Origin of the sequence: Cupriavidus sp. D384 (assembly GCF_001652915.1) — a bacterium.
Taxonomy (GTDB): Bacteria; Pseudomonadota; Gammaproteobacteria; order Burkholderiales; family Burkholderiaceae; genus Cupriavidus.
Map to the genome: position 1 here is coordinate 1 of NZ_BBQI01000101.1, position 57,185 is coordinate 57,185.

Below are 57,185 nucleotides of genomic sequence, written 5' to 3' on the forward strand. Positions count from 1 at the left end.
TAATGGCTCGACCAATGTTTCCGGCAACTCGACGAACGGCACTGGCGTCGATAACGGCGGTCGCATCAACACCGACGGTAATGGTTCGACCAACGTCTCGGGAAATTCGACCAACGGAACGGGCGTAGGCAACGGCAACGGTACCATCAACACCGGTGGCAATGGCTCGATGAATATCTCGGGTAATTCGACCGACGGCCCAGGTGTAGATAATGGCAATGGCGCGATCAACACGGACGGTAACGGCGCGACCAACATCTCTGGCAACTCGACGAACGGTACCGGTGTTGATAACGGCAATGGATCGATTTACACCGATGGCAACGGCTCAACCAACGTTACGGGTGACTCTGGCAACGGGACCGGCATTGATAACGGCAACGGTTCCATCAACACCGGCGGCAACGGGTCGACCAATGTCTCGGGCAACTCGACCAACGGGACGGGTGTCGATAACGGAAACGGCACCATCGATACGGGTGGCAATGGCTCGACCAACGTCTCGGGTAACTCGACAAACGGTACGGGTGTCGATAATGGAAACGGCACCATCAACACGGGAGGTAATGGCTCGACCAATGTCTCGGGTAACTCGACGAACGGTACTGGTGTCGATAATGGCAATGGATCGATCCATACCGATGGCAATGGATCGACGAACGTCTCGGGTAATTCGACCGACGGCCCAGGTGTAGACAACGGCAACGGTTCCATCAACACCGGTGGCAATGGCTCGACCAATGTCTCGGGCAACTCGACGAACGGTACTGGCGTCGATAATGGCAATGGATCGATCCATACCGACGGCAACGGCGCAACGAACATTACGGGTGACTCTGGCAACGGTACCGGCGTAGACAACGGTAACGGCACCATCAACACGGGCGGTAATGGCTCGACCAATGTTTCGGGCAATTCGACGAACGGCACGGGTGTCGATAACGGCAATGGGTCGATCCATACCGATGGCAATGGCTCGACCAACGTCTCGGGTAATTCGACTGACGGCCCAGGTGTAGACAATGGAAACGGCTCGATCAACACCGGTGGCAACGGGTCGACCAATGTCTCGGGTAACTCGACGAACGGTACGGGTGTCGATAACGGAAATGGGTCGATCAATACTGGCGGTAATGGCTCGACCAACGTCTCGGGTAACTCGACAAACAGTACGGGTGTCGACAATGGAAACGGCACCATCAACACGGGAGGTAATGGCTCGACCAACGTCTCCGGCAACTCGACCAACGGTACCGGTGTCGATAATGGTAACGGCACCATCAACACCGGCGGCAACGGTTCGACGAACGTCTCCGGCAACTCGACCAATGGCACCGGTGTAGACAACGGCAACGGCACCATCGACACCGACGGCAACGGCTCGACCAACGTCTCCGGCAACTCGACCAACGGTACGGGCGTCGATAACGGAAACGGCACCATCAACACCGGCGGCAACGGTTCGACCAACGTCTCGGGTAACTCGACCAATGGCACCGGTGTAGACAACGGCAACGGCACCATCGACACCGATGGCAACGGCTCGACCAATGTCTCGGGTAACTCGACGAACGGCACGGGTGTCGATAACGGCAATGGCACCATCAACACCGGCGGCAACGGGTCGACAAACATCTCCGGCAACTCGACCAACGGTACTGGCATCGATAACGGCAATGGGTCGATCAACACGGACGGTAATGGCTCGACCAACATCTCGGGCAATACCACCAACGGTACCGGTATCGACAACGGTAACGGCACCATCAACACAGGCGGCAACGGTTCGACCAATGTCTCGGGGAATTCGTCCAACGGTTCTGGCATCGATAACACCAACGGAACGCTCAATCCTGGGGATCATGGGTCTGTGAGCAACATCTCCGGCAACGGCAGCTCGAATGGTTCCAATGGATCGGACGGGGGCAATGGTTCAGACGGCGGCAATGGTTCAGACGGAGGCAATGGATCAGATGGCGGCAACGGGTCAGGCGGCGGCAACGGATCGAATGGCTCGAACGGTAGTTCGGGTGGCGACTCAGGTGGCTCGGGCGGCGGGGCGGGCGCGGCCGTAGCCGGTGCTGCCGGTGCCATTGGCCTGGGTGCGGGCGTCGCGTATTTCTGGAGCGATCTGTTCGGCGCCGATTGGCACCTGGCATCGCCGCAAGCGATGACGGTGGAACTTGGCGAAGAGGCATGGGCCGGTGCCACGCTGGAGGCGGTCGAGGTCGACGCCAGTGCGAATGTCGCCAAGGTCAAGATCGCCACCAGCACCGGCCAGCTGGAGCGCAGCCTGGACTTCCGCGACGGTGCCGACGGCGTCAAGCACTACGTCTCCGAGGATCCGCAAACGAAGATGAAGGCAGATCTGTCGGTGAATACGCAGACGCGCGAGTTCTTCTATACGGAAAGCGGCATCAAGGATGGCAAGCCGTACGTGGTGAAGTCTCACGGCTGGCTGAAGGCTTCGACCGAATCGGCTGCATCGCCGACCCCTGCTGCTGCAACGGGCATCGGCGGTCAATAGTGACGTAGCGGGTGCCAGATGGCACCGGCTACGTCCTGGCCCTGGCTAATCGGGGCCAGGTCGCGTCGGACACTCGAAGTTGAGGGTGTCCGACGCGTTTCCATTTCGCGTTATTTGGTCCACTCGTTTCTCCATTTCAGGATTCTGTTTTGTCGGAAATTGGAATGGACCATTTTCATTTCGATTTTCGAAACTACCTGCCAAACTCGCACCAGGGACGATCCGGCATCTGGCGGTGCAGGGAGATCACGCGGCAATCGCGGCCACCCCCGGTGGAAAAGGGCCATGGAATCGATTCTGGTCGCGAAATTCAAGGATTCTGCTATTCGGCGCGGGTGAAAGCCGCTCTACCATTTTTACAGAAATAGCGACGCACTGATCAACAGTCCGATTCGCAGATGTAGCAAGTGCAGAGAACTCACCGAATCCATCCATTTCCATGTCGCGGAAATTCAGAAACATAAAGAAAAAAATACAGCGCTTCGCCTGCACATTGCCATGGTTGGTAATGGCAGACGCTGTTCAGGCAGAGCCTGCGGCGTCAGTCGTTGCAGTGACGTCGGCGCACAAGGCCGTGGAATTCAGCGTGTTTCCCGCAGGAAGCCCTGCGGCAGATTCGGTTGTGCGCGTTCTGCAGGGTGCGGCATCGCGCCTGGGTACCACACCGGCAACGTTGGCTGAGGTGGATCAATGGTCCGACAGCCTCACCAATGCGTTGCGGCAAGGCGGCTTCCCGGTCGGTCAGGTACTGCTGACCGAACAGAACTGGCGCGCGGCCCGGCAAGGCAAGCCGCTGGTGTTCACTGCCTTTCCCGGCCGCATCCATGAGATCCAGATCGACAACCAGTCGCGCGTCAAGGACGTACGGTTGCAGCGGCTGATCACGAAGGCCTTGTGCGGCGCCGAAGCGCTCGATGGGGTATGCCTGTTGCAGACCAGCCGTCTGGAGCGCGCCACGCAATTGTTGCAGGACGTGCCGGGCGTGGCGATTGCCGCGGCGCCCCAATTCTCTCCAGGCGGTGGTTCCGGCGACATCAACGTGCGTTTCAGCCTTGCGCAACGCGGTGATCCCATCACAGGCGACGTTTTCATCGATAACAAAGGTATCGAATCGACCGGGCTGTACCGGCTTGGCGTCACCGCATCGGGCAATAATTTCTTTGGCCTGGGAGAGAGCTATGCGCTGACCTTGACCGGCACCGAGAAGAAGATGTGGACCGGTTCGCTGACTGGCAGCATGCCGATTCTCGACGATGGCTTGCGTGTCACGGGTGGTTTTACCCGTCAGCAATACTCGATCAATGCTGTGACGCAAGTCGTGGGCATCGCCAATACCCTGCAAGCGGGTCTGCTCTATCCCATTACGCGCGGGCTCGATGCCAATATCTGGGCCGGCGCTTCGTACCTATATAGCCGGACGAATACCGATTACAAGAACTTCTATGTGGCGCACAGCACGCTGAATGCGTTGCGCTTCTCTGTTCAGGCCAACAACGGCGACCGGGCGCAGCAATTGCGCAGCGATATCTGGAGTGGCGAGCTTGCGCTGACGGTCGGGCATCAGAGTAACGACACGCCAGGCTGGAATGCCGCGACGCAGGTGGCGGGCGCCTACGGAAAATTCACCACCACCGGCTTTGGCAAATACGGACTGAATCGCAGTGGCGATCTGTTTCTGACCGGCCAGGTGCATGGACAACTCGCCAGCAAGAACCTGGACCCGAGCGAAAAGCTTGGCGTGGGCGGCCCCAATGCGGTGCGTGCCTATCGTGCCGACGAAGGGTCGTTCGACGATGGCGTCGTGCTGAACGCCGGCGCCTACAAGCGTATTCCCGTGGCGGCCGGTCATCAGGTCCAGTTCGGCATTTTCTCGGACTTCGCCATCGGCCGCGTCAACCATAACCCGTGGCCCTTTTGGGAATCGACCTACATCAACGTTCCCGGCGTCAGCAATCGCCGGATTCTCTCGGGTTATGGCCTGGGTATCGACTGGCTGACGCCCATTGGTGCCACCGTTTCCGCGTCCATTTCAAAAGCCTATGGATTCTCGTCCACGTCCTGGGTAGATCCCGGCAAGAAACCAACGCAGTACTGGCTATCGGTGACATGGAGCAAATAAAACCGTAAGGCGGCTGGCGAGCGCCAGCAAGACCGGATCGATCATCTCTCTACAGGAAAATCATCATGACCAAGCCCTCCATCTTCAGCATTAACAAGTTCGAATATCTCTGCTATCGCCGCGAACATGAAAAAGCAGGCCGCGAACTGGTGGCCTTGCTGAATCGCATCGACAACCACTACGGCATCCTGATGGATATCGATGAATGGGCGCAGTCGGGTGAGGCCCGCGACATCATGGACGATCACCTGCTGACGCGGCTGACATCGGCCATCAGCAGCCTGGCGACCGATCCGGAATTCCGTATCACCGATCACGGTGGGGCGCTGCTGCTGCAATACCAGCGATGGCTGGCGGCGATGTTCGCGGCCAGCCCGTTCCGCAATGCCGATCATGTCTTGCGGACATTGGGGCTCGACGAAGAAGCACGTTATTCGCTGCAGTTGCGGACGTCCGATTTGCGCAAGTTCCAGTTGTTCTATCTGCCGGAATCCGAAGTCCGCCTGGATTGGGACGCGCTCTGGGCGCACAACAAGGTGGTGACCGCCGGGCTGGCAATGGCCATGATGTCGTCGCGCTTCCTGGCCACACCGTCGGCCCATGGCAAGCGTGAATTGCTGCTGCGCTGGCTGCCGGAACGGCTGGACCAGATCGATAGCGTCGACGTGTTGCCGATGGGCGTGATGCACGACGTCTACATGCACTGCAGCTATGCCGACATCGCGAGCAAGCACGATATCAAGAAGCCGATCAACACCTTGATCCGGCGCAAGCTGGCAACGCTTGGCATGTTCGATGTCGAACGCCCGGCTGCCGTGGCAGGCAAAGGCAAGCCCGTGCTGCTGGTGGTGCTGGAATGGTTCTCGAAGAACCATTCGATCTACCGCACTCACTCGCAGACCATGGTGGCGATGCGCGATCGCTTCCACCTGGTGGGGATGGGCTACGGCGACCGCGTGGACGACGCGGGCCGGGAAGTGTTCCACGAGTTCATCCCGATCGAGGGCAACAATGTGTGGGACCATGCGCGCCACATCCGCGATACGAGCGAGAAATACCAGGCGCAGGCGATGTATATGCCCAGCGTGGGCATGTTCCCGATCACGATGGTGCTGGGCTGCCTGCGCGTGGCGCCGCTGCAGATGATGGCGCTGGGGCATCCGGCCACCACGCACGGCCATGCCATGGACTACGTTGTGGTGGAAGAAGACTATGTCGGCGACGAATCGTGTTTCAGCGAAAAGCTGCTGAAACTGCCGTCCGACGGCATGCCGTACCGCCCGCCCGCAGCCATGTTGGAGCTTGAGTTGCCGAAAAAGACCCCGTCGAAGGCCGACGTGGTGAAGATCGCCATTGCCGGCACCACGATCAAGCTCAATCCAGGCTTCCTGGAAACGTGCGCGGCGATTGCGCGCAAGTCCAAGGTGCCGGTGCAGTTCCACTTCCTGGTGGGCCAGGCCAGCGGGCTGGTGTTCCCGCAGGTTCGCAATCTGGTACGGCGCATCGTCGGCGAAGACGCCGTGGTGTACAAGCACCAGAATTACCACAGCTACATGAAGGTGATTGCGGGCTGCGACATGTTCCTTAACCCGTTCCCGTTCGGCAACACCAATGGCATTGTCGATACCGTCTGGGCCGGCCTGGTGGGCGTATGCAAGACCGGCAGGGAAGTCCACGAACATATCGACGAAGGGATGTTCCACCGGCTTGGCTTCCCGGAATGGACCATTGCCAAGACGAAGGAAGCGTATGTCGATGCCGCGCTGCGCCTGATCGAGAACCGGACCGAGCGCGATGCCCTGACCGCGAAGCTGGCAGGTCCGCGTGCGATCGAGAAACTCATCTTCAAGGGGCGGCCGGAGATCCTTGGCGAGCGGATCGAGGAAATCTGGCGCCAGAAGCTGCCGACCCGCAGCAAGGCGCTGCAATCATGAATTCGTCGATCAAGGCGGCGTTGCGCCGCGCGCATGATCCGTGTTTCGTCCAGCATTACTTCGCGGGTGTCGGCCTGGATATCGGCGTTCGCGAATCTGACCTGGGCGCAAGCCGCAGCCTGTTCCCGCGTGTAACGCGCGTGGTGCCATGGCATGGCGACGTCGCGGCGGTACCGGGCGTCGAAGAGCGCGCGTTCGATTTCGTCAACGCGGGTCAATGCCTGCAGAACGTGGTCAATCCGACCAGGACGCTGGCGCGCTGGCTGGACCTGTTGAAGCCAGGCGGCTATCTGGTGCTGACCGTCCCGGACGAGGATCTGGAAGAAGAGGGCAAATGGCCGAGCCAGATCGATCCGTCGCGCCGTGCAAGCTTTACGGTCTGCAAGCCGGCCAGCACGCTGCCGGCATCGGTCAATGTGCTGGATATGGTGCGGTCGGTCGCGGCGATTGCCGCCTGCGAACGGATTTCCGTGGTTCGCGATCACCATGTGGACAACGGCGGCGCGCGCGACGCGTCGGGTTCGCTGGCCGAGCGGGCGATCGAAGTCGTGCTACGCAAGCGGCAGGTGCCCACGCCCGACGAATTCTTCCTGGTGGCCGGCCGCGCCCAGAATGCGCAAGCCTGCCTGCGCGAATGTCTGGGCGCTGTGCGCACTTATCCGTACCGTTTTGATGTCACGCGGCGGGCGGCGCTGCTGCTGCAGCGCTGGAACCTCAACGCCGAGGTCGAGACACTGTGGGGCCAGGCCGTCGAACGCCTGCCGGAAGAATGGGAGCCCAAGCTGTACCAGTTCCTGCACCTGATTTCGGCCGGGAAGATCCACGAGGGATTCCAGCTGCGGGCGGAGCGCGTCAGGCCGTGGCCCTGGCAGCGCCGCACCACCGCCAAACCGCCGGCAGACATCCCGGAATGGACCGGCCAGCCGCTGCAGGGCAAGTCCATTGTCATCTGGAGCGAGTTTGGCCTTGGCGACGAGATTTTCTTCCTGCGCTTTGCGCAGATGCTGCGTGACCAGGCCGGCGCGGCAACGGTGACGGTGGTGTGCCAGAAGCTGTTGGTGGGGCTTTTCGAGGCATCGGGCGAGGCGGACGCCGTGGTGGCGGTCGACCAGACGGCCACGTTGCCGGTCCATGACTTCTGGGTCTACCCGCACGACATTCCGGCCTTCCTGCCGGTGGAGCTCGACGCCCTGCCGGATTCGGTGCCTTACCTGCGAATCCCGCAGGGCATGCCGGCGTTCGAACTCGCGGGCAGGGCCGGCGCGCTGAAGGTAGGCATCGCGTTCAAGGGGGCGCCGACGCACGAGAACGACCGGTACCGTTCGCTCCCGTCCCTTTCGGTGCTGGACCCGCTGTTTGCCCATCGGGACGTGGAGTTCTACAGCCTGCAGAAGGGCGCCGGTGCCGACGAGGCTGCTGCGTACGCCAAACGGCTCGAGAACTTCCATGACGTGGGCGTCGCGACGCACACCATGATGGATACGGCGCGGGCCATCGCGGCGATGGATCTCGTGCTGACGGTGGATACCTCCGTCGCCCACGTGGCGGGCGCGCTGGGCAAGCCGACGTGGCTGCTGCTGCCCGGCTATGGGGACTGGCGCTGGCACCTCGTGCGCGAGGACAGCCCCTGGTATCCGACGATGAGACTGTTCCGCAATCAGGCGGCTGGTGGCTGGAGCGAGGTGGTGACGCGTGTCAACGGTCATCTGCTCGGGCTGGTTGCCGCGCGCGCCGAATCGGCGGATGAATCCTCGACGGAATCGTCGACGGAAACACTGGGCGAGCCATCGCGCGTGCTTTCGGATCAGGAGTGAATCATGAAACATCCCGTGGATTGCCTGTTCGGCGGCATCTTCCTGTCTGTGATCGTGACGGTGTTGGTGATGGTGCTGCTGGCACTGCTACCGCTCGACGCGCTGGGAGAAGGGCGCTTGACATATGTGCTGGCCGGGATGGGGGTATCCGCCTGTATCGTGTTCCCGCGCCCGCTGCTCAAGCGCACCCTGTGGCACGGCCGCGATCCATTCGTGCTGGACGATGAACTCGACAACATGCTGATTGGCCGGGGCATTGGCCTGGTATGTGGTGCGGCGGCAGGGGTGTTTGTGCTCGGACAGTTCATCTGATCCGGCCGGTTCTCCGGAACCAGGCCATTGAACATCGTCAATGCGCCAAAAAAGGAAAGGCGCCGGAGTAATCCGGCGCCTTTTTCTTGTGCACCCGCCAGGCGATCAGTGCTTGGCGGCGGGCTCGGGCATGGCCGAGGAGTGGTGATGTGCAATCAGCCACTTGCCGTTCTGCCACTCATACACATAGGTGTACCGCGCATGGACGGCACTGCCGTCGGCGAAGCGGAAGGTGTAGTTGCCCACGTCCTGCGCCACGTTGCAGCCGATCCGGATGAAACGGTCGTCGATGGTGCCCTGCGGCTTGTTCTTGAGGAACTTGACGAAGTAGTCCTTGATGGCCGCCGGGGTGTTACGGGCCTGGTTCGACACGGTCGGCAGCAGCACGCCATCGGGCGCGTAGTTGGCCACGACCTTGTCCGGATCGCCAGTGCGCAGCGAATCGTTCCAGCGATCGAACAGGCCGGCAATCTGCTGCTCGGTCGCGGCTGCACATGCCTGCGGCGCCGGCGCCTTGGCGGCGGTCTGCGCGGTGGCGGGCATCGAAGCAAACAGAACGCCTGCGGCGACGGTGATAAGAGAAGCGGCACCCACGTATTTCATCGAAGTTTCCTGTGATCAGACTCGTCATCGCACCCTGGTGGGTGCGGTGCCGGTGAATCGGCACAGGTTGATTCTCGGGCGCCAACGTTAACCGCAGGCCGCGCGTTCAATGAAGCGAGCCTGACGAAAGGATGAACGGAAGATGAACAGACTGCCGCAGCGGCGTTGCACTGTCGGGGCGTGATGCTCAGGGCGCGTCGTCGATCCGGTAGCCCAGCCCGCGCACGGTCTTCAACAGCGGCAGCGTGTGACCGTCGTCAATCTTGCCGCGCAGGCGTCGCACGTAGACATCGACGATATTGGTCAGCGGGTCTTCGTTGGCGCCCCAGACGTTGGACAGAATGCGCTCGCGGCTGAACACGCGTCCCGGGGCGTTCATCAGCAGTTCCAGGAAGGCCAGCTCCTTTGCGGTCAGTGTGATGGGGTTGCCACCTCGCGTGACCTGCATGCGCTCGCGGTCGAGCACCAGGTCGGCTACCTGCAGTTGCTGGGCCTTGGGCTGTTGCTCGCGTCCGCGTCGCAGCAGCGCTTCGATTCGCGCCAGCAGTTCCTCGAACGCAAACGGTTTGGTGAGGTAGTCGTCGGCGCCCAGTCGCAGGCCGGCCACGCGGTCGCCCACATCGCTGAGCGATGTCAGGATCAGGATCGGCACATGATTGCGCTCGGCCCGCAGTGTCTGGCACAGCTCCAGGCCGTTGATGCCGGGCAGCATCAGGTCCAGCAGCAACAGCGCGGCATCGCCCCGGCGGGCCATGTCCAGGCCCTCGGGGCCGGTGCGCGCAAGCTGGACGAGATAACCCTCGGCCCGCAGGCCGCGCACCAGGAAATCGGCGACGCGCGCGTCGTCTTCAATGACCAGGATGTTCATGGTGTGGGGTGGCGTTGGCGGTAACGACAGCATGGGGGCCGCCGGGGAGTTCGATACATGCACGCGTACCGTGAGGTTCGACCTGCGTCAGCGTGATGCTGCCGTGATGGGCCTGGACGATGGCCTGCGCAATCGACAGGCCGATGCCGGTGCCGTCGGCCCGATGCGCCCGGGCGCGCCGGCCCCGCACGAAACGTTCGAACACCAGTGCAAGTTCGTCGGCATCGATGCCAATGCCACGGTCCTCCACTTCGATGCGCACGCCGGTCGGCGCCGCATGGCAGCGCAGGGACACGGTGCTGCCACGCGGCGAATAGCGGATGGCATTGTCGAGCAGGATCACAATGGCCTGGCGCAGCCGGTCGGCGTCGGCCATGACCGTGATGCCGCCGGTCGTGTCAGGGCATTGCAGCTGGATGCGCACGTCATGCTCGGCGCCCAGCGCATCGGCAAAGTCGGCGGCGTCCTGCAGCAGCGGCAACAGCGCCACGCTCTGCGGCTGCATGACGAGCTGGTCAGCCTCGGCACGGGCAATCAGTAGCAGATCATTGATATGCCCGGTCAGCTGTTCGGCGGCGCCGACGATGTGCTGCAACGCCTGGCGGTATTCCTGCGCAGGCTTCTCGCCACCGCGCAGCGCGATCTCGGCCTCGCCCCGGATGGCGGTGGTGGGGGTGCGCAGTTCATGGCCCAGGTCGGCAAACAGCTGCCGGCGGCGCTGGTCGATGCGCTGGAGCGTTTCATGCGCGGAACTCAGTTCGGCAGTGCGCGCCTGGACGGCGTCCTCCAGGCGGCGCCGGGCCGCATCGGCATCGCTACGGTGTTGTTGCAGTTCGGCGGCCATGGCATTGAATCCTTCGGCCACGTGCTCGAACTCGTCGCCCGAGCGGATCGGCAGGCGGTAGTCCAGCGCGCCGGCGCGCAGCGCGCCCACACCTTCCAGCAACTGGTCCAGCGGACGCTTGAGGCGTCGCCCCAGTTGCCAGGCCAGCACGATGGCGGCCAGCAACGTCACGGCCGCCATGCCGAAGGCCTGGGCGCGCACCCGGTCCAGCCCGCGCTCGGTGGCGGCCCGCGCCAGGGGCACGGCAGCCCGCTGACGATCGATCGCGCCATATAGCAGTTCCCTCAAATCGCGGCCGCGGGCCTTGTCGAAGACGTCATTCAGTTCCTGCCATACCCCGGCGAAGTCGGCGTCGCGCGGCAACGGCTGCAGGGCTACCAGCCGTTTTTCCACGGCGACGATATTGTCGCCAAGCAGGTCCGTCATGCTGGCCAGCGCGTTGACTTCGGGCGGGATGGGCACCCCGTCCAGCGCCGATATTTCATTCCAGAGCACGATGTCGCGCTGCGCGAGTTCCCGCAGTCTGGCCGCGCCGGTCTTCATGCTGTCCAGCACGCGGTCGCGCACCTCGGGCGCGGCATCGGCATTCATCAGCCGCTGCGATGCCCACACGCGCAGCCGCTGCTTGTTGGCGGACAGGTCCAGCAGTTCAGACAGGATGTCGCTGGCAAGCCGGCTGTGCTGCGCGTAGTCGTTGACGCGGTTGGCACCCCAGTAGACAAAGCCGGCCTGGATGCAGACCAGCGCCACGAGCAGGGCAAAGGCTAGAGAAAGGCGAAAGCGGAACATGGCAGGATCTTGAGTTGCGCGCGGGGTTGCGCCGTGCGGCCGGTGTTACGCATAGACCGCGCAACACCGCCGGCCGTTCCGCCTTGCCTGATGGGATCGGCGTCAGACTTCTCTGGTCAGCGCCTTGAAGTCAATCCACTGGTCGAACTGCTCGTTGGTGACGTGGCCCGAATCGATGGCCGCTTCGCGCAGCGACAGGTTCTTCTTGACCGCCAGCTTGGCGATCTCGGCGGCCTTGTCATAGCCGATATGCGGATTCAGCGCGGTCACCGACATCAGCGAGCGCTCCAGCAGTTCCTGGATGCGGGCACGGTCGGGCTCCACGCCTTCCACCATGTGCTCGGCGAAGCTGGCGGCCGCATCGGCCAGCAGTGTCACAGACTGCAACAGGCTGTAGATGATGACGGGCTTGTACGCGTTCAGCTCCAGCGTGCCCAGGCTGTTTGCCAGCGTGACCGTGGTGTGGTTGCCGATCACGCGGCAACAGACCATGGCCAGTGCCTCGGCCTGGGTCGGATTGACCTTGCCGGGCATGATCGAAGATCCCGGCTCGTTGGCCGGCAACTGCAGTTCGGCAAAGCCTGCGCGCGGGCCGGAGCCCAGTAGCATGAAATCGCGGGCGATCTTCAGGAACGACGACGCCGTGGTATTGAGTGCGCCCGACAGGTCGGCCAGCGCATCGTGCGCGGCCTGCAGTGCGTAGCGGTTCGGTGCCGGTTCGAACGGCAGGCCGGTATAGCCGGCCAGTGCCCGCGCGAAGGCGGCGGCAAAGCCTTGCGGTGCGTTCAGGCCCGTGCCCACGGCCGTACCGCCCTGGGGCACCGGCATCGCGCGCAGCATGGCCTGCTGCAGGCGCGACTGTGCATCGCCCACCTGCGTCATGTAGCCAGAAAATTCCTGGCCCAGCGTCAGCGGCACCGCATCCTGCAGATGGGTGCGGCCAACCTTGACGATATCCGAGAAGGCTTCCACCTTCTTTGCGAAGGTCTGTTGCAGTTTCTCCAGCGACGGCAATAGTGTCTGCTGGATGGCGCGAGTGGCGGCGATATGCATCGCCGTCGGAAAACTGTCGTTCGACGACTGGCTGGCGTTGACGTGGTCGTTCGGGTGTACCGGCTTCTTGCTGCCCACCTCGCCGCCCAGCATCTGGATGGCGCGATTCGAGATGACCTCGTTGAGGTTCATGTTGGTCTGCGTGCCGGAACCGGTCTGCCAGACCGACAGCGGGAATTCGGCCGGCCACTTGCCGGCGATCACTTCCTCGGCGGCCTTCTCGATGGCGTCGGCCACGTCTGGCTTGAGCACGCCCAGTTCGCGGTTGGCACGCGCGGCGCACAGTTTCAGGACCGCGAAGGCCTCGATCAGCGCCGGCGGCATCTTCTCGCTGCCAATACGAAAATTCTGACGTGACCTTTCGGTCTGCGCACCCCAGAGATGATCGGCGGGGACGGCAACGTCTCCCAGGCTGTCTTTCTCGATGCGGGTGGCGGTGGACTTCTCGGACATGGACTGACTCCTACAGGAAAGAGGTCACAGTTGAATCTGAGCAGACCTAGAGGATAGCCGTCCGGTGGCATATGCGTCGCATAGCCCTGCCGCCGGCGTGTGCTTGCAAGCGCGGCCGGCGGCGGTTGCCTGGCAAAATGCCCGGGTCGATCTATGGTGCGATCAACGCGGACGAGGGGGTCAGGCGGTCATCTTCAGGCACATTTCCATACAGGTGGTGCACGCTTTGGCACATTCCTGGCAGTGCCAATGATCGTGCCGCTCGCATTCCTCGGCGCACCACTTGCACACTTCGGCACAGTCTTCGCAGACCAGCGGTGCAAACTCGCTGTTGCGCAGCATGTACGACGCGGCCAGGTTGGCAATGCCGGCGCAGTCCATGTCCAGCGCAATACAGCGGGTCATCTTCTTCGTGTCGGGCTCTTCCAGGCACGCCGCGGCACACTTCAGGCAAGCGGCAGCGGCGGCATTGCATGCCGCGATGCAATCGGCGTAACGGTTGAAGTTTTCCTGCACGGTGGGTCGAATCATCGGTGTCCTCCAAGGGGGATAAGGGGTAGGCAACCGTTATCCACAATAGCAGGCGGGCCGCGACCATGCCGGCTTGCGGGCTGCTGCACCGGGTTCACGGCCCAGTCGTCCGACTGTTCTACAATGGCCGCCACTGCAATGATTCTGTGACGCGCGTGGTTGCTCCGGCAAGTGGCGGATGACCGACGAAGCGTGCAGAAGGCAGTGATTGACACAATCCGCCAGTGGAAAGGACAGCATCATGGGTGAGGCAAAACGGCGGGGTACGCCCGAGGAACGGGCGCAGCAGGCACAGGCGCGCATCGACGCGCTGCGGCCCGCACAGCTGGTCTGCGGATCTTGCAAGACCGCGTTTACGAATTTCGACGCCATTCCCGCTCCGGGGCTGCGTGGCATCGACGCGGTGTTCGGCGGCCAGTGCCCGAACTGCGGCAACGACGTGGTGGTGTTCAAGGGCGAATCGAAGGCTGTGGCCGAAGCCATGCTGGCCTACGAGCGCATGATGGGCGAGAACGCCAAGCTCGGTTACCAGTCGGCGGATGGCCGCCATGTGCCGTTCGACGCCGACGCGCCGCTGGCGTCGGATGCGTCCGACGAATCGACCAAGCACTGACCGGGCGCTGCCGCCTGCCGGCGTGGCGGCTTTCAGCGCCGAAAGTCGTCACTCACCTGCGCTGGCAGCCGGTCACGCCGCCACTTCCAGCAATTCCGCCGGGCCGATCTCGTAGCGGCCCCGGCCCAGCGCCTTTGCGCGATACAGCAGCACATCGGCCATGCGCATCAGCGCTTCCTCGCTGAGCGGCGTGCCGCGATACAGCGCCACGCCGATGCTGACGTCCACATCGGTCACCACCCCATCGAAATAGAACTGCCGGCCCACCGATTCCAGGATGGCTTCGGCCACGCGCCGCGCCCCCGCCGGGGATTCGATGTCGGGCAGGATCACGGCGAATTCGTCGCCGCCAAGGCGTGCCACGTGGTCCTGGCTGCGCACGCAGCGGCGCAACCGCAATGCAAAGGACTGCAGCAGCAGGTCGCCGGTGGCGTGACCGTGGATGTCGTTCACGGCCTTGAAACGGTCCATGTCCAGGTAGAGCAGCGCCATCAGCTGATCCTCGCTCCGGCTCAGCGCCATGGCGTCGCGCAGATGCGCCTCGAACGCGCCGCGGTTCTGCAACTGGGTCAGGTGATCGGTGCGCGACAGATGGGACAGCCGCTGGTTTTCCTGCTTGCGCTGGGTGATGTCCAGCACGTGGATATGCACGCCCACCACCTGCTTGCCGTCCTCGCTCCATTCGGGGCGATAGCTGGTTTCCATCCAGTGGTGGTGCGGATATACGTACTCGCCCTCGAAGCTCACCACGCTGCCCGCCAGCGCCTGCTGCAGGTGCGGGCGGGCGCGCAGGTACCGTTCATCGCCCAGCAGTTCGCGTACGGTCATGCCACGGATCTGCTCGACCGACAGCCTGAACGCGCTTTCATACGCCGCGTTGTTGAAGACGTAGCGCTCGTCGTTGTCGATAAAGGCCAGCAGCGCGGGCAGGGTATCGGTCACGGCGCGTAGCCGGCGCTCGCTGCGTGCCAGCTGCTGCCCGCGCTGGCGCACGTCGCGCATCAGGCGGATGAAGGCCCGCGTGACATCGCCGATCTCGTCGCGCTGCGGCCGCTGTGGCAGCCGTTCGAAGGCGTCCACGTCGCTGGCGCTGTCGCGTACCACCTGATGCAGCCGTGACAACGGTGTCAGCAACCTGCGTACCGCCAGCCAGATCAGCAGGGCCACCACGGCCAGGACGATGCCGGACATCATCAGGAAGCGCCGCTGCAACTGCCGCAGCGGTGTGTAGGCTTCGTGCGCCGGCAGCACGGCGACCAGTTCCCAGCCCGTGGTAGCCATCAGCCGCCGGGCGATCACGGGGCGCGTGGGGGTAAGGAATTCCAGCGGTCCCGCATTGTCGTCGACACCGCAGGTGTTGCCGGCGGCGCTGGCGGGCTGGTGGGCCTGCGCGGGGTCGGGATGCTGGATATACACCGGCGCCGCGCCGGCCGACACCAGGCAGTAGAACCCGGTGATCCCCAGCCGGCTATGGCCGATCTCCACCAGGAAGTTCGGATGCCCGAGGTTGAGCCAGCCGGCCACCAGGCCCAGGAACGTGCCGGATCGCGACAGGATCGGCACCGCCAGCAACGCGCCCATCGAGCCGTCGATGCGTGCCCGCAGCGGGGCGGCCACCACCACGTTGCGGGTTCGGGCCGCTTCCCGGAAATAGGCGCGGTCGCTGATATCGGCCGGGGCGGCGCCGCCCATGTTGAGCAGGGTGCCGTCGGCATCGGCCACCAGCACCGAATCGAAGGCCTCGGGCACAGGCACCGTGCGGGTCACGATCTCCCTGAGCCGGTTGCGCAGCGCCTCGGGCGACATGCCGTGCGTGGCCGACATCGGCCCGCTCAGTTGCGGCGCCAGGTGCGTCAGCATCACGATGCGGTCTTCCATGGCCGTATCGAGCTGGTCCACCGACAGCTTGACGATCGAGTCCTGCTGGTTCTGCAGCACATCCTGCAGGTCGCGGTGCGCGTAGTAGAGCGAACCGAGCACGATGCCGCTGCCCAGCACGGCGGCAAGCACCGTGGTGATGAGCGCAATGCGCGCCTTGAGCGATGGCAGGAATCGGGGCATGGGTCCAGTTGCGATGCCGGCATGGAAAGGCGGTGAGCCTGAAGGCAGGGCGGCTGAAGGGGGCCTGGCGTCCGAAAGGTCTTCCGGCGCGCCTGCACTTTCCAATGCAAGGGTATGACAAGGCAGCCGAAGGTATCACGGCTCACCCGTTTGAGGCAGCCCGGGCAACCCGGGGTTTGACATGTCTCGAGTCCGGCGCCAGGCGCCCTTCGGGCACGGCGGCTCGCGTGTGGCTCGCATGTGTGTGTGCCGCCACTGTGCGGGCGTAAGTGGGCGGGTTATAGTGCGGCGGTCAATGTTGCGTAATGTATGCCCGAGCCCGGCATGCCGGGCACCATGAATCTACGCCCGACCCTATTCCGCCCCATTCCATTCATGAAATCGCGCCTGCTGTCTCCCGTCGTGCTCTCGCTGCTGGTCACCGCAGGGGGGACGCTGCTGACGGCGGGGGCATGGCACGTCGCCACCGGCCTGGAGCGGCGGGTGGCCGAGCAGGACGTGGGTGCGATGCTGGGGCGCACCGCCGACGCGCTGACCGACCGCCTGCAGGAAAACGAACGCCTGCTGCGCGGTGCCGCCGCCCTGATGGCCGCCAATGACCACACCACGCGGGCGCAGTGGCGCAATTACCTGTATTCGGCCCAGCTCGACGAATTGCCGACCGGCACGCAGTCGATCGGCTACGCCCCGCTCGTGCCGCAGGCGCGGCTGCCGGGCGTCGTGGCGGGCGTCCATGCCGATGGCGTGGGCGACTTCGAGGTCTATCCGCCGGGCGAGCGTGCCCAGTACGCCCCGATTCTCTACAACGAGCCGCCGAGCGGCCGCAATGCGCGGGCGCTGGGCTTCGACCTGCTCAGCGATCCGGCACGCCGTGCGGCGCTGGAGGCGGCGCGCGACAGCGGCCAGCCCCGGCTGACCCAGGGCCTGGACCTGATTCGCGAAGTGGAAGCCCAGGCACCGCAGCGCGGCGCGTTGCTCTATGCGCCGGTGTTTCCGGCGGGCGTGCCGTCCGCCACCACCGCCGAACGGCGCGAGGCGCTGTCCGGCGTGGTGTACGTCTCGCTGCGGCTGGGCGACCTGATGCGTGGCGTAAGCGGCGGCGTATCGGGCGATCTGGTGCTGACGCTGTTCGAAGGTTCCACCAGTGCCGCCGGTAGCCTGTTGTCGGGCAGCGCACCGGAGGCCGAGCGCCGCGACGACCACCGCAAGCCGATGATCGAGGCCGAGCGGCAAATCGAATTCGGCGGCCGTACCTGGACGCTTCGCGCCGCCACCCGGCCCGGCTTCGAAGCCACGCATGCCGGCCGCTACGGCCTGCGCGTGCTGGCACTGGGCGCGCTGGCTACATGGCTGATGGCATGGCTGGCGTTCCGGCTGGCGCGGGAGCGGCACGATGCCCGCCGGCAGGCCTCGCTTGCCGGGCAGGCGGGCAGCGCGGTGGCGGCCGGGCTGCGCGAAAGCCTGGCACGCGCCGAGCAAAGCGCCGCCACGGCCAGCCTGCGCTATGCACGCCTGCTGGACCACGCGCCGTTCTGTGTCATCACGTTCGATGCCTGCGGCATGATCACGGGCATCAATCGCGCCGGACAGCGCATGCTGTGGTATGCCGAAACCGAACTCGTCGGCCGCATGCCCTACGCCAGCCTGCACGATGCCGACGAGGTGGCCGCGCATGCGCGCGAACTGTCGGACGAGATCGGCGAGACCGTCGAGCCGGGGCTGCCGGCGCTGGTCGCCAAGGCGCGCCTGGGCGTGACCGACGGCCGCGACTGGACCTACCTGCGCAAGGGCGGCTCGCGGCTGCCCGTGCACCTGACGGTAACGGCCCTGGCCGATGGCAGCACCGAAGGCGGCTTCCTGGTCATTGCGCACGACCTGACCGAACGCCGGCGCGTGGACGAGTACATCCGGCACCTGGCCCAGCACGATGCGCTGACCGGCCTGCCCAATCGCACCGAGCTGAACGCACGCACCGAGGCGGTGCTGGCAGACGCGCGCCGCCATGGTCATCGCGTGGCCCTGCTGCTGCTGGACCTGGACCACTTCAAGCACATCAACGAAACGCTGGGGCATCCGGTGGGCGACGACGTGCTGCGCTCCATCGCCGACCGCATTCGCGGCGCGGTGCGCCCGCGCGATGTGGTGGCCCGCATGGGCGGCGACGAATTCGCAGTGGTGCTGGGCGGCTTGCGCCACGACAGCGAAGCCGAACTGGCTGCGGCCAAGATCCTGGCGCGGGTATCGGAAGACCTGCAGATCGCGGGCCAGTCGCTGCGCGTGACGCCGTCGCTGGGCATGGCCGTCTATCCCGATGATGGCGATACGCTGACCAACCTGATGAAGTCGGCCGATTCGGCGATGTACGCCGCCAAGCAGGACGGCCGCGCGCAGTTGCGCCGCTTTGCCACCGAGATGGCGCAGGCGTCGCTGGCACGTTTCACCATCGAGGCGCTGCTGCGCCGCGCGCTGGCCGAGCAGGAATTCCGGCTGCGCTACCAGCCCATCGTCGATGTCGCCACGCTGGCCATGGTGGGCGTGGAAGCCCTGATCGCGTGGGAAACGCCCGAACGTGGCCCGATGCGTCCCGCCGAGTTTATCCCCGTGGCCGAGCAGTGCGGCCTGATCGGCACACTGGGCGCGTGGACGCTGGCGACGGCCTGCCGCGAGATCCAGTCACTGCGCAACGAACTAGGTCTCGACATCGACGTGGCCGTCAATATCTCGCCGCTGCAGCTGCGGCAGGCGAATTTTCCGGAAACCGTGGCGCAGTGCCTGCAGGCCGCCGACCTGCCCGCGGGCAGCCTGACCATCGAAGTCACCGAGGGCATCCTGGTGGATGGCGGCGAGAAGACGATCGAGACGTTCCGCCGTGTGCGGCAGCTTGGCGTGGGGGTGTCGATCGACGACTTCGGCACCGGTTATTCGGGCCTGGGCTATCTGACGCGCCTGCCGATCAGCAAGCTGAAAATCGACAAATCGTTTGTCGATGACCTTGCCATGCCGGGGCACGACCGCGCCGTGGCCGCCGCGATCATCGCGCTGGGCCACCAGCTGCACCTGCAGGTGGTGGCGGAGGGCGTCGAGTCGAAGGCGCAGTTCGATTTTCTGCGGGGCGAAGGCTGCGACGCGGTGCAGGGCTTCCTGTTCTGCCAGCCCGTGGGGCTCGACGCGCTGCGCCAGATTCTGCTGGGCGGAAAAGGGTTTGCCGACGCCGCGTGAACTTTCCGTGTCAGCGTCATCGCGGCCGCCGCGCCGTGCGTTCAATCGGCTTGCTTGCGCCCAAAAGCCCGGTCACCTCAGGGCATTGCGCGCCGCGAATTCGCCAATAATGCGCCAACAAGGTTTTCCATGGGCACGGGGCGGGCACGGCAGGACCATCACCGCTCGCCAGCCATGAGGAGGGGTCGCCATGATGAGAAAGACGCTGGGCAGGATTGTTGCCATGGGTCGCGCACTGACACGCTGCATGCCGCGGCGCGCACGGCTTGAGCGCTTCGAGATGCAACGCATGGCGCCGGCGGAGCGCCGGCATCTGTGGTTGTCGTTCGTCTGGTGCGTGGCGCTGCTGGGCTGACACGCTGCCAGACAGGGCAGCAAAACACCCACGCAGAAACGGGTACGCTTCGGCAAAAAAGAAACCCGGCGGGCGCCTGGGCGCGCGGCCGGGTTTCGTACGAGCGGGGGCGCTCAGGAATTCGTGGTGACAATGGCCGGCTCGCCGACCCCGGTGGGATTGTGCAGGCGGCGATACAGGTCGTCGATGCGCGACCGGCTGCTCGCCAGCTCTTCGCGGCCCTGCTCGGTCAGCAGGTAGACACGCCCGATGCCGTCACGCAGGACACTTTCGAGATAGCCTTCCATCTGCAGCGCGCGCAGCAGAGGTCGGACGGTGCCGATGTCCACCTGGAATCCGTATTCCATGAGCATTTCTGCAAGCATGGCCACGGTGGCGGGCACCTCCATGGCGAATTGCATGACGTAGACGCGGGCTAGCAAGCCGAGGAACTGTCGTTTCATGTGGCAGGCAACGCAAAACCAGGGGTGGCGGTTGACGCGGGAATGCAACGTGAACGAAGCTGCCCATCCCCTTACACGCCTCGTAGTCTTACGATACGTGATTCTCGACAGCAGAAAAAAAAAGAAGCCGCCAGGATTTGCCTGGCGGCTTGTCGGGAATGCGTCGGAGGGGTCAATTAACTCTGGCGCAGGGCAGATTTTAATGGAACTGAATACGCGATGTCACGCGCTGTGGTAATGCCCCCTACCTCGGGGGGGTGACTTCGTAAGGCTTTCGAAAGCGATATTGCGGCGAAGATGCAACATTCGCCGGTTTTGCCCCGTTTTTGGGCGGCATTTGACCGGTTTTTCGCCACCTCGTCGTACCTGTACGCCGTGGCGCATGTCCGCTTCCAGCCAGCCATGGGCGTGGATTTGCGCTGAAATGAGGGGCATGGACCCGCGCCGAAATCGGGCTAGAACGATGTAAAGTGCCGTATTTGTCGCACTACCGCAACGGTTTATCGTCTTTGAACCCAATCATTGCCTGAACTGAACTGATGAAGCCCGCCGACCTGTTTCGTCTCCTGTTGCTTTCCGCCATCTGGGGAGCCAGCTTCCTGTTTATCCGGATTGCGGCGCCCGTGCTCGGACCGCTGCCGACCGCATTCTTCCGTGTGCTGATCGGTGCCGTGACGCTGGCGGCGTGCCTGCCCATGCTTGGCCTGAAATGGGACATGCAAGGCAAGTGGCCTGCCGTGGTCATGCTGGGCATCATCAACTCCGGTATCCCGTTTGTGATGTATTCGATCGCTGCGCTGTGGCTGCCGGCCGGTTACTCGGCCATCTTCAACGCCATGACGCCGCTGATGGGCGTGGTCATCGGCTCGCTGTTCTTTGCCGAACGGCTTACGCGCGCCAAGGCGGCCGGGGTGCTGCTGGGACTGGGTGGCGTGGCGGTGCTGACCCGCACCGGGCCGGTGGTGTTCTCGCACGATGTATTGCTGGGTGCGGTGGCGTGCCTGGTCGCCACATCGTGCTATGGCCTGGCGGGGTTTCTGACACGCCGCTGGATCACGGCGCGCGGCGGGCTGGACAGCCGGTTGGTGGCGGGCGGCAGCCTGGTCGGTGCCACGCTGTTCCTGTTGCCGTTCAGCGCGGCGGCGCTGATCCACGAAAACACGCTGCCGGCGGCCGGGGTTGGCGTCTGGGCGGGCATGCTGGGCCTGGGCATGTTCTGCACCGCCATTGCCTACGTGCTGTATTTCAGGCTTATCGCCGATCTTGGCCCGGTGCGGTCGCTGACCGTCACGTTCCTGATTCCGCCGTTCGGCATCGTCTGGGGCTGGATGTTCCTGGGCGAGACGCTGTCCTGGGCGCACGCGGCCGGCATGTTGCTGATCGGTGCGGCGGTCTGGCTGGTGCTGCGACCTGCCACGCCGGCGCCTGCGCCGGCCGTGGCCCGGTCATGATGGGCAGACAGCAGATCCCCCGCGATCAGCGGCGGTAGTAGCCGCGGTCGTCACCGCGGTAATGGTCATCGCCGCGATAGTGATCGGGGCCGCGGCCATGGTCGTGCCACGCCTGATATTGGCGTCGGTCGTACCAGCGGCGGCCATCCCAGTAACGGTCGTTATGCCAGCCGATCACCACGGCGGGCGCCGGAGCTACGACTACGGGCGGGGCCGGACGATATACCACCGGCGGCGGGGGCGGCGGCGCCACGTAGACGGGCTGGGGCTGGACATAGACCGGGGCCGGGGCAACCACAACCGGGGCCGGGGCGATGGGCACGCCAAGGTTCACGTCGACATCGACGCGCGCCATGGCAGCGGTGGACGTAGCCAGCGCGGCGGCGCCGGCAACGAGAAGGGAGAGGTACAGGGGGCGCTTTTTCATCGTAATCACCAGTGGGTGAGGTGCTATGGCTCCACTCTACCCATCTGGCGTATTACCGATTGCACGCCTTTGTAACGACACTTGGTGTTTGTGTAAGAAACGTCCGCGCTACTTCCGGATGATGCCGGTGTCGTTTTCGACATCCGACTCCTGGCAGGCCGGGCACAGCCCATAGAGCACCAGCATGTGCTCGCGCAGGACAAAGTCGTTCTGCGCGGCTACCTGCTTCTGCCGCTGTTCGATGCCTTCGTCGCTGAACTCTTCCACCACGCCGCAGCTGATGCAGATCAGGTGGTCGTGATGGCCGCCCTCGTTGAGTTCGAACACGGCATGGTCCGATTCGAAGCTGTGGCGCAACAGGATATTGGCCTGCACCAGCTGGTTCAGCACGCGATAGACGGTGGACAGCCCCGCATCGACATCGAGGTCGAGCAGGATCCGATAGACGTCTTCTGCGCTCAGATGGCGACGATCGCTGTTGCGGAACGCTTCCAGCACGTGCATGCGCGGCGATGTGGCTTTCAGGCCTGCGCGCTTGAGAGGAACGGCTTCGGAGTTGACGGTGGAAGTAGTCATGCGGCGGCTCGCGCCCCAAAGGGACGCACGGTTAGGACTCCAGGCGGTGAACCGGCGGCGGAAAGCGGTACCGGCGCCATTGGCCGGCCAACCTTCCGCCGGATCGTGGCGGAAGCAGGCGGGAAGCGCCGGATCGATCGCATTGTGTCGCTCCGGACGGCGCGCTGTGCCTGCGTGGCGCGCGGAATAAAAAGGTGGCCTGGCTTGCTTCAGGATGACGCGATCGGGAAAACGGGGTCTGGATGTTTTCCCGATCTTCCTGGAGCTGGCTACTACCAAACGCTCCGTGTGTCGGAGCGGTCCCCACAAAAGACGGTATCGGGCGCCGTATCGATCAGCATCGCTACCACGCCCAGCAATCTGTTCCTGCTGTTCCTGCTAATCCTGCTTTGCCTGTCCGGTTTCGGCAGTGCCGTGCGTCAGACAGTGGTTGGATAGTAAATGGGAATCGATCTCATTTCAAGGACTATTTTTGTCCCTGCTCGCAAAAGAGGTTTCGACATGAAGACCGAACAGGTATCGGCGGCCATCCGCCAGCAGATCGACGCACGCGACTGGCCCGGCATTGGCCGCGATCTCGACGCCTACGGCTGCACGGCGATCCGCGCGCTGATTTCGCCCGCTATGTGCGACGCACTGGCCGCGCTCTATCCACAGGACGCGCTGTACCGCTCGCGCATCGACATGCGCCGGCATGGCTTTGGCCGTGGCGAGTACAAGTATTTCGCCTACCCCTTGCCCGATGTGGTTGCCGCGCTGCGCACCGCGCTCTATCCGCACCTGGCGCCGATTGCCAACCGCTGGAACGCGACGATGGGCATCGACGCCGATTACCCGGCCGCCCACGCCGACTACCTGGCCCGCTGCCATCGCGCCGGCCAGTCGCGTCCTACGCCGCTGCTGCTGCAGTACGGGGCCGGCGACTACAACTGCCTGCACCAGGACCTGTATGGCGAACACGTGTTTCCGCTGCAGGTGGCGATTCTCCTATCCGAACCCGGCAAGGACTTTACCGGCGGCGAATTCGTGATGACCGAGCAGCGGCCGCGCATGCAGTCGCGCGCCGAAGTGGTGTCGCTGGGCAAGGGCGATGCCGTGGTGTTTGCCGTGAGCCAGCGGCCGGTGCAGGGCACGCGAGGCAGTTACCGGGTGAACCTGCGCCATGGCGTGAGCCGCCTGCACGGCGGCCATCGGCAGACCCTGGGGATCATCTTCCACGACGCCGCCTGACCGCGGCGCGCGGCGCACCTGCTACGCGGTCACCCGCACACCTGGCGCGCCCGCGTGCATCGCGCCCACCACCGCAGCGTGTCCGAATCCCTCCTTGCGGAAGATGCCCATCACCGCGTCGACTGCATCGGGCGCGCACGCCACCAGCAAGCCGCCACTGGTCTGCGGGTCGGTCAGCAGCGCCTGCTGGACGTGCGTGACGCCGGTATCCAGCGTGACGTCATGGCCGTAGCTGGCCCAGTTGCGCCGCGACGCCCCTGTGACCGCGCCCCCTTCCGCCAGCGCCGCCACGCCTGGCAGCAGCGGCACGCGCACCATGTCGATGGTGGCGCCCAGCCCGCTGCCACGGCAGACCTCCAGCAGATGGCCGAGCAGGCCGAAGCCGGTCACGTCGGTGATGGCGTGGACGCCGTCCAGTTCGCCCAGTGCCTTGCCGGGCGTGTTGAGCTGCGTGGTGCTGGCGATCATCTGCCGATAGCCGTAGTCGTCGAGCAGCGCCTTCTTGATCGCCGCCGAGTACACGCCCACGCCCAGCGGCTTGCCCAGCACCAGCACGTCACCGGCCTGCGCGTCGCGATTGCGGCGGATGCGGTCGGGATGCACGAGGCCCATCACCACCAGTCCGTAGATCGGTTCCACGGAATCGATCGAATGGCCGCCGGCAATCGGGATACCCGCTTCGGCGCAGATCGATTCGCCGCCCTCCAGGATCTTGCCGATGGTCTCCGGCGACAGCTTGTCGACGGGCATGCCCACCAGCGCCAGCGCCATGATCGGCGTGCCGCCCATGGCATAGACGTCCGAAATGGCGTTGGTGGCCGCGATGCGCCCGAAGTCGTATGGGTCGTCGACCACGGGCATGAAGAAGTCCGTGGTGGCAACCAGCGCCTGCGTGTCGTTGAGCCGGAACACCGCTGCGTCGTCGCTGGTCTCGATACCGACCAGCAGCCCCGGCGGCGCCGGAAAATGCCGGGTGTTGCGCAGGATGTCGCTGAGCACGCCCGGGGCGATCTTGCACCCGCACCCGCCGCCGTGCGCCAGCGACGTCAGGCGGACTTCGCCACCGTTGTGTTCGATCGATGCCGTCATCACGCCACCCTCCGCGACGCGATGCGGTAGCCGAATGCGGCCGGGTCCAGGCTGTCCAGCGTACCCTTCGCGGTCTTTGCCTGCGGATACATCAGGAACGGCACGGGCGCCAGGCCGCTGCCGGGCAGGCGCACGTCGTGACCATGGTTGTAGGCCACCCAGTTGCCTTCCCAGGCGCCGAACAGCATGGCGCGGGCGGCCCGGACCTTGCCGTCCGTCATCGGCAGGCCACCCGGCACTTCTTCGAGCGCGACCTTGCGGACATCGCCCGGATCGGCAGGAATCCATCCATAGCCGGCCGCGTAGAATTCTGCGCGGCAATGCTGGGCCCTGGAGATGTCGCCCGCCTTGCCCAGCGCGCGGAAACCGCGTTGCGAATCGTCGACGCGGATGCCATACGCATCGCGCGCCGGAATGCCGGCCGCGCGGGACAGTGCCACGAACAGGCCGTTGATGTCCGCGCACTTGCCGTTCATGACGCCGCCGGTCTTCAGCATCGTCACCACGTCGCCAGTGCCGCAGCCGCGCACGCTGGCATCGCGGCATGTATGGTCGACCACCCACTGGTAGATGGCCTGCGCACGGCTCACGTCATCGGTCAGCCCCGCGGTAATGGCCAGCGCGGTCTCGCGCACGATGCCATCGGTGGGCATCAGCTGCGTGGGCCGCCGGTACTCGGCCAGCGCGGCGGCCGATTCCGCCGATCGTGCCGCGCCGCGCGACGGCGCCGCGCCAAGATCGATATCGCGGTCGCGCAGCGCCACGGTGCTGGTGACCCGTGCCGACAGCGGCGCGCCGTGCGTGGCGGCGGGCCAGTCGATGACCAGCATGTCCACGCCGTAGCGCCCCGCGCGTGCTGCACGGGCCCGCGCACCGGGTGCGATCCATTCGCTCGATACGGTGCGCTGGTAGTCGCCCAGTTGCGGGGCCGTGACGGGCAGCCAGACCGTGGCGGGCGCCGATGCCGCGGGCAGGTGCACTTCGGTGGTCAGTTCGTAGACGCGCCAGCCGGCGCTGGATGGATACGGATCGGAGGGGTGGGCGGGGGTGGCGGAGTGCGCGGGGCCGAACCCTGCGCCAATCGAAACCGGTACTGCGGCACCCAGCCGCAGGAATGCGCGTCTGTCCATGATGATCCTCTGGATGAGAAGTTCGAGACTCGAAACATGCCCAACCGCTGCTTATGCATGGTAGGTCATGCGCATGGCAACAGGGAAATCGAAGGGAGATGGCGGAAAGCAGCAGGAGTCGAACCTACCTGGGAACGTCTGGCGCCCCCAACCGGGTTTGAAGCCCGGCCGCATCACCGGATACGGATGCCTTCCCTTGCGCGGTCTATGACGGCGCTGGCCGGGCAGGCGTGGCCAGTGGTCGCCATTCACTATCGGGGCGCAGCATGCGCGCATTGCCCACGCGGCGAGTGTATCCCGCGCGGTCGAAGAACTCCAGAATCTGGATCGTGCGCTTGCGGCCCAGCCCCACGGCATCGCGAAACGCGATGACTTCCACATGCCCCTGCGCGGCGGCCATCGTGCCGAACAGTTGGGCCAGTCTTTCGATGTTGGCTTCGGCATAGAACAGGTCGCGTACCACCTGGTGCAATGTGCCCTGGCGTGCCAGCTTGCGCAGCACCTGGCGGACCTGCTCCTCCGGGGCGTGCAGTGCCACCGCGTGCTCGCGTACCCAGGGGGGATCGAAACCGCCGGCCACCACGCGCGGCAGCAGTTGCGCGGTCAACGCCTGTTCGGCATCGGTGAACGTGATGGCATGGCCCGGCAGCCGCAGCCATCCGCCGTGGCGTTCCACGGCCTGTTGCTGCAGCAGCGTGTCGAGCAGGGCAGACCACAGTGCATCGGGTATCGGCGCGCCGGCAAATGTCACGCGGCGCAGCGATCCGGCGCCCAGGCCGGGTTCGTCGGGCATGCGCGCATGAAAGGTGGTCAGCGTACCGATCACGCCGGTTCGCAAGGCATCGAGATAGCGCGACAGGATCAGCGTCTCGCCGATGCGCTGCACGTCGGGCGGCAGTGCCAGCGTGCTGGCCGGCAGGCCGGTCAGGCGCACCAGCCGGGCCTCGGCCACGCCGTGCGGCGCGCTGTCCAGCAGCGGCAGGATGCCGCCGCCATCCAGCATCCGTTCCACGGCCTGCAGCCAGCCAAGACGTCCGGGCGCGCGCCGGTGCCGTTCGGGGGCCACGTTGTCCAGCACCACGCCCCCGCCCACCGTTTGCGTGGCCTGCGGGTTGCGCAGGATAAAGTGGTCGCCGGCCACTGCGCAGACCGGCGCGCCGAACACGAGCTGGGCCAGCGCGGTGCCGCCCGGCTCCAGCGCCTCGCAATCGAGCAGCACCGCATTTGCCATGCGATGCGCGGCGCCCAGATGCACGTGCAGCGGCGACCAATGGCCGATCCGCAGGCCGGCGCCCGGATGCAGCGTCAGCCGGACATCGATGCGCGTGACCGGCGCCATCAGCGCGGGATCGACAATCCAGTCGCCGCGATGGATGTCGGTCTTGTCGACGCCGGCCAGGTTCAGCGCGCAGCGCTGGCCCGCCACGCCGGCTTCAGCCGGCCGGTTCTGCGCGTGGATGCTGCGCACGCGTGCGGGCAGGCCCGAGGGCGCCACCTGCATCACGTCGCCCACGGCCACGCGGCCGCCGAACACGGTGCCGGTCACGACGGTGCCATGGCCGCCCAGCGTGAACACGCGGTCCACCGCCAGCCGGAACAGGCCGCCGGCGCCGTGCGCGGGCGTGTGCTGGGCGGTGTCCTGCAGCCACGTGCGCAGCGCCGCCACACCCGGGTCGGCCTCGTCGGTGGCGTTGAGCGGGAACACGTCCGCCCCTGCGTAGGGGGTGCCGGACAGCAGCGACTCGATCTCGCCACGCACGCTGGCAAGCTGCTTGGCGTCGGCGCGGTCGGCCTTGGTCAGCGCCACCACGGCGCGCGGCACGCCCAGGCGTTCGACGATGGTCAGGTGCTCGCGCGTCTGCGGCATGACGCCGTCGTCGGCGGCCACCACCAGCAAGGCCAAGTCGATGCCGCTGGCACCGGCAGCCATCGTATGAATCAGGCGTTCGTGACCGGGCACGTCGATATAGCCCAGCACATCGCCATCGGGCAGGGGCGTGTAGGCATACCCCAGCTCGATGGAGATCCCGCGCGCCTTCTCTTCCTTGAGCCGGTCGGTGTCCACGCCGGTCAGCGCGCGCACCAGCGTGGTCTTGCCGTGGTCGATATGTCCGGCTGTGCCGACGATCATGAGCGCACCGCCTCCGCCAGCAAGGGCCACTGGGCCGCGAACGCGGCTTCGTCGCCGGCTTCCAGGCAACGCAGGTCCAGCCACAATGCGTCTTCGCTGACGCGGCCGATCACGGGGCGCGGCAGCGCGCGCAGCGCGGCTTCCAGTTGCTGCAGGCGCCGGCCGGTACGCTTGCCGGCGTCGCGCGGGCCGATCACCAGTCCGAAGCTGTTCAGTTGTCCGCCGGGCATCGCGCCACTGCCGATCTGGCTGACCATCGGCACCGCGGCCACCTGCCAGCTATCGCCAAGCGGTGCCTGCAGCAAAGGCAGCAGCCGTGCGGCCATCGCGGCCATGTCGCCGGCAGGCCGTGTCAGCAGGCGCAGGGTGGGCAGGGACTGCGCCAGCGTGTCCGGATCGCGATACAGCCGCAGCACCGGCTCCAGCGCGGCCAGCGTCAGCTTGCCCACGCGCAGCGCACGCTTGAGCGGGTTCTTCTTGATCCTGGCGATCAGGTCGGCGCGTCCCACGATCAGGCCGGCCTGCGGGCCGCCCAGCAGCTTGTCGCCGCTGAACGTGACCAGGTCCGCGCCCGCGGCAATGGTCTCGCGCACCGTGGTCTCGCGCGGCAGGCCCCATTGCGTGAGGTCGCCCAGCGTGCCGCTGCCCAGGTCCACCGCCACCGGCAGGCCCAGCGGCTGCGCGATCCGCGCCACTTCGGCCACCTCCACGCTGCGCGTGAAGCCGGTGATCTCGTAGTTGCTGCAATGCACCTTCATCAGCAGCGCCGTGCGCGCGCCGATGGCGTTGGCGTAGTCGTGAGGATGCGTGCGGTTGGTCGTCCCGATCTCCACCAGCTTGACGCCGGCGCGCTGCATGACATCGGGGATGCGGAACGCGCCGCCGATTTCCACCAGTTCGCCGCGCGAGACCACCACTTCGCGCCGCTGCGCCAGCGTGTTGAGCATCAGCAGTACTGCCGCCGCGTTGTTGTTGACCACCGTGGCGGCCTGCGCGCCGGTCAGTTCGCACAGCAGGTCGTCGACCAGGTCGTCGCGGTCGCCACGGCCGCCGGTGTCCAGATCGAATTCGAGATTGGCCGGCGTGGTCATGGCCCGCACCACGGCCTGCACTGCGCAGTCGGGCAGCAGCGCGCGGCCCAGGTTGGTATGCAAGACCGTGCCGGTCAGGTTGAACACGGCGCGCAGGCGTGGCTGGGCCTCGCGCGCCAGTTGCGTTGCCAGCGCCGCGCACAGCGCATCGTCGCCAATCGCCTGGCGCGTAAGCTGGCCGGCCACGGCCTCGGTGCGCAGCGAGTCGAGCAGACGGCGCAGCGCGCTGGTGGCCGGCACGCGGCCGTAGCGGTCCAGCAACGGCTGCAGGCCAGGCAGCCGGAGCACGCGGTCAACCGAAGGAATGTCTGCGGGGCGGGCGGGCATCGACACGCTGTCGTTCATCCGCGGACCTCCGCCAGCGCCACGCCGTCGTCGCTGTCGTCGTCATCGGCCAGCCAGAGCAGCGGGTTGCCGTTGGCACGGCCGTAGCCGGCTTCGCCCATCATCACGTCGAGCGCCAGCGAGCCCAAATCGTCGGCCAGCGGCTCGACCATCGGGTCTTTCTCCATGTAGGCGATCTTGCGATAGTGGTGGCACTGGCCGCAGGTCTCGGCCTTGAGGGCGTCGCCCTGGCCTTCCACGGCGTAGTAGCTGATGCCCTCGGTGGTTTCGCAATGGCTGCACTTGACGCGCACCATGTGCCATTCGGTGGCGCACAGGCCGCAGTGCAGGTAGCGCAGCCCCTGGTAGCGCCCACCGATGCGCACGATGCTCGCCACCGGCAGCGTGCCGCAGACCGGGCAGACCGTGTGGACGTCCAGCATCGGCAGGTCCTTCTCGTGCAGCTGGCTCGCCAGTACGGTGCGGTCCAGCTGCAGCGCGGCCATCAGCAACGGCGCGGTGGCGGTGTCGATGGGGGTGTCACTGGCATGGCCCGGTCCCAGCAGCGCCTGCACGGCATTGGCCAGCGCGTCGGCCGGCATCGCTCGCAAGGCGGCCAGCGGGGTCGCAAGTTCGGGCGTGGTGGCGGCCAGCCGCTCGAACATTGCGGCGGCCGCCTGTGGGGCGCCGGCGTCCTGTGCGGGCAGCAGCGGCATGCAGTGCTCGCCCGCGCGGTCGATGGCTTCGGGCGGAAGCGGCGCGATGTCCAGAGACTGGGCCACCACATGCTGCGCTTCGGCCACGGCGGCCATCAGCAGCAGGTAGGGTCCGATCGGGTTGCCGGGCGCCAGCTGGCGCAGCCGTTGCGCCCGCGCGGCGAACACTTCCGCGCGGTCGGGCAGACGCACACGCGCAATGGCGATGTGGTCGATCGATTCGATTTCCGCCGGCTCCAGAATGCGCTGCACCATCAGTCGTCATCCCCTGGCAGTCCGGCTTGTCTGGCGTATCGGCTTACGCCACCGGCCCGCTATTTGTCGCCCGGCCGGAAATTCTCCCGGAACCAGGCGCGATGATGTTTCCACGCCCAGCCAGGCGTGACCGTTCCGCGCGTCATGGCCTGCACGGAACCCTTGACCCATACGGCTGCATAGATGTGGACAATGATGCCGCAAATCAGCGCGAAGGCGCAAACGGCATGCACCACCGACGCCACCCGCAGGGCCCAGATCGGGAAGAAGGCGGAGAAATAGGTACGCCAGATGACGATGCCGCTCAGCAGCAACAGCACCAGGCAGGCCACCATCAGGAAGAACAGCAGCTTCTGGCCCGCGTTGTAGCGGCCCACGTCGGGCAGGTTTTCCTCGTGGTTGGTCAGCACCTCGCGCCCGTGGCGCAGCCATTCGCGGTCGCTCCAGGTCATCAGGTTGTGATGCCAGAACTTCACCGCCAGGATCAGGAAGGCCACGAACATCACCACGCCCAGGAACGGGTGCAGGATGCGTGTCCAGGTGCCGCCGCCGAACAGCGCGCTCATCCAGAACATCGACGGATGGAACAGTGCCAGGCCGGACAGCGCCAGCAGCACGAACGTCAGGGCGACGATCCAGTGGTTGGTGCGTTCGCCCGCGCTGTAGCGGCGGATGGTTGCCTCGCGGCGCTTATCGATTCTCATCGCGGACCTCCTCGGGTGGCACCACTTCGTCCGGCGTGCCGCGCGGCCTGGGATTGTCGTGGCCCCAGCGCACGATCTCGTCCTCGGCGGCCGCCTCGTCCTCGGGGCCGGTCTCGTTCGGGCCCACGCGGATGTAGTGGAAGAAGCCCGCCAGCGCGGCGATGGCCATGCCGGCTACCGCCAGCGGCTTGGCAAGGCCCTTCCACAGGCTGACCAGCGGGCTGATATGCGGATCGTCCGGCAGCCCGTGATACAGGCTGGGATGGTCGGCATGGTGCAGCACATACATCACGTGGGTGCCCGACACGCCGGCCGGGTTGTACAGGCCGGCCTTCTCGAAGCCGCGCGACTTCAGGTCGACGATGCGCTCCTCGGCATGATGGATCATGTCGGTCTTGGTGCCGAACACGATGGCGCCAGTGGGGCAGGTCTTCACGCAGGCAGGCTCCTGGCCCACGGCCACGCGATCCGAGCACAAGGTGCATTTGTAGGCCTTGTGGTCCTGCTTGGAGATACGCGGGATGTTGAACGGGCAGCCGGTGATGCAATAGCCGCAGCCGATGCAGTTTTCCTCGTGGAAGTCGACGATGCCGTTGGCGTATTGCACGATGGCGCCCGGCGACGGGCAGGCCTTCAGGCAGCCGGGGTCCTCGCAGTGCATGCAGCCGTCCTTGCGGATCAGCCATTCGAGGTTGCCGTTGGGGTTTTCGTATTCGGTAAACCGCATCAGCGTCCACGTATGCTCGTCCAGGTCGGCCGGGTTGTCGTAGACGCCAACGTTGGTGCCCACATCACCGCGCAGGTCGTTCCACTCCATGCAGGCGGCCTGGCATGCCTTGCAGCCGATGCACTTGGTGGTGTCGATCAGCTTTGCCACGCTGCCGGTCACCGGCTCGCGCACGCTGGGCGACGGGGTGGTGGTGGCCGACCGGCGCACGATATCCAGAGACTGTAGTGCCATGTCTGTCCCCTATGCCCGTTCGACCTTGACCATGAACGACTTGAACTCGGGCGTCTGGGTGTTGCCGTCGCCCACGAATGGCGTCAGCGTGTTGACCAGGAAACCCGGCTTGGTCAGCCCGGTGAAGCCCCAGTGCAGCGGTATGCCCACCATGTGCACGGTCTTGCCGTCGATCCTGAACGGCTTGATCCGCTTGGTCACCAGCGCCACGGCGCGTATGTAGCCGCGCGTGGACGTCACCTTGACGCGGTCGCCGGCCTTGACGCCCACCTGCTTTGCCAGTTCCTCGCCGATCTCGACGAACTGTTCCGGCTGCAGGATCGCGTTGATGCGCGCGTGCTTGGTCCAGTAGTGGAAGTGCTCGGTCAGGCGGTACGTGGTGGCGATGACCGGATAGGCGTCGGGCTTGCCGAACTGCGCCCAGTCGTCCTTGAAGACGCGCGCCGCCGGGTTGCTGATGACCTTCGAGTCCTTGCCGTTGAGCGGGTTGTAGCCCAGCGGGTTCTCGAACGGCTCGTAGTGCTCGGGGAACGGCCCCTCCACCATGTTCTGCCGCGCAAAGAACCGCGCCACGCCTTCGGCCTGCATGATGAACGGGCCCATGCCGTTGGCCGGGTCTTCATCGAGCTTGAAGTCGGGCGTGTCGAAGCCGGTCCAGCTCTTGCCGTTCCAGGCAATCAGCTTGCGGGCCGGATTGAACGGCTTGCCGTTCACGTCGCACGACGCGCGGTTGTACAGCACGCGGCGGTTGGCCGGCCAGGCCCACGACCAGTTCAGGTGCTGGCCGATACCGGTGGGGTCGCTGTTGTCGCGCTTTGCCATCTGGTTGCCGGCCTGCGTCCACGACCCGCAATAGATCCAGCAGCCGCTCATGGTGCTGCCATCGGCCTGCAGTTCGCCAAAGCTGTTCAGCTGCTCGCCGGCCTTGCGCACCACCTTGGCCGGGTCCTTCGGGTCCACCAGGTCGGTCAGCGCCTTGCCCGAGTACTCCTTGGCAAGTTCTTCGGGCGATGGCGAATGCGGCACTGCATAGGGCCACCACAGGTTGACGATCGGATCGGGATACTTGCCGCCGTCCTTCTGGTACATGGCGCGGATACGCAGCCACAGGGCCGACATGATCTCGATGTCGCTGCGCGCCTCGCCGGGGGGATCGGCGCCCTGCCAGTGCCATTGCAGCCAGCGCGACGAATTGACCAGCGCGCCGTTTTCCTCGGCAAAGCAGGTGGTGGGCAGGCGGAACACCTCGGTCTGGATCGATTTCGAATCGACGTTGTTCGACTCGCCCACGTTGCGCCAGAACTCCGAGGTCTCGGTAGCCAGCGGGTCCATCACCACCATGAACTTGAGCTGGCTCAGGCCCTTGAGCAGCTTGGCCTTGTTGGGCGCCGCCGCCAGCGGATTGAAGCCCTGCAGGATGTAGCCGTTGATGCGCCCGGCGTTCATCATCTCGAACACCTGCAGCATGTCGTACGCCTTGTCGAGCTTGGGCAGGTAGTCGAACGCCCAGTTGTTGTCCTTGGTGGCGGCCGGCCCCCACCAGGCCTTCATCAGGCTCACGTGGAACTTGCCGTAGTTCTGCCAGTAGCTCAGCTGGTTGGGCCGCAGCGGCTTGAACGAGCGGGCCTCGATGTACTTGTCGTAGTCCACCTCGGGGTCGGACGGCAGCGTCAGGTAACCCGGCAGCAGGTTGGTCATCAGGCCCAGGTCGGTCAGGCCCTGGATGTTCGAGTGCCCGCGCAGCGCGTTCATGCCGCCGCCGGCGATGCCGATATTGCCCAGCAGCAGCTGCACCATGGCCCCGGTGCGGATCATCTGCGAGCCGATCGAATGCTGCGTCCAGCCCAGTGCGTACATGATCGTCATGGCGCGGTCGGGCGTGGCCGTCGAGGCCATCATCTCGCAGACCTTCAGGAACCTGTCCTGGGGCGTGCCGCAGACGCGTTCCACCATCTCGGGCGTATAGCGCGCGTAGTGGGCCTTCAGCAGGTTGTAGACGCAGCGCGGGTGGGCCAGCGTGGGGTCGGTCTTCACGAAACCGTCGGCGCCCGTCTCCCAGTCCCAGCTCTCCTTGAGGTAGTGGCGCTTCTCGGCGTCATAACCCGAGAAGATGCCGTCCTTGAACTGGTAGTCCTCGCGGACGATGAACGACATGTCCGTGTAGTTCTTCACGTATTCGTGCTGGATCTTGTCGTTTTCCAGCAGCCAGCGGATCACGCCGCCCAGGAACACGATGTCAGTGCCTGTGCGGATCTGCACGTAGTAGTCCGCCACCGATGCCGACCGCGTGAAGCGCGGGTCCACCACGATCAGCCGCGCCTTGTTGTGCGCCTTGGCCTCGGTGACCCACTTGAATCCGCACGGGTGTGCCTCGGCGGCATTGCCGCCCATGATCAGGACAACGTCCGCGTTCTTGATGTCGACCCAATGGTTCGTCATCGCTCCACGGCCAAACGTCGGGGCAAGACCTGCCACCGTCGGGCCGTGTCAGACACGCGCCTGGTTGTCGAATCCCAGCATGCCAAGACTGCGGACAGTCTTGTGCGTGATATAGCCCACCTCGTTGCTGCTCGCGGACGCGGCCAGCATCGCGGTGCTGAGCCAGCGGTTGACCGTGGCGCCCTGCTCGTTCTTCTCGATGAAGTTGGCGTCGCGGTCCTGCTTCATCAGCCTGGCGATGCGGTCCAGCGCGTCGTCCCACGTCATGCGCTGCCACTTGTCCGAGCCCGGCGCGCGGTACTCGGGGTACTGCAGGCGGTTCGGGCTATGGATGAAGTCGATCAGGCCGGCGCCCTTGGGGCACAACGTGCCGCGATTCACCGGGTGATCGGGGTCGCCTTCGATATGGATGATGCTGGCCTTTGCGTTCTTGGCGTTGTCGCCAAGGCTGTACATCAGCAGGCCACACGCCACCGAGCAGTAGGGACATGTATTGCGGGTCTCGGTGGTGCGCGCCAGCTTGTAGGCCCGCACCTCCGCCAGCGCCACGTCGGGCGTGAACCCGATCAGCGCCAGGCTCGATCCCGCCAGCGACGCTCCCGTGAACTTCAGGAACTGTCGGCGGTTCATCGTAACCATGGGTACACCTCCTGGGACCGGATCGCCTTCCGGTCATGGACTTTCTGCGAGGACAAGGACGAGTATAGGCAATAGTGGCGTTTTCGCTATGTGCGGTGCGGCTTTGTGGTGGGGGAGGCTGCCAGTTTCCCCATATAGGACGCGGGCGGCCGCATTCACGACAGCATCGGCTGCCAACGGGCGTTTGAAGCGGGGAGAGGGGAGGTTCGCCGGCCGGTGGACCGGTCTACGGCAGGGGTTGGTCAAATACGGTTGCGCTGCACAACTCCCGGTTGGCCGCGTACCCGGGGCGGATCGCGCCGGTTGCCCGGCGGGGGCGTTGCGCATCTGCAACCGGGCCCATTGCAGCCTGGCCCGCCCGATATCCGGCAAGCGGCAGCGATTCGGACAGTATTCAGTACAGCCGCACAGGCGCGCGCGTTGCGGGGCGATGTATTTGGCGTGTATCCACTGTGTATGACAAAGATTACATATTTGTCATCTGTCAATGCCTCCGTGGGGGGTTATCCGGCATTGGGCGCGTCATACACACTCCACGCCGCCTGGCAATGAGACGAAAACCGTGCCAGTTCTGCGCGTGTAGCGGGGCCAGGGGTCGGATTCCCGGGCACGCGCAATGCAAAAACCAACCTAGAAGAGACAACAGGGATGAAATCGAGGCTTCTTTTGACGGGTCTGACCGCTGTCGCGCTGACGGCATGCGGTGGTGGCGGTGGTGGAGAGAGCGCGCCGGCAGTTACCACCACGAAGATCAGTGGCACCGCGGCGGTTGGCGCCGCACTGCCTAATGCGACGGTTCTCGCCAAATGCGCCACGGGCAGCGGCTCGGCCACGACGGCTGCGAACGGCACCTTCACGGTCAGCATCGACAACGCCGTGCGCCCCTGCGTGCTGAGCGTACCGGCCACGGCAGCGGACGGCACGCCGATGACGCTCCATTCCGTCGTGGAAGCCGGTACCGGCACCGCGCCCCTGGCAAACATCACGCCGCTGACGGAACTGATCGTGGCCGCGCTGGCGAGCGGCGACACCAATGCCTTCTTCGCCAACTTCGACGGCACCGCGCAGGCACGCCTGACGCCGGCCAATGTCACGACCGCGCTCGTCAGCCTGGCAACGACGTTGAAGCCCGTTATCGACCTGTCCAACGTCGACCCCATCAAGGCACCGCTGGTGGCCGCCAACGGCGCCAATGCCGGCAATGCGCTCGATCAACTGCTGGATCAACTGGGCGAGCAACTGAAAAAGGCCCAGACGACGCTGGCGCAACTTTCAACGGCCGTAGGCAACAATGCCGGCGCTGCGGCCATTCAGACCATTCTCCAGACGGCTTCGGAAACATGTTCCGGCCTGCGCACCGGCGACTATCTGGCGGCAACGCCGGTTGGCGTTCTGACGGCGCACGTCGATGCCACGAAGCTGACCCTGACCCAGCCCGACGGCCAGGGCGGCACGCTGAGCGTCCAGCTGGTTCCGATTCCGCAACAGGCTTGCCGGTTCTCGGCATTGTCCGGTGGCGCTGTGTCCGACATCCAGGTATCGCCGGCGGGCGTGATGCTGGTGCGCAATGTTCCCAGCCAGGGTGGCCCATCCCTGCTGCCGAACCTGGTCGTGCCGGCGCAGTCGCTGTCGGTGGCCGATCTGGCCGGTAACTGGAGCGCCCTGGGCTTCGAGACCAATGGCGGGATCTACCAGCCGACGCGCGTCAAGCTGACGTTCGACGCGGATGGCAAGGCGCTGGCCGGTGCTGACTGCACGGGCCTGACCAGCTGCACGTCCTGGGCGGCCAACGAACTGCCCAGGCTTTCGGCACAGCCCGGCGGTGGTTTTGCGCTGACCGACAGCAATGGCACGGCCTACGTCGCGGCATTCAAGGGTACCGACGGCCAGGTCACCGCCGTCATCTCAAGCGCGAGCGGTCTGATTGTCGGCGCGAAGCAGGTGGTGCGTCCGATGCCGGTGGTCGGTGCAAAGAACTCGTACTGGGACCTCACGGTCTTTGGCGATCTGAGCGTCAACGTCGGCGCCGGTGCGACCGAAATCACCTCGGTGGACGCCGCAACCAGCACCTACACGCGCAAGCGCAACGACAACCGCGTGGATACGTGGGAGCAGAACAAGCCGGCGGATGGCCTGCGCTATCGCGGCCCGTCGAACGACACCACGGCCCGGGAAGGCATTTCCCTGGTGCTGGGCAACACGGGCGTTGCCGTGATGATCAGCCTCGATGTCCGTTCGCTGTTCTACGACATCTCCGTGAACCGCCCGCAGTAACGACGGCCGGGCGGCATCCAGCCGCCCCGTCTCATCGACATGAAAAAACCCGCCTCGGCGGGTTTCTTCCTTTCGGGGGGCGCTGTGCGGCGTTGTCAGGCCTTCCCGGCCGGCGCCACGCTGGCGCCCTCGATGCCGTGCCGTTGCAGCGCCTGGGCCACGAAGCCCGATGCCTTCATCTCTTCGATGAACCCGCTCAGCCAGGCTTGCGCCGCCGTGCGGCCCTTGGGCACGCCCATGGCCTGTTCGATCACCATGAAGCGGCCCGGCAGCAGCCGCACGCCGCGCACACGCTTCGCATCGGCTTCGAGCTGCTGGCGCACGCCCGCGGCCACGTCCAGGCGCTGTGCCAGGAACATGTCGGTCACGGCTGGCGACGTGGGTGCGCGCACCAGCGTGGCCTGCTTCAGCGCGCGCGTCAGGTACAGGTCGTAGGCGCTGCCCTTGCCCACCACCACGCGGGTGCCGGGGCGGTCCACGTCGTCGTTGCGCTGCAGGGTGGAATCGTTGCGGACCAGGTACGCGCCTTCGATGATCACGTACGGGGGCGTGGAATCGATATCGGCGCCGCGCACGGGGTCGATCGCCACGAAGGCCAGGTCGACCTGCTGCGCCTTCACGGCCTCCACCACGTTGCCGGCGGACTGGAACGCGATCAGGTCCGGTGTCAGGCCCAGCCGGCGCGCAGCTTCGCGCGCCAGGTCGACCGACACGCCCTGCAGGTCGCCGTTGGCGGCCCGGCTGGCAAGGATCGGATTGCCGAGGTTGATGGCAACGCGCATCTTGCCCGTGCCCGCCAGTTGTGCGCGGGCGTCGGCGTCCGCATTGGCCGGGGACGACGTCCGGCCGGCGCATCCGGCCAGTGCCAGCATGGCTGTGGCAGGCAGGCCGATGCAGAGTGCACGCCGCCCGGGATTCAATGGCGTGCGGCCCATCAGAAATCCACCTTCTGGCCCGGCTCCGGCACGATCACCGCCGTGGTGGCCGATGTACCGAGCGCCGCCTTCAGTTCCGCCGGCGTGCCGCGCAGCATGGGGTTGGTGCCATAGTGCATCGGGATGGCGTATTTCGGCCGGATAAAGTCGCGCAGCGCAATGGCGGCGTCCTGGGGGGCCATCGTGAAGTGGCCGCCGATCGGGATCAGCACCAGGTCGGGCTTGTAGCGGTCTGCCACCATCATCATGTCGCCGTACAGCCCGGTATCGCCCATGTGCCAGATCTTGAAGCCGTTTTCCATCTCGATGATGTAGCCCACGGGCTCGCCGCCGTAGTGCGTTTCATCCTTGCCGGTGGCGGGGTTCTTCCAGACCAGTTCCGACGAATGCTCGGCGTGCACGGCCGTGATCTTCGGGCCCTTGTCGCCCAGCGGCGCAATGGTGCCGCCCTTGCCAAAGCGCAGGGCCTGGGTGGCCGGCAGCTGCCCCAGCGTGACCAGCTGCTGGCTCAGGCCGCCGGCATTCCACAGCGGTGCTTGGTTGAGCTTCGCCAGTTCGACGGCATCGCCCAGATGGTCGCCATGCGCGTGCGTGACCAGGATCAGGTCCACCTTGCCCAGCGCGGATAGCTGCTTGTAGGCGGGCGGAGTCTTGGGATTGCCGGTCAGCCATGGGTCGACGACGATGACCTTGCCGCCGGGCGTGGTGATGCGCATGGCGGCCTGCCCAAGCCAGAGCACTTCGGTCTTGCCTGCGGCCACCGGCGCGGTGGTGGCGGCCGGGGCAGCCGGCTGGGCGGGTACGGGCGGGTTCGAAACGCTGCTGGCGCAGGCGGTGAGCAGCCCGATGGCGCTGGTCAGCAGCAGGCGCCGCGCGCAGGTTCGCAGGCGCGGAAGCCCCGGAAGGCGTGTGATCATGGTCGTCTCTGGTTGAAGTTGTCTCGACATTGCCAAAACCGCACCGCATCAGGGGGTATTCGCGCAGGCACTGAGGCGTTGCGAGGTGGAGTATTTGCAAGCGCCGATACGCTGTCAACCGGCGTTTCCCACAGAGACCGGTGGAGAAGCCGCAGGAAGTTGTAACGTCAAATTCAAGAAACGACGATCTGTTCGCGGAGGCAGGCCGTCAGGCGGGTAGCGATGTCTCCCCGCGCTTACATCTGCTCACGACGGCGTAACCCACTGTAATGATCGGGCGTTCATCATGCATTCCGTAGAGAGGGCCATTGGTTGGCCCGACTGAAGGAGTCAAAGATGCGCAAGTCGATTCGTTACACCGGTATCGCTGTCCTGAGTGCCGCCATGCTGGTCGCCGGGACCGCCTCGGCCCACGACCGCTACTACCGTGGCGGTGGCGGATCCTCGGCAGGTGCCGCCATTGCAGTGGCTGCCGTGGCAGGCCTGGCCCTGGGCGCGCTGGTCGCCAGCAGCCAGCCGGCCTACGCCGCGCCGGCGCCGGTCTACGCGCCGCCGCAGCCGGTGGCTTACGCCGCGCCGGCCGTGCCGCCGGGCTACTGCTATAGCAACTACCAGGGCGGCTATGTGCCGTGCGGCCGTCCGGCCCCGGTGCAGTACGCCCCGCCGCAGCAGTACTACGGCTATTGATTGCAGGCAGTACGGGCCGGTGCCATGCCGGCCCGCGCCTGGCCACGGGGGACGCCGGACGTCCCCGTAGGAGCGTCATCGACTTCGATGCCCCAGTCGCCATGTTCGTACCAGTCGTCGCCAAGCAGCTCCGCCGGATGCTGCGTCCGGCTGGAGCCATTGCCGCAGCCCATGGCATCGACCGAACAGTACTTGTCGCAGCCCCAGCAGATGCGCTCGGGATGCTTTGGATGAATTGGAAATTTCTTAGCCATATCGAATGCGCCGGCGTGCGGGTGAGGGGCACGCCAACGCAATCGATAGTAGTCCGGTCGTCGCGCGGGTTTGGCGATATTGCTATGCGCTTTGCGTTGAATCAAACGTGAATCCACGACATGGAATCCGGTATGCACTGCGTCACTTCATCATCCCGGGCAGGGCGTCGGCCAGCGCATCGATGGCCAGCCTGACCTTGCGCGGCAGGTGCGGCGTCTGCAGCCACATTGCGTAGGCGTCGTACGGGTAGTCAGGCAGGTCCGGCAGCACCTTCACCAGCGTGCCGGCGCGGAGGCGCTCGCGTACCAGCCACGACGGCAGCCACGCCAGCCCCAGCCCCATGGTGGCCACGTCGGCAATGGCATCGAGATCGTCGAGCCGGATGCGGTTGGCGGGCAGCACCTCGATGGGCGGCTGGCCTTCGCGTGGGAACAGCCACGGCCGGACACGTCCCGAGCGCCGATAGACGATGGCCTGATGGGTGGCCGCGTTGGCCAGGTCTTCCAGCGTCCCGGGCGTGCCGTGCCGCCGCAGGTAGCCGGGGGCCGCGCACACGATCATGGCCTGCCGGGCCACGCGCCGCGCCACCATGCCGGCGCGATCCTCGGGCGCTCCGGTGCGGATTGCCAGGTCGTAATCGTCATCGGAAAGGTCCGAGAATCGATCATTGAACGACAGGTCGAGTTCCAGCGCGGGATGGCGCTCGGCCAGTTTCAGCAGCACCGGCGCCACGCAGTGCCGCCCGAAATGCACGGGCATGGTCACGCGCAACCGGCCGCGCGGCTCGGTCAGATCGGCGGCCAGCGCGTCGGCGGCGTCGGCCTCGGCCAGCACCACGCGGCAGCGGTCGTAGTAGGCGCGGCCAAATTCGGTAAGCGTCTGACGTCGCGTGGTCCGCGTAATCAGCCGCACGCCTAGCCGATCCTCCAGAAAGCGTACGTGCTTGCCGACCATCGGCCCGGACATGTCCAGCGCATCGGCCGCTGCAGCAAACGACCCCAGGTCCACGGCTTTGACAAACACGGCCATGCTCGCAAGGCGATCCATTGATTGAAAACTCCGGGTTTTGACTGTTGACTGAAAACGGCCATTTATTGCCAGATTTAGTGCAGGCATAGTGTATTCGTTCCCAATCATTTGGAGTGAAGCCATGTCGCGCGTTGTCCGGTTCCATCAGCACGGCGGACCTGAAGTCCTGCGGATCGAGGCAGTTGAAGTGGCGCTACCGGGCCCCGGCGAGGTGCGTATCGCGGTGAAGGCGCTGGGCCTGAACCGGGCCGAGGCATTGCTGCGCGCCGGCGCCTATATCGAATCGCCCGAGACGTTCCCGGCGGGGCTGGGACTGGAGGCGGCGGGCGTGGTCGATGCGGTGGGCGAAGGCGTGGCAGGCATCGCGCCTGGCGACGCGGTCAGCGTCGTGCCACCGACGTCGATGCTGCGCTGGCCGGCCTATGGCGAACAGGTGACGTTTCCGGCTGCACTGGTGGTCAGGCATCCGTCGGCACTGTCCTGGGAGGAGGCCGCTGCCACATGGATGCCGTATCTGACCGCCTATGGCGCGCTGGTTGATATCGCCCGGCTGTCGAAGGGCGACCACGTGGTCATCACGGCCGCGTCGAGCAGCGTGGGGCTGGCTGCGATCCAGATTGCGCGGCGGGTGGGCGCCGTTCCCATTGCCGTGACCCGCACGGGGGCCAAGCGCGACGCGTTGCAGGCCCACGGAGCCGCCCATGTGGTGGCGACAGCCGAGGAAGACCTGGCCGCGCGGCTGCACGCCATCACCAGGGGGCAGGGTGTACGCGTGGTGCTGGACCCCATCGGCGGCCCGATCTTTGCGCCGCTGACCGACTCGATGTCGCACGGCGGCATCCTGATCGAGTATGGCGGCCTGAGCCCAGAGCCGACGCCGTTTCCGCTGTTCGCGGTGCTGGCCCGATCGCTGACGCTGCGTGGCTACCTGGTGCATGAACTGCTGAACGATCCGGTGCGGCTCGACGCGGCCCGCCGCTTTATCGTCGATGGACTGACGGCCGGTGCGCTGCGGCCGGTGATCGCCAGGACGTTCGATTTCGACCAGATCGTCGAGGCGCATCGCTACATGGAATCGGGCGAGCAGTTCGGCAAGATCGTGGTGCGGGTGCCGGGTACCGGCGCTGCTGAAGTCGGCCACCCATGCACGGCGCGCTGCGCGAGCAATGCTTACAACCGTGAGTAGCCACTGCCCACCGGCCGTGCCTTGCATGACGCCTGGATTGCGAAATGTCTGCTGCCCTGCGCACCAGGGCACTGGAACGGCGCTTGCGTGACAGCGGTTGAGTCCCCTTGTGCTTCCGCCCGGGCTGGGGGGGTGACTAACGGTTCGATGGAGGAAACCATGCGGAAGACAACAGCGACGGCAGCAGCACTGGCCCTGGTGATGGCGATGCTCGGCGGCTGCACGGCAGCCGGCAGTGGTACGGGCTCCGGCTCGGTGGCGGGCTCCGGTAGCGTGACCCCGACGGATTCGGGCGGCTCACGCGGCGGCCATTATGGTGGCAGCGGCTATGGCGGCAGCACCAGCGGCAGTACCAGTGGTAGCGGCGCAACGTCGGGCAGTTCTTCGCGCTAAGCCCGGCGCCCTCAACACAAGTGGAATCGGCAGGAGCGGGCCCGTGTGGCCCGCTTTTGCGTGGTGGTGTGCGCCGGCGTGCCGGTCAGGCAGTCGAGATGAAGTGACGCAAGGGGCGGCCGGCGGTGATGCAGCCGGCCGATTCGACCCGGCAATCAGGGATGCGAATCTTCCGCTCGGGACCGCGGCTTGAGCAACGGTGTCAGGACCAGGAGCGCGGCGGACGCGATCACGAGCATGCCATACGAAGCCTGGAACGCCCCGGTCAGGTCGCGCAGGAAGCCGAACGCGAATGGCCCCAGCGCCGCGACGAGGTAGCCGATGAACAGCATGAACGCGGTCCACTGGCTGGCATCGTGATGCGTGGTGGTGTTATCGAGCGGCAGCGTCATGGCCAGCGCGAAGCAGGTGCCCTGGCCCAGGGCGATGGCAAGCACGGGCAGCGCCCCGAGCCGCCCCGGCGCCATCCAGAGCACTGCGGCGCCCGCAATCGTCAGGGCTGCCGACAGCGCAAGCCAGCCACGGCGGTCCAACGATTTGCCGGTCACAAATCCCGACAGGAAGCTGCTGACGGCAATCATCGCCGCGAACAGCCCAAGGTTCGTGCCCGGGCTCCACGCATTGATCTGCAATTCCCGGCTGCTTTCCCCGACCCAGGCAAAACAGGCATAGCAGATGAACTGGCCGATACCGAAGTACGCGGCGATCAGCCACGCACGTCCGGAACGCAGTGGCGAGCGACCCACCGAGACTTCCGTCCGGGCGGCTTGCGGCTTCGAAGGGAAAGCCAGCGTGAGCCGCTGCCAACTGGCCATCGCCAGGACACAAACGATCGCCCAGATGCCCGCGCCAAGCCGCCATCCGCCGCCGGCCAGCGAGATCGACTCGCTGCCCACCGCGGCCAGCGTTGCACCGATGCCAAGGCCGGCGGCATAGATACCCATGAAGAACGCCGCATCGCCCGAGAAATGGCTCTTGATCCAGCCGCCAATCAGCGGCCCGGAGATGGCGATCCCGATACCGACCAGCAGCGTCGAGAACAGCAGGCTGGCGGGCGATCCGGCCCACGCCCGCAAGACCAGTGCGGCGCCCAGCAGCGCGAGCGAGAACATGACGACCCGGTCGCCGCCGAAGCGACGCCCGAGGGCTGGAATGAAGATCGCCAGGCATCCCATGCACAGGTCCGGAATGGCCGTCAGCAGCGCCGCTTCCGCGTGTTTCATGCCAAACTCCGTCTGAATGGCATGTACCAGCGGGCCCATCGACACGATGCCTGGCCGCAACGCCAGCGCCATCACGAACAGCCCGACGCCAGCCAGCAGCCTGAGCGATCTCGATTCGTACCTGATTCCAGCCAACATTGGCGTCTCCCGATATTGAGCCATTGCCACATGATTCCGTTGCTCGATGGTAGTCGCGACGCCGCCCCGAGAGTGATCGCATGAATGCCAGAATTCGTCGCCAAAGTGACAACCCGGAAGTTCAGGCCCGGAGCGACGACCACCACGACTATCAGGACCTGCCGCGGGTGATTACGGCGTTTCGCGCCGACAAGAAGGCGGGGAGCTACAACGTGCCGCACAGCCATCCGCGAGGCCAGTTGCTTTATGCGAGTAAGGGGCTGATGCGCGTGGCCAGCGAAAACGGCATATGGTTTATTCCGCCCCAGCGCGGCCTGTGGATTCCGGCCGGCATCGTGCACGACCAGGCGATGCTGACGGATACGCAGATCCGCACCATCTACATCGCCCAGAACAAGGCCACGCAGTTCGGGACGCGGGTGAAGGTGGTGGAAGTCGATGCGCTGCTGCGCGAACTCATACTGGCACTGGTCGAGCAGCCGATGCTCTATCCGGACAACCCGCCGAACCGAAGCATCGTCACGCTGATCCTCGACAAGCTCGGCCAGACACGGACGCTGCCAATCGAGATTCCATGGCCCCGCGACCGGCGTGTCGTTTCCATCTGCGAACAGATCCTGGCGTCGCCGTCGATGTCACGCACGATCGAGCAGTGGTCGGACATCGTGGGGGCCAGCACGCGGACGCTGATCCGGCTGTTCGTCAAGGAAACCGGCATGACTTACCGGCAGTGGATACAGCAGGTCCGGCTGGCCCGGTCGTTGGCGATGCTGGAATCCGGCACGCCGATCCATCGCATCGCCGGCGAACTGGGCTTTGCCAGTCCAAGCGCCTTTTCGACGATGTTCAAGCGCATGCTGGGCGAGGCGCCCAGCAACTTCCTGCGGGACGCGTGAACCGGTGGGCGAAGCATTACTCCCATGCGCTCGCATGGAGGAGAAGGCATTCGCTGTCAGCTGGCGTCTGGCCGAGCGCCTGATGCAACAAAACCTGTCACTGAGATAGTGAGGAAGTGAGAAAGCCGTGCCACGAAGTCCACCCGTGCCGCAGCGAGTGCTGGATCGCGTAGCGCTTGCTGGACGGAGGCCGATGGACTTGCAAAGGGCCAAAGCCCGGCGATCATGACAACGAACATAGAGGTGAAATCCCGGGCGTTGTCGTTGGTGAGTGTCGGCATGAATTCACGGCAGATGCGTGCCAGTCGAGCTTGGTGCTGGGCGTGTTCGAGCTTGAAGGCGCGCACGGCTTCGGGCGACAGATTACTTTCCAGTTCGCCGCCGAGCGCGCTCCAGAGTTTGCAGATGTGTGGCCGGCGTGCAATCGAACTCGCTAGCGCCCTCGCAAACGATGTGGCATCAATGCCATCGCCAGGAAGGTCGGCACTTAGCTCCGCCCGTAGATCAGTGAGCCAGTCATCAAGCGCCTGGTTAAGCAGGGTGAAAAACACCGCCTCGCGCGTCTCGAAATAGCGCACCACATTGGCTTTGGACAGATCTACCTTGCGGCTTAGCTCCCGGAGGCTGATCTCGCGAACCGACAGTGTTTCGAGAAGTTCCCGGGCAGCATCGAGGATGATTGCTTTTCGTACTTCCTTTTGCTGGTCAGTACGTGCTCGTTGGAATCCTGGGTCATTCTTGTTCGTCATCGAGTTCTCATTGTCTTCAGGCGTCGCAGTATCGGCCAGCGACACCTGAAGGCTGCTTCCCGTCTTTCGGTCCGGAACTATACCGGGAAGGAGACTGACTCGCTGACACGCCTCCATTTTTCGTCGGATGCGGCCAGTCTCTCGGACATCATCCTGGCGACCGCGACGGCATCGCTGCCCAAGAGCAGGCGCAATGGCGGTTCATCCATTGCAGAGATTTCGAGCAGGATCTGCGCAATGCGCGCCGGATCTCCAGGCTGGCGGCCATCTGCCGAACGCAAGCGTTCGACGACGGGTTCGATGACAGGTTTGTAGGCGTCGCTGATCCCGGGTACTGCCATGGAAGAACCCGCCCAATCGGTGCGCATCCCTCCCGGTTCTGCGACCGTTATCTTAATGCCGAAGGGTGCCACCTCTTTGGCGAGAACTTCAGAGAATCCGCCGACGGCCCATTTCGCAGCCTGATACGCCCCAAGGCCTGCGCCACCGACGCGCCCGCCGACAGACGATACCTGGATGATGTGTCCCGCCCGCTGGGCGCGCATGACTGGCAGTGCCGCACGCGTGAGATTCACGACGCCATAAAAATTCGCGTCGATCTGCGCTCGGAATACCGCGTCAGGCATGTCTTCGATGGCTGCAACGTCAGCATATCCGGCGTTGTTCACCAGCACATCGAGCCGGCCGAAGGCTTCGACAGTCTCGGACACCGCCCGCTGAGCGGCGCTCGGGTCGGTGACATCGAGCGAGAGGACCTTGATGTTCGACCCGTACGCCGAAACCAGATCGTCCAGTTGGCGGATGTTTCGCGCCGTTGCAACCAGATTCTCGCCCGCCTGCAGAACGGCCTCCGCAATTTTGCGGCCAAGGCCGCGTGAGCTTCCTGTGATCAGCCAGGTTTTGTGTTGGGTCATCTGATGGTTCCCGATCGTGGACATTCACTGACACCAGCCTCCCTGTACCTGGGCAACTGACGTCACCAACCGCTACTGCATACGTAACGGACCATTGGTCTGATATTAAGAGGCCAGTGGGCTTTTGTCAAACGAAGGAAAATTGCGCGACCGGCTGGTCGATCTGGCACGGATGGCGCGCGGCGGCCTGGCCTGGCTACGTGGCCTGACGGCGGCGCATCACCAGGTACAGGCCTGCTGCCGCAATGGCCATGCCGGGCCATGCCATGGCCGGCAGCGATTCGCCCAGCACCATGAAGGCGATGACCGCCGTGGCTGGCGGCACCAGGAAGAACAGCGCCGAGACGCGCGATGCCTCGCCATGCCGGATCATCGCCAGCAGCAGCGAGATTGCCACCAGCGAGTTGCCGATGACCAGGTACGCCAGTGACCCGAACAGGCCCGGCGTCCACTGCACGTGCATCGGCTCCAGCCACCAGGCCAGCGGTGCCGTGACCAGCAGCGCCACGCCGTACTGCACCGTGTTGGCCAGTACCGGATGCACCGGCGCGCCGAAGCGCTTTTCCCACAGCGTGCCGCTGGTCATTGCCAGCAGCGCCAGCACCGCGAAGGCCAGCCCGAGCGGCGAGGTCATCTGCACGGAAGACCTGGCCGTGATGACCATCACGGCACCGGCCACGCCCAGCGCCAATCCGGCCCACCGCACGCGGTCGACACGCTCGCCGGCAATGGCCGGTGCCAGCAGCCCGATCAGGATCGGCTGTTGCGATGTGACCAGCGCCACCGCGCCGGCCGACATGCCCAGCTTGAGGCTCAGGTAGGTAAATGCGAAGTAGCCAGCCTGGATCAGCAGGCCGATCATCGCCAGATGCAGCCAGGGCGCCAGTCCGCGCGGCATCGGCGGACGCAGCCACAGGCAGGGCCCGATCAGCAGCGCCACCACGCAGGCATAGCGCAGTGCCAGGAACGTCAGCGGATCGGCGTATTGCAGGCCAAGCTTCAGGAAGACAAAACCGCAGGACCAAAGCAGCAGGAACAGGGCGGGAGCCAGGCGCAGCCATAGCGGGGTGGCTGGTGCCTGCAACGTGCGTTCTGACATGGACGAGGGGCCCGGACGGCGGCCATGGCGGGAATCAGGCGCAACGATAACACCGCTTCACCTGCTGCATTGCCGCATCGCCCCGCCGCCTTCTCGCCGTATTGCCGTATCGCCGCATCGCCCTCACGGCGCCATCGCCTCGTCCTCGTATTCGTCATGCCGCCGCCACCAGTTCACGGTTTCATTGCGCCCCAGCGGTGCGCGGTCCAGCCACTGGTACATGCCCCACAGCGCGTCCAGGCCGCGCGCATAGGCCGAGTAGGTGTGATAGACCACGCCGTCCTCGCGCACGAAGGCGCTCATGCCGGGGCGGTCGCGGGTGAAGGTGGGCACATCGGTGCCGCAGGTGGCGGCGGTGCGTACGGTGGACTCGGACGGCGGCGGGGCGTTGTCGTCGCGCGAGGCCCGCACGAAGTTGTACGCGAAATCGCCGTCGCGCTGCTGTTGCTCGGTGATCGACACGTCGAAATCGAAGTTGAACGCGCTGTCGCTCGACGACGCCCACGGGAAGCGCCAGCCCATGCGCTTGCGGTAGGCCAGCAGCTTGTCGATGGGGGCGCGCGACACGGCCCAGAGCATGACGTCGTGGTGGGCCAGGTGGATGGCGAAGCCGTTGAAGCCATCGGCGATGGACGAGCACGAGGGGCAGCCCGCCTTGTAGTCGGGGCCGAACATGAAGTGGTAGACCAGCAGCTGCGAGCGGCCCCGGAACAGATCGTGCAGGGTCACGTTGCCGTGTTCGGTGTCGAAGCGGTAGGTCTTGTCCAGACGCACCCAGGGCAGCGCCTGGCGCTGCTGCGCCACGGCGTCGTTGCGGCGGGTCAGCTCCTTTTCGGCCTTGAGCAGGTCCAGGCGCGCGGCCAGCCATTCCGCGCGGGTGCCGGTGCGATGAGATGTCATCGAGATACCTCCGTGATTGGCAAGGGTCATGTGCTAGATTAGGCGCCGGCTCCCGGCATGGGGAGTAACAGGTGTGGCGGGATTCCCATGGATTCACTGATCACGGCGGCAGCGCGCGCGCTGGCGGCCGGCGACCCGCTCGGCGCGCTGAACCGCATCGCCCTGCGCGATGACGCCCCCGCGCTGGCCCTGCGCGGCATTGCGATGTCCCAGCTTGGCGATTTCAGGCGCGCCCGCGCGCTGCTGCGCGGCGCCGCCCGGGCCTTTGGCCCCCGGGAAAGCATCGCGCGTGCCCGCTGTACCGTGGCCGAGGCAGAGATCGCGCTGGTGTCGCGCGACCTTGGCTGGCCCGCCAGGGCGCTGGACACCGCCTGGCACGTGCTCGACACGCATGGCGACGTCATCAACGCGGCGCACGCGCGCCACCTGATTGCACGGCATCACCTGATCACCGGCCAGCTCGACGATGCCGAGCGCGCCATCGCCACCATCGATCCCGCACCTTTGCCTCCCGCGTTGCGCGCCGCGCACGAACTGGTGTCGGCCGGCATTGCCATTCGCCGCGTGTCGTTCTCGCCCGCCCGCGACGCATTGACGCGTGCCGGCATCGCGGCGCGGCAGGCCGGTATTCCTGCGCTGATCGCGGAAGTCGACAATGCACTGGACATGCTGCGCGCACCGGTGGCGCGGCTGCTGGCGCAGGGCACGGAGCAGCCGCTGCGGCTGGATGCGGTGGAAGCCTGGTTTGCATCCGATGCCCTGATCGTCGACGCGTGCCGCATGGCCGTGCGGCAGCGCGCCGTCATCGTGCCGCTGGCCCGGCGGCCGGTGCTGTTTGCGCTGGCCCGTGCGCTGGCGCAGGCCTGGCCCGGCGATGTCCCGCGCGACGCGCTGATCGCCACGGCGTTCCGCATGCGACATCCCGATGACACACACCGGGCGCGCCTGCGCGTGGAAATCGGGCGGCTGCGCAAGGCGCTGGGCAAGCTTGCGGGCATCCGGGCCACGGCGCAGGGTTTTGCGCTGGTGCCTGCTGCCGCAGGCGAGGTGGTGGTCATGACGCATCCCGTGGAGCAGGCGCACGCGGCGGTGCTGGCTTGCCTGGCCGATGGGGAGTCTTGGTCCAGTTCGGCATTGGCGCTGGCACTGGGCACCAGCCAGCGCACGGTGCAGCGGGCGCTCGATGCGCTGGCCGCAGCGGGCAAGGTCCAGCCGGTGGGCGCCGGGCGGGCGCGCCGCTGGATGACGCCACCGGCTGCCGGATTCGCGACGGCCTTGTTACTCCCGGCGCCGCTGCCTGGCGCGTAGCATGGTTTCCAGATCCACCACGCGAGCACGTTCGGCTCGCCAGCACGTCGAAAGGAAATCATCATGAAGCGTATCGCCGCAGAGATTGTCCAGGAGTACGGTCCCTTCCCGGGTGTCGATCATGTCCACGGCCTGACCTACGATGGCAAGCAGGTCTGGTTCGCCGTGGGCGACAAGCTGCTGGCGCTGGACCCCGCCAGTGGCAAGACCGCAAACGCGATCGGCGTGCCCGCCCATGCCGGTACGGCGTTCGATGGACGCTACCTGTTCCAGATCGCCGAGCGCCGCATCCAGAAGATCGATCCGCAGACCGGTGCGGTGGTTGCCACGATCCCGGCGCCGGGCAACGGCAATGATTCGGGCCTGGCATGGGCCGAAGGGTCGCTCTGGGTGGGCCAGTATCGCGACCGCAAGATCCACGAGATCGATCCCGATACTGGCGCGATTCGCCGCACCATCGAGTCGAGCCGCTTTGTCACAGGCGTGACCTGGGTGGACGGGCAGCTCTGGCACGGCACCTGGGAAAATGACCAGAGCGAACTGCGCCATATCGATCCGCAATCGGGCAAGGTGCTCGAAGCGCTGGAGATGCCGCCTGGCGTGGGCGTGTCGGGCCTGGAGTCGGACGGCGCCGACCGCTTTTACTGCGGTGGCGGCGACAGCGGCAAGGTGCGGGCGGTAAAGCGGCCAAGGTAAGGGCCGGGTTTTTTCTCCTCGCCCATCAATGGGCGAGGGGAGAGGGAGCAGGTCGAGATCGGCGGTATCATCGGCCGTTCCCTCTCGCAAGGCACTTCCCGATGTTCGTCGAACTGGCCTGGGGGCGCCGGGCAGGATGACGCCGCCGCGCGTCAGACCTGGATAAACTCGTGCGGTGACGGCGCGGCGCTCCTGGGCGCCTCGCCAATCATCTCCAGCACGGTCGACTCGATCATGTAGGACATGGCCGTCAGGGCCAGGTCGTTGGGTTCCTCGCCGAACGGCTCCTCGATCTCGGCGCTCAGCGCTTCGAGCGCGAAGAACGTATAGGCGATAAAGCAGACGATGACCGGCGTCATCAGCCCGATCGAGTCGAGCAGGCCGAACGGCAGCAGCACGCAATACAGGTAGATGCAGCGGTGGATGATGACCGAGTACGTGAACGGGATCGGCGTGCTGGCCAGCCGTTCGCAGCCGCCCAGCGCGGTGCTGAGCTGGTTCAGCGACATCTCCATCGGCTGGGCCAGCGCTGGCGCCAGCTGGCCTGACCTGAGCCGCTCGCCAACCCATTCGCCGGCCATCAGCAGCACGATGGCCGGCTTGAACCTTGCCGCCTTCAGCCGCGCGGCATCGGCCTCATCGAGAAAGGGCGCCACGTCGGGCCATGCGTCGGTGCCGCGCAACTGGTGGCGCAAGGCGTGCACGAATGCGCAGAGCCGGTAGGCCAGCCGGCGTGCGTCGTGCTGGTCGGCCACCAGCGTCAGCGCCTGGCGCGTCAGCGAGCGCGATTCGTTGAGCACACTGCCCCACAGCGTGCGGCCTTCCCAGAAGCGCGCGTAGCTGGTGCTGTTGCGAAAGCCGAGGAAGATGGCCAGGGTCAGGCCGATCAGCGAGAACGGCACGAAATTCAGCGACACCTTCCATTCGCCGATCCGTCCGTGAAAAAGCGTGATGACCGCCGCGAACAGCGTGATCGTGACGAGCTGCGGGGCAATCCTGGGCAGGACCGACCCCCGCAGCACAAACAGCATCTTGAACCAGTGAAGCGGCGGACGGGTAATCATCGGCGTGCGGACATCGGGGCAAAGATGCCATGTTCGCACGCCGGCGCGCTGGCGTCAGCGGGGTGGCCGCCGCCAGTCGCGGCCAGTCGCCGTCAGCGATCGCTGCGGATCGGGCCGAATTCCACCGGCACCCAGGTGTAGCCCACCTGGTCGCGCCGCACGTGCCCCAGCCCGGGGAACGGCAGGTGCGCGCCACCTACCCACAGCTTGCCCTTGGCGGCATCGGCCAGCACGCGCTGGCGCGTCAGCACGGCCTGGTGGCTGTCCACGTCGAATTCGATGGCGATGTTCGGGCGGCGGAACTGCGTGGCGTGGCTGTGGACGATATCGCCCCACAGCAGCAGGTTCTCGTTGCCCGCCGCGAACAGGTAGCCGGTATGGCCCGGCGTGTGGCCGCGCGTGGGTACCGCGCGTACGCCCGGGATCGGCTCTTCGCCGGCCGTGGCGTTGAAGGTGCGGAACTGGTTGGCAGCCTGGTACGGCGCCACCGCATTGCGCGCCATGCCGAACAGCGGCCGGGCGCCTTCGGGGGCGCTGGCGGCCGCCGATTCGCTGAGCCAGTAGTCGGCATCGGCCTTGTCGGCGTACACCGTGGCGTTGGGGAACACGGGCTTGCCGTCGGCGGTCAGGCCGCAGGCGTGGTCGCCGTGCAGGTGGGTCAGCAGCACCGTATCCACCTGTTCCGGGGTGTAGCCCGATGCACGCAGGTTCTGCAGGATGCCGCCCAGCGTCGGGCCAAAGCACGCGGCCGCGCCCGTATCGACCAGCACCAGGTGCGTGCCGGTGTTGACCAGGTAGGCGTTGACGGCTGTCTGCATGCCCGGCGTCGAGGCCACGAACATGCGCGCCAGCAGGCTCTGAACCTCACGCGCGCTGGTGTACTTCAGCATCCTGGGGTCCAGATCGATATAGCCGTCGTAGAGCGCGGTGACTTCGAGCTGGCCCACCATCATGCGGTAGTAGCCGGGTACCTGGGTCTTCTGCTGGGCAGGCGGGGCGGCATGGGCCTCGCTGGCCGTCAGCGGCAGCGCGGTGGCCATGACGGCGGCCACTGCCGCGGCGGTGGCCGTGGCCGACAGGCGGGACAACAGTGTGGACAACCGCGGGGACAGCGCGGCTGAGGCAATGCGTGCGCGGGGCAGGCGCGATTCCATCGTGGATCGAGGTTTGGCATCTGCAATTTGCGGCAGATGTACGCAAATCGTCACACTACGCGGAACTCCGGGCAGCGGCAAGTCAGGCCTTGCGGTAGCGCGGATAGGCCCTTTGTGTGATGGGCGGCGCGCCGGACGGCCATGCCTATTGCAAGCTTCGACGCCCCGCTTTTGTAAAAAGCACATGGACATGGGGCCACGGCGACGGTTTTGCCGGGGCTGCGCCAATGGCACCGTTTTTGCCTGCAGCGATAAAGGCCGCCCCCGCATGCAGCGGGGCGCGGGACCATTCGAACGATGACGAAGGAGTCCCCATGTCTAACAAGCAACCGTTCCTGACGGACATCAAGACCATTCGCGAGCGTGCCCGCCAACACATCGACGACGGCGCGGTGACCGCTGGGTACGATGCCGAGCGCGACACCGTGATCAAGCTGCTCAACGAGGCGCTGGCTACCGAGATTGTCTGCACGCTGCGCTATCGCCGCCACTACTTCATGGCCAAGGGGCCCAACTCGAAGAGCGTGGCCGATGAATTCCTGGCCCACTCCAACGAGGAACAGGGCCATGCCGACCAGATCGCCGAGCGGATCGTGCAGCTTGGCGGCGAGCCGGACCTGTCCCCCGACAGCCTGGCCTCGCGCAGCCATGCCGAATACGTGGAGGGGACGTCGCTGACCGACATGATCAAGGAGAACCTTGTGGCCGAGCGTATCGCCATCGATACCTACCGCGAGATCGTGCAGTTCATCGGCGAGAAGGACCCGACGTCCCGCCGGCTGATGGAGAGCATCCTGGCCGTCGAGGAAGAACATGCCGACGAGATGCTGGACCTGCTGTCATCGCACCCCGATGACAAGGGCAAGGCGCACTAGGCACGGCGCCGGACCAGCAGCCGGGGCATGAAAAAAGGCGAGGCCGTGGCCTCGCCTTCTTCGTTTCCGCGTAGACGCGGCGCGCGACTCAGTTCACCGGCTGCGGTGCCGGGAACTGGTACTTGCCGCTGAGCACCGGCTGACGCGGACGGTACATCCGCACCGTGTAGTTCCAGCCGTCGACGATCGGCAGGCAGTTGGCGGTATTGGCCTCGCAGCCGCCAAACTGGATCGTGATGCCGCCATCCGCATCCTTCTTCGCCGTGAGATTGTTGAGCGTATAGGCGCCGGCGGGGTTTTTCTCGAAATAGCCCTTGGCGTTGTAGACGCTCACCGACCAGAAACCATCCACGGGTACGTCCTTCACATTGAGCCGGTAGACGGTCTTGCCGTCGTTCTTCGGCGGCGTCACGTTCAGGTACGTCGCGTCCTTTTCGGGGTTGCCGCCCCAGCCCGCGGCAGTGCCGAGCAGGTGCCGGACAGGATCGACCTCGCCCTTCTTGCCGAAGGCCCCCTTGTAGTCGGGCAGTGTGGACTGCAGCACCAGCAGCGCGTCGCGCACCTTCTTCTGGCTGGCGGGGTCCCAGTCCGGCAGTTGCAGCGCGCCCGGCGCCTTCTGGCTGACCTGGATGGCGTCCTGCAGCGTGTGCACCTGCTTGATGTCCTCGGGGCTTGCCGGGTCCACCAGCGTCCGCACCCCCACCACCGCGTAGCGCGTGCCCACGTTCTCGCGGGTCAGTACGTGCTTGCCGGCACCGTAGTACACCGCCGGCACGTAGTGGTCCTCGCTGATGACCTGCATCGACATGAACCGCTTGCCCGGGTTGGGCATGGTGATCGTCACCGGGCCGGCGTCCAGGTCGAACACGCCGGACGAATAGATCGTGTCGCGGTTCAGGCGGATCACGGTCTGGTGCTCGATCGACGCCGGCTCGCGGCGGTGCAGCAGCTTGCCCACGCCGCCCTGCTTGGCAAGGCCGGTCATGTACATGTCCGATTCGGCGCGCACGAAGTTGTCGGGCGTGACCGGCACCGGGGTGCCTTCCGCAGCGGGCTTGTCCTGTGCATGGGCCATGCCGGCACCGGCAAGGGCTGCAATCGCGATGGCATTGGCAACTTTGACGATCTGCGTCTTTTTCACTGGCTCACCTTTCCCAAGGAAGCGTGGCCCGGGGCCACTCGCGGGCCAGTATGCCGCAAGCCACCGCGCGGCGGCGCGCTGTGCGAAAGGACTCAGATCACCCGTCGAAACCGTTTAACTGACCGGGCCGTGACCCGGCGCGCCGGCCGCTCAGACCTTTCCGGCCGCGGCGCTGCGCAGGGTGTCGAGCAGCGCGGCGATGACGCGGTCTTCGGCCGGCGCCACGCGTGACACGAACGATATCTGCCGCGAAGGCGGCGTGTCGCCCAGCGTCATCACGCGCACCGGAAACGCCTCAAGCAGGTAGGGGTCGGGCTGGGGCAGCACGGACACGCCCAGCCCGCGCGAGGCCATGGCGACGATGGCCGGAATCGACAGCAGTTCGATGCGCGAGCGTACGTCGGGCGCCGTGCGGCGTACGAAGTCGGCGGCCACCGAGCCGGCAATGGTCGACGTATCGAAGCGGATCCATTCGTACGCCTTGAGCAGCGCCTTGACCGTGCGACCGGCCGAATCGCGCGGGGCCACCAGCACGCAGGGCTCGCGGAACAGCGGGGCCCAGCGCACGCGGGCCGAGGCGCCCGCTTCCGGCTGCGCTACCACGGCGGCGTCGATGGCGCCCGAGCGCAGTGCGTCCACCAGCGCGGTGGAGCGGCCGCGTTCCAGCCGCACGTCCAGGTTGGGATAGCGCTCCCGCACCAGCGCCATGAACGGCGGCAGCAGCGTCACCTGCATCGGCTCGATGATGCCCAGCGTGACCTTGCCTTCCACCTTGGGCGCCGAGCGGCGGCGCAGCGACTCCATCGCGTGGATGGCGCCGTCGAGCGTGGCGCTCACCTCCAGCGCAAACGGGGTGGGGCGCACCTGCAATGCCGACCGGTCGAACAGCGGCTGGCCGAAGTACGCCTCCAGCTGCTTCATCTGCAGGCTGACCGCGCTGGGTGACAGGCTCATCTCGGCTGCCGCCCCGGCAAAGCTGCCGCAGCGCAGGACGGCGGCCAGCGTCTGGAAGCACTCGACCTTCATGAGTTTTTCTCACCGATAGATTTAAAAACGTCACTTTATCTCAACCGGCGGCGTGGCTAGGATGTGGTCGGATGGTGCCGAAAAACAGGTGCCGCACTGCACAATAAACCGGAGACAACGTCGTGACGCCGCATCGCCATCGCCTGCGTACCCTCGCAATTTTCATCGCCGCCTTTGCGGGCGTCGCCTCCATGCCGGCCGCCCAGGCGGCGGAACCCGTGATCCCGAAGACCATCCGCGTGGTGGTGCCGTTCCCGCCCAGCGGCAGCAACGACGTGTTCGCACGGCTGGTCAGCGAGAAGCTGTCGAAGAAGCTTGGCGTCACGGCCATCGTCGACAACAAGCCGGGCGCCGGCGGTGCCATCGGCGCCGAATTCGTGGCGCGCTCGGCGCCCGATGGCGCCACGCTGATGATCACGTCGTCCACGTTCACCGGAAACGCCGCCGTCCAGCCCAAGACCAGCTACGACGTGAACAAGAGCTTCGCGCCGGTGGCCATGCTGGCCAGCGGTCCGATGGTGCTGGCCGTGTCCGATAAGTCGCCCTACAAGACCGTGGCCGACCTGATCGCCGCCGCGAAAAAGGACAAGGGCGGCATCAACTATGGCTCGTCCGGTATCGGATC

General features: G+C 65.7%; 49 protein-coding genes and 1 tRNA gene (1 of these 50 running past the window's edge). 19 read left to right on the top strand and 31 right to left on the bottom strand.

The window, feature by feature from the left end:
- From A9J21_RS32080 to A9J21_RS25570, 5 genes are all read left to right on the top strand, one after another.
- On the top strand, positions 1-2,527 hold a 2,527-nt coding region (locus A9J21_RS32080; protein ID WP_197497568.1), incomplete at its 5' end, for an S-layer family protein.
- A 439-nt stretch (positions 2,528-2,966) separates the two neighbouring features.
- Positions 2,967-4,646: a ShlB/FhaC/HecB family hemolysin secretion/activation protein gene (locus A9J21_RS25555; protein WP_066740582.1), complete on the top strand. Its 1,680-nt coding sequence runs from the start codon at positions 2,967-2,969 to the stop codon at positions 4,644-4,646.
- Between the two features lie 65 nt (positions 4,647-4,711).
- Positions 4,712-6,580, top strand: coding sequence for a peptide transporter (locus A9J21_RS25560; protein ID WP_066740584.1), 1,869 nt, complete (start codon positions 4,712-4,714; stop codon positions 6,578-6,580).
- Positions 6,577-8,394 (top strand): methyltransferase domain-containing protein, encoded by a 1,818-nt coding sequence (locus A9J21_RS25565; RefSeq protein ID WP_066740586.1) that lies wholly within the window; start codon positions 6,577-6,579, stop codon positions 8,392-8,394. Before A9J21_RS25560 ends, A9J21_RS25565 begins: the two co-directional genes overlap by 4 nt.
- Before the next feature lie 3 nt (positions 8,395-8,397).
- Positions 8,398-8,706, top strand: coding sequence for a hypothetical protein (locus A9J21_RS25570; RefSeq protein ID WP_066740587.1), 309 nt, complete (start codon positions 8,398-8,400; stop codon positions 8,704-8,706).
- A gap of 105 nt (positions 8,707-8,811) precedes the next feature.
- Here A9J21_RS25570 and A9J21_RS25575 read toward each other — a convergent pair whose 3' ends face one another.
- The 5 genes from A9J21_RS25575 to A9J21_RS25595 form a co-directional block, all read right to left on the bottom strand.
- Positions 8,812-9,309: an SgcJ/EcaC family oxidoreductase gene (locus tag A9J21_RS25575; protein ID WP_066740589.1), complete on the bottom strand. Its 498-nt coding sequence runs from the start codon at positions 9,307-9,309 to the stop codon at positions 8,812-8,814.
- A gap of 187 nt (positions 9,310-9,496) precedes the next feature.
- Entirely contained in the window at positions 9,497-10,177 is a 681-nt protein-coding gene (locus A9J21_RS25580; RefSeq protein ID WP_066740591.1) for a response regulator transcription factor, read from the bottom strand.
- Positions 10,158-11,810, bottom strand: coding sequence for a cell wall metabolism sensor histidine kinase WalK (locus A9J21_RS25585; protein WP_066740593.1), 1,653 nt, complete (start codon positions 11,808-11,810; stop codon positions 10,158-10,160). Before A9J21_RS25585 ends, A9J21_RS25580 begins: the two co-directional genes overlap by 20 nt.
- A 102-nt stretch (positions 11,811-11,912) precedes the next feature.
- Positions 11,913-13,316 carry a class II fumarate hydratase gene (gene fumC / locus A9J21_RS25590; RefSeq protein WP_066740595.1) on the bottom strand — a complete coding sequence of 468 codons (1,404 nt, stop codon included), beginning with the start codon at positions 13,314-13,316 and terminating at the stop codon, positions 11,913-11,915.
- Between the two features lie 180 nt (positions 13,317-13,496).
- Positions 13,497-13,847 carry a four-helix bundle copper-binding protein gene (locus A9J21_RS25595; protein ID WP_066740597.1) on the bottom strand — a complete coding sequence of 117 codons (351 nt, stop codon included), beginning with the start codon at positions 13,845-13,847 and terminating at the stop codon, positions 13,497-13,499.
- 241 nt (positions 13,848-14,088) lie between these two features.
- Here A9J21_RS25595 and A9J21_RS25600 point away from each other — a divergent pair, with 241 nt between their 5' ends.
- The gene (locus A9J21_RS25600; RefSeq protein WP_066740600.1) at positions 14,089-14,460 is read left to right on the top strand and encodes a hypothetical protein; all 372 of its coding nucleotides are present in this window, start codon (positions 14,089-14,091) and stop codon (positions 14,458-14,460) included.
- A gap of 72 nt (positions 14,461-14,532) precedes the next feature.
- Here the strand turns inward: A9J21_RS25600 and A9J21_RS25605 are convergent, their stop codons facing one another.
- Positions 14,533-16,521, bottom strand: coding sequence for a diguanylate cyclase domain-containing protein (locus A9J21_RS25605; protein WP_066740602.1), 1,989 nt, complete (start codon positions 16,519-16,521; stop codon positions 14,533-14,535).
- A gap of 375 nt (positions 16,522-16,896) precedes the next feature.
- On the opposite strand from A9J21_RS25605, the gene A9J21_RS25610 reads away from it, so the two are divergent.
- The gene (locus A9J21_RS25610; protein ID WP_082926602.1) at positions 16,897-19,740 is read left to right on the top strand and encodes an EAL domain-containing protein; all 2,844 of its coding nucleotides are present in this window, start codon (positions 16,897-16,899) and stop codon (positions 19,738-19,740) included.
- 190 nt (positions 19,741-19,930) lie between these two features.
- A complete protein-coding gene (locus A9J21_RS31745; RefSeq protein WP_156546172.1) occupies positions 19,931-20,095 on the top strand; it encodes a hypothetical protein in 165 nt (54 codons plus the stop codon).
- Between the two features lie 113 nt (positions 20,096-20,208).
- Here the strand turns inward: A9J21_RS31745 and A9J21_RS25615 are convergent, their stop codons facing one another.
- The gene (locus tag A9J21_RS25615) at positions 20,209-20,538 is read right to left on the bottom strand and encodes a PadR family transcriptional regulator (protein WP_066740604.1); all 330 of its coding nucleotides are present in this window, start codon (positions 20,536-20,538) and stop codon (positions 20,209-20,211) included.
- Positions 20,539-21,077: 539 nt separating this feature from the next.
- On the opposite strand from A9J21_RS25615, the gene A9J21_RS25620 reads away from it, so the two are divergent.
- Entirely contained in the window at positions 21,078-21,989 is a 912-nt protein-coding gene (locus A9J21_RS25620) for a DMT family transporter (RefSeq protein WP_066740605.1), read from the top strand.
- Positions 21,990-22,014: 25 nt separating this feature from the next.
- Here the strand turns inward: A9J21_RS25620 and A9J21_RS25625 are convergent, their stop codons facing one another.
- Together A9J21_RS25625 and fur are read right to left on the bottom strand one after the other, a co-directional pair.
- Complete coding sequence (locus A9J21_RS25625) at positions 22,015-22,416, bottom strand: hypothetical protein (RefSeq protein WP_066740606.1); 402 nt, start codon at positions 22,414-22,416, stop codon at positions 22,015-22,017.
- A gap of 108 nt (positions 22,417-22,524) precedes the next feature.
- The gene (gene fur / locus A9J21_RS25630; RefSeq protein WP_066740608.1) at positions 22,525-22,992 is read right to left on the bottom strand and encodes a ferric iron uptake transcriptional regulator; all 468 of its coding nucleotides are present in this window, start codon (positions 22,990-22,992) and stop codon (positions 22,525-22,527) included.
- Positions 22,993-23,493: 501 nt separating this feature from the next.
- Here fur and A9J21_RS25635 point away from each other — a divergent pair.
- Positions 23,494-24,222, top strand: coding sequence for a 2OG-Fe(II) oxygenase (locus A9J21_RS25635; protein ID WP_066740612.1), 729 nt, complete (start codon positions 23,494-23,496; stop codon positions 24,220-24,222).
- 21 nt (positions 24,223-24,243) lie between these two features.
- Here the strand turns inward: A9J21_RS25635 and selD are convergent, their stop codons facing one another.
- The 9 genes from selD to fdnG form a co-directional block, all read right to left on the bottom strand.
- Positions 24,244-25,311 carry a selenide, water dikinase SelD gene (gene selD / locus A9J21_RS25640; RefSeq protein ID WP_066740614.1) on the bottom strand — a complete coding sequence of 356 codons (1,068 nt, stop codon included), beginning with the start codon at positions 25,309-25,311 and terminating at the stop codon, positions 24,244-24,246.
- Entirely contained in the window at positions 25,311-26,441 is a 1,131-nt protein-coding gene (locus A9J21_RS25645; RefSeq protein ID WP_066740617.1) for a transglutaminase-like domain-containing protein, read from the bottom strand. The genes selD and A9J21_RS25645 overlap by 1 nt, the downstream gene beginning before the upstream one ends.
- A 99-nt stretch (positions 26,442-26,540) precedes the next feature.
- Positions 26,541-26,636, bottom strand: a tRNA-Sec gene (locus tag A9J21_RS31750).
- A 10-nt stretch (positions 26,637-26,646) separates the two neighbouring features.
- A complete protein-coding gene (gene selB, locus A9J21_RS25650) occupies positions 26,647-28,572 on the bottom strand; it encodes a selenocysteine-specific translation elongation factor (protein WP_066740619.1) in 1,926 nt (641 codons plus the stop codon).
- Positions 28,569-30,008: an L-seryl-tRNA(Sec) selenium transferase gene (gene selA, locus A9J21_RS25655; RefSeq protein WP_066740621.1), complete on the bottom strand. Its 1,440-nt coding sequence runs from the start codon at positions 30,006-30,008 to the stop codon at positions 28,569-28,571. The genes selB and selA overlap by 4 nt, the downstream gene beginning before the upstream one ends.
- Positions 30,005-30,958 carry a formate dehydrogenase accessory protein FdhE gene (gene fdhE, locus A9J21_RS25660; RefSeq protein ID WP_066740623.1) on the bottom strand — a complete coding sequence of 318 codons (954 nt, stop codon included), beginning with the start codon at positions 30,956-30,958 and terminating at the stop codon, positions 30,005-30,007. Before fdhE ends, selA begins: the two co-directional genes overlap by 4 nt.
- Before the next feature lie 59 nt (positions 30,959-31,017).
- Positions 31,018-31,662: a formate dehydrogenase subunit gamma gene (locus tag A9J21_RS25665; RefSeq protein ID WP_066740625.1), complete on the bottom strand. Its 645-nt coding sequence runs from the start codon at positions 31,660-31,662 to the stop codon at positions 31,018-31,020.
- Positions 31,649-32,623 (bottom strand): formate dehydrogenase subunit beta, encoded by a 975-nt coding sequence (fdxH, locus tag A9J21_RS25670; RefSeq protein WP_082926603.1) that lies wholly within the window; start codon positions 32,621-32,623, stop codon positions 31,649-31,651. Before fdxH ends, A9J21_RS25665 begins: the two co-directional genes overlap by 14 nt.
- Positions 32,624-32,632: 9 nt before the next feature.
- The gene (fdnG, locus tag A9J21_RS25675) at positions 32,633-35,701 is read right to left on the bottom strand and encodes a formate dehydrogenase-N subunit alpha (protein ID WP_156546175.1); all 3,069 of its coding nucleotides are present in this window, start codon (positions 35,699-35,701) and stop codon (positions 32,633-32,635) included.
- A gap of 648 nt (positions 35,702-36,349) precedes the next feature.
- Between fdnG and A9J21_RS25685 the strand changes: the two genes are divergently transcribed.
- Positions 36,350-37,975, top strand: coding sequence for a hypothetical protein (locus A9J21_RS25685; RefSeq protein WP_066740631.1), 1,626 nt, complete (start codon positions 36,350-36,352; stop codon positions 37,973-37,975).
- Between the two features lie 95 nt (positions 37,976-38,070).
- Here the strand turns inward: A9J21_RS25685 and A9J21_RS25690 are convergent, their stop codons facing one another.
- Together A9J21_RS25690 and A9J21_RS25695 are read right to left on the bottom strand one after the other, a co-directional pair.
- A complete protein-coding gene (locus tag A9J21_RS25690; protein ID WP_066740767.1) occupies positions 38,071-38,757 on the bottom strand; it encodes an ABC transporter substrate-binding protein in 687 nt (228 codons plus the stop codon).
- A gap of 152 nt (positions 38,758-38,909) precedes the next feature.
- Positions 38,910-39,827 (bottom strand): metal-dependent hydrolase, encoded by a 918-nt coding sequence (locus tag A9J21_RS25695; RefSeq protein ID WP_066740633.1) that lies wholly within the window; start codon positions 39,825-39,827, stop codon positions 38,910-38,912.
- Between the two features lie 336 nt (positions 39,828-40,163).
- On the opposite strand from A9J21_RS25695, the gene A9J21_RS25700 reads away from it, so the two are divergent.
- The gene (locus A9J21_RS25700; protein ID WP_066740634.1) at positions 40,164-40,514 is read left to right on the top strand and encodes a mechanosensitive ion channel protein MscS; all 351 of its coding nucleotides are present in this window, start codon (positions 40,164-40,166) and stop codon (positions 40,512-40,514) included.
- Here A9J21_RS25700 and A9J21_RS25705 read toward each other — a convergent pair.
- Positions 40,508-40,768 (bottom strand): DUF3079 domain-containing protein, encoded by a 261-nt coding sequence (locus A9J21_RS25705; RefSeq protein WP_082926605.1) that lies wholly within the window; start codon positions 40,766-40,768, stop codon positions 40,508-40,510. The two genes, A9J21_RS25700 and A9J21_RS25705, sit on opposite strands and share 7 nt — an antisense overlap.
- Before the next feature lie 142 nt (positions 40,769-40,910).
- Positions 40,911-41,816, bottom strand: coding sequence for a LysR family transcriptional regulator (locus A9J21_RS25710; protein WP_066740636.1), 906 nt, complete (start codon positions 41,814-41,816; stop codon positions 40,911-40,913).
- Between the two features lie 103 nt (positions 41,817-41,919).
- On the opposite strand from A9J21_RS25710, the gene A9J21_RS25715 reads away from it, so the two are divergent.
- Both A9J21_RS25715 and A9J21_RS25720 read left to right on the top strand, forming a co-directional pair.
- The gene (locus A9J21_RS25715) at positions 41,920-42,984 is read left to right on the top strand and encodes a zinc-dependent alcohol dehydrogenase family protein (protein ID WP_082926606.1); all 1,065 of its coding nucleotides are present in this window, start codon (positions 41,920-41,922) and stop codon (positions 42,982-42,984) included.
- Between the two features lie 159 nt (positions 42,985-43,143).
- Positions 43,144-43,377: a hypothetical protein gene (locus A9J21_RS25720; RefSeq protein ID WP_156546178.1), complete on the top strand. Its 234-nt coding sequence runs from the start codon at positions 43,144-43,146 to the stop codon at positions 43,375-43,377.
- Between the two features lie 155 nt (positions 43,378-43,532).
- Here the strand turns inward: A9J21_RS25720 and A9J21_RS25725 are convergent, their stop codons facing one another.
- Positions 43,533-44,738 (bottom strand): CynX/NimT family MFS transporter, encoded by a 1,206-nt coding sequence (locus tag A9J21_RS25725; protein ID WP_066740640.1) that lies wholly within the window; start codon positions 44,736-44,738, stop codon positions 43,533-43,535.
- An 80-nt stretch (positions 44,739-44,818) separates the two neighbouring features.
- Here A9J21_RS25725 and A9J21_RS25730 point away from each other — a divergent pair, with 80 nt between their 5' ends.
- Positions 44,819-45,634, top strand: a complete 816-nt coding sequence (locus A9J21_RS25730; RefSeq protein WP_066740643.1) for a helix-turn-helix domain-containing protein — start codon at positions 44,819-44,821, stop codon at positions 45,632-45,634.
- Between the two features lie 56 nt (positions 45,635-45,690).
- Here A9J21_RS25730 and A9J21_RS25735 read toward each other — a convergent pair whose 3' ends face one another.
- From A9J21_RS25735 to A9J21_RS25750, 4 genes are all read right to left on the bottom strand, one after another.
- Positions 45,691-46,428, bottom strand: coding sequence for a TetR/AcrR family transcriptional regulator (locus tag A9J21_RS25735; RefSeq protein ID WP_197497569.1), 738 nt, complete (start codon positions 46,426-46,428; stop codon positions 45,691-45,693).
- Positions 46,429-46,460: 32 nt separating this feature from the next.
- A complete protein-coding gene (locus A9J21_RS25740) occupies positions 46,461-47,297 on the bottom strand; it encodes an oxidoreductase (protein WP_066740771.1) in 837 nt (278 codons plus the stop codon).
- 196 nt (positions 47,298-47,493) lie between these two features.
- Positions 47,494-48,396: a DMT family transporter gene (locus A9J21_RS25745; RefSeq protein WP_066740645.1), complete on the bottom strand. Its 903-nt coding sequence runs from the start codon at positions 48,394-48,396 to the stop codon at positions 47,494-47,496.
- A 123-nt stretch (positions 48,397-48,519) separates the two neighbouring features.
- On the bottom strand, positions 48,520-49,296 hold the full coding sequence (locus A9J21_RS25750) for a DUF899 domain-containing protein (RefSeq protein ID WP_066740647.1): 777 nt from the start codon (positions 49,294-49,296) through the stop codon (positions 48,520-48,522).
- 87 nt (positions 49,297-49,383) lie between these two features.
- On the opposite strand from A9J21_RS25750, the gene A9J21_RS25755 reads away from it, so the two are divergent.
- Both A9J21_RS25755 and A9J21_RS25760 read left to right on the top strand, forming a co-directional pair.
- A complete protein-coding gene (locus A9J21_RS25755) occupies positions 49,384-50,604 on the top strand; it encodes a DNA-binding protein (RefSeq protein WP_066740650.1) in 1,221 nt (406 codons plus the stop codon).
- A gap of 63 nt (positions 50,605-50,667) precedes the next feature.
- Positions 50,668-51,300: a DUF5074 domain-containing protein gene (locus tag A9J21_RS25760; RefSeq protein ID WP_066740652.1), complete on the top strand. Its 633-nt coding sequence runs from the start codon at positions 50,668-50,670 to the stop codon at positions 51,298-51,300.
- Between the two features lie 152 nt (positions 51,301-51,452).
- Here A9J21_RS25760 and A9J21_RS25765 read toward each other — a convergent pair whose 3' ends face one another.
- Both A9J21_RS25765 and A9J21_RS25770 read right to left on the bottom strand, forming a co-directional pair.
- Positions 51,453-52,364, bottom strand: a complete 912-nt coding sequence (locus A9J21_RS25765) for a bestrophin family protein (protein ID WP_066740653.1) — start codon at positions 52,362-52,364, stop codon at positions 51,453-51,455.
- Between the two features lie 92 nt (positions 52,365-52,456).
- A complete protein-coding gene (locus A9J21_RS25770; protein WP_156546186.1) occupies positions 52,457-53,404 on the bottom strand; it encodes an MBL fold metallo-hydrolase in 948 nt (315 codons plus the stop codon).
- A gap of 428 nt (positions 53,405-53,832) precedes the next feature.
- On the opposite strand from A9J21_RS25770, the gene A9J21_RS25775 reads away from it, so the two are divergent.
- On the top strand, positions 53,833-54,393 hold the full coding sequence (locus A9J21_RS25775) for a bacterioferritin (RefSeq protein WP_066740656.1): 561 nt from the start codon (positions 53,833-53,835) through the stop codon (positions 54,391-54,393).
- A gap of 88 nt (positions 54,394-54,481) precedes the next feature.
- On the opposite strand, the gene A9J21_RS25780 is transcribed toward A9J21_RS25775, so the two are convergent.
- Both A9J21_RS25780 and A9J21_RS25785 read right to left on the bottom strand, forming a co-directional pair.
- On the bottom strand, positions 54,482-55,534 hold the full coding sequence (locus A9J21_RS25780) for a DUF1254 domain-containing protein (RefSeq protein ID WP_066740659.1): 1,053 nt from the start codon (positions 55,532-55,534) through the stop codon (positions 54,482-54,484).
- 150 nt (positions 55,535-55,684) lie between these two features.
- The gene (locus A9J21_RS25785) at positions 55,685-56,560 is read right to left on the bottom strand and encodes a LysR family transcriptional regulator (protein WP_066740661.1); all 876 of its coding nucleotides are present in this window, start codon (positions 56,558-56,560) and stop codon (positions 55,685-55,687) included.
- A 122-nt stretch (positions 56,561-56,682) separates the two neighbouring features.
- Between A9J21_RS25785 and A9J21_RS25790 the strand changes: the two genes are divergently transcribed.
- Positions 56,683-57,185: the 5' portion of a tripartite tricarboxylate transporter substrate binding protein gene (locus A9J21_RS25790; protein WP_066740665.1), read on the top strand. The gene runs 484 nt beyond the window's last position; only the first 503 of its 987 coding nucleotides appear in the window; it begins with the start codon at positions 56,683-56,685; its stop codon lies beyond the right edge, outside the window.

What these genes read in the sequence shown, in the direction of transcription:
- A9J21_RS25745 (WP_066740645.1), bottom strand. Translation starts at nt 48,396, where the DNA reads ATGTCAGAACGCACGTTGCAGGCACCAGCCACCCCGCTATGGCTGCGC.
- A9J21_RS25615 (WP_066740604.1), bottom strand. Translation starts at nt 20,538, where the DNA reads ATGAAACGACAGTTCCTCGGCTTGCTAGCCCGCGTCTACGTCATGCAA.
- A9J21_RS25610 (WP_082926602.1), top strand. Translation starts at nt 16,897, where the DNA reads ATGAAATCGCGCCTGCTGTCTCCCGTCGTGCTCTCGCTGCTGGTCACC.
- A9J21_RS25705 (WP_082926605.1), bottom strand. Translation starts at nt 40,768, where the DNA reads ATGGCTAAGAAATTTCCAATTCATCCAAAGCATCCCGAGCGCATCTGC.
- A9J21_RS31745 (WP_156546172.1), top strand. Translation starts at nt 19,931, where the DNA reads ATGATGAGAAAGACGCTGGGCAGGATTGTTGCCATGGGTCGCGCACTG.
- A9J21_RS25740 (WP_066740771.1), bottom strand. Translation starts at nt 47,297, where the DNA reads ATGACCCAACACAAAACCTGGCTGATCACAGGAAGCTCACGCGGCCTT.
- selB (WP_066740619.1), bottom strand. Translation starts at nt 28,572, where the DNA reads ATGATCGTCGGCACAGCCGGACATATCGACCACGGCAAGACCACGCTG.
- A9J21_RS25750 (WP_066740647.1), bottom strand. Translation starts at nt 49,296, where the DNA reads ATGACATCTCATCGCACCGGCACCCGCGCGGAATGGCTGGCCGCGCGC.
- A9J21_RS25560 (WP_066740584.1), top strand. Translation starts at nt 4,712, where the DNA reads ATGACCAAGCCCTCCATCTTCAGCATTAACAAGTTCGAATATCTCTGC.
- A9J21_RS25710 (WP_066740636.1), bottom strand. Translation starts at nt 41,816, where the DNA reads ATGGATCGCCTTGCGAGCATGGCCGTGTTTGTCAAAGCCGTGGACCTG.
- fumC (WP_066740595.1), bottom strand. Translation starts at nt 13,316, where the DNA reads ATGTCCGAGAAGTCCACCGCCACCCGCATCGAGAAAGACAGCCTGGGA.
- A9J21_RS25575 (WP_066740589.1), bottom strand. Translation starts at nt 9,309, where the DNA reads ATGAAATACGTGGGTGCCGCTTCTCTTATCACCGTCGCCGCAGGCGTT.
- A9J21_RS25555 (WP_066740582.1), top strand. Translation starts at nt 2,967, where the DNA reads ATGTCGCGGAAATTCAGAAACATAAAGAAAAAAATACAGCGCTTCGCC.
- A9J21_RS25700 (WP_066740634.1), top strand. Translation starts at nt 40,164, where the DNA reads ATGCGCAAGTCGATTCGTTACACCGGTATCGCTGTCCTGAGTGCCGCC.
- selD (WP_066740614.1), bottom strand. Translation starts at nt 25,311, where the DNA reads ATGACGGCATCGATCGAACACAACGGTGGCGAAGTCCGCCTGACGTCG.
- A9J21_RS25770 (WP_156546186.1), bottom strand. Translation starts at nt 53,404, where the DNA reads ATGGCCACCGCGCTGCCGCTGACGGCCAGCGAGGCCCATGCCGCCCCG.
- A9J21_RS25635 (WP_066740612.1), top strand. Translation starts at nt 23,494, where the DNA reads ATGAAGACCGAACAGGTATCGGCGGCCATCCGCCAGCAGATCGACGCA.
- A9J21_RS25600 (WP_066740600.1), top strand. Translation starts at nt 14,089, where the DNA reads ATGGGTGAGGCAAAACGGCGGGGTACGCCCGAGGAACGGGCGCAGCAG.
- A9J21_RS25765 (WP_066740653.1), bottom strand. Translation starts at nt 52,364, where the DNA reads ATGATTACCCGTCCGCCGCTTCACTGGTTCAAGATGCTGTTTGTGCTG.
- A9J21_RS25690 (WP_066740767.1), bottom strand. Translation starts at nt 38,757, where the DNA reads ATGCGCGTTGCCATCAACCTCGGCAATCCGATCCTTGCCAGCCGGGCC.
- fdhE (WP_066740623.1), bottom strand. Translation starts at nt 30,958, where the DNA reads ATGGTGCAGCGCATTCTGGAGCCGGCGGAAATCGAATCGATCGACCAC.
- A9J21_RS25605 (WP_066740602.1), bottom strand. Translation starts at nt 16,521, where the DNA reads ATGCCCCGATTCCTGCCATCGCTCAAGGCGCGCATTGCGCTCATCACC.
- A9J21_RS25685 (WP_066740631.1), top strand. Translation starts at nt 36,350, where the DNA reads ATGAAATCGAGGCTTCTTTTGACGGGTCTGACCGCTGTCGCGCTGACG.
- A9J21_RS25730 (WP_066740643.1), top strand. Translation starts at nt 44,819, where the DNA reads ATGAATGCCAGAATTCGTCGCCAAAGTGACAACCCGGAAGTTCAGGCC.
- fur (WP_066740608.1), bottom strand. Translation starts at nt 22,992, where the DNA reads ATGACTACTTCCACCGTCAACTCCGAAGCCGTTCCTCTCAAGCGCGCA.
- A9J21_RS25595 (WP_066740597.1), bottom strand. Translation starts at nt 13,847, where the DNA reads ATGATTCGACCCACCGTGCAGGAAAACTTCAACCGTTACGCCGATTGC.
- A9J21_RS25565 (WP_066740586.1), top strand. Translation starts at nt 6,577, where the DNA reads ATGAATTCGTCGATCAAGGCGGCGTTGCGCCGCGCGCATGATCCGTGT.
- A9J21_RS25695 (WP_066740633.1), bottom strand. Translation starts at nt 39,827, where the DNA reads ATGATCACACGCCTTCCGGGGCTTCCGCGCCTGCGAACCTGCGCGCGG.
- selA (WP_066740621.1), bottom strand. Translation starts at nt 30,008, where the DNA reads ATGAACGACAGCGTGTCGATGCCCGCCCGCCCCGCAGACATTCCTTCG.
- A9J21_RS25570 (WP_066740587.1), top strand. Translation starts at nt 8,398, where the DNA reads ATGAAACATCCCGTGGATTGCCTGTTCGGCGGCATCTTCCTGTCTGTG.
- A9J21_RS25645 (WP_066740617.1), bottom strand. Translation starts at nt 26,441, where the DNA reads ATGGACAGACGCGCATTCCTGCGGCTGGGTGCCGCAGTACCGGTTTCG.
- A9J21_RS25775 (WP_066740656.1), top strand. Translation starts at nt 53,833, where the DNA reads ATGTCTAACAAGCAACCGTTCCTGACGGACATCAAGACCATTCGCGAG.
- A9J21_RS25785 (WP_066740661.1), bottom strand. Translation starts at nt 56,560, where the DNA reads ATGAAGGTCGAGTGCTTCCAGACGCTGGCCGCCGTCCTGCGCTGCGGC.
- A9J21_RS25725 (WP_066740640.1), bottom strand. Translation starts at nt 44,738, where the DNA reads ATGTTGGCTGGAATCAGGTACGAATCGAGATCGCTCAGGCTGCTGGCT.
- A9J21_RS25720 (WP_156546178.1), top strand. Translation starts at nt 43,144, where the DNA reads ATGCGGAAGACAACAGCGACGGCAGCAGCACTGGCCCTGGTGATGGCG.
- A9J21_RS25760 (WP_066740652.1), top strand. Translation starts at nt 50,668, where the DNA reads ATGAAGCGTATCGCCGCAGAGATTGTCCAGGAGTACGGTCCCTTCCCG.
- A9J21_RS25620 (WP_066740605.1), top strand. Translation starts at nt 21,078, where the DNA reads ATGAAGCCCGCCGACCTGTTTCGTCTCCTGTTGCTTTCCGCCATCTGG.
- A9J21_RS25625 (WP_066740606.1), bottom strand. Translation starts at nt 22,416, where the DNA reads ATGAAAAAGCGCCCCCTGTACCTCTCCCTTCTCGTTGCCGGCGCCGCC.
- fdxH (WP_082926603.1), bottom strand. Translation starts at nt 32,623, where the DNA reads ATGGCACTACAGTCTCTGGATATCGTGCGCCGGTCGGCCACCACCACC.
- A9J21_RS25715 (WP_082926606.1), top strand. Translation starts at nt 41,920, where the DNA reads ATGTCGCGCGTTGTCCGGTTCCATCAGCACGGCGGACCTGAAGTCCTG.
- A9J21_RS25580 (WP_066740591.1), bottom strand. Translation starts at nt 10,177, where the DNA reads ATGAACATCCTGGTCATTGAAGACGACGCGCGCGTCGCCGATTTCCTG.
- A9J21_RS25585 (WP_066740593.1), bottom strand. Translation starts at nt 11,810, where the DNA reads ATGTTCCGCTTTCGCCTTTCTCTAGCCTTTGCCCTGCTCGTGGCGCTG.
- A9J21_RS25755 (WP_066740650.1), top strand. Translation starts at nt 49,384, where the DNA reads ATGGATTCACTGATCACGGCGGCAGCGCGCGCGCTGGCGGCCGGCGAC.
- A9J21_RS25665 (WP_066740625.1), bottom strand. Translation starts at nt 31,662, where the DNA reads ATGAGAATCGATAAGCGCCGCGAGGCAACCATCCGCCGCTACAGCGCG.